Below are 42,620 nucleotides of genomic sequence, written 5' to 3'. Positions count from 1 at the left end.
GCACCGACCACCGTGGTCGGTGCCCTTCGCCGTGGCCGACGCCCGCCTCGCCCGCCTCGCCCGCCTCGCGCGGCGCGACCGGTGCCGACGGTGCCGCGCGGGTCTCCCGCGCGACCTCGCCCTCGGAGAAGTACGGGGGCTTGACGCCGACGAAGGTCGCGAGGGCTTCCGGATGATACAGGGTCGGATTGTCGTGGGTGCCGTTGCGCGGATAGGCGACGGACGACTTCGGGATATCTCTGCCATAGAGGTGAATGGCCTTCGCCGCCTCTTCAATGCGGTACGGACCGCGACCTCGGGGAGGGGTGGTCACGATGCGGCGGCCGGGGCGTGTTCCGCCTTTCCCGAGTCGGATGGTGCGCGTTCTTTCGTCGCGTTCCACTCCTCACCAACAGTCCCACAGGGAACACGTCGCACACGGATTCTGATTGGTTGACATGAAAGTGGCGCAAGGTAAGCTGACGTCCTGGCAACTGGCCTGGCCGCGAGCCTTGTTGCGGCCGTGACGATACAGAGCACCAGTTACCGCCGTCGACTCCGCCCCGACGGCGATCACGGCATGAAGAAAGTACCGCAGCTGCCTTCTGCCGACTCTCTCCACCGAAGGGTTTTCATACCGGTGTGGATTATTTGCGTCTCCGCTGCCCAGTGATCGGATAGGACGGGACAACTGGGATGGATGAACAAGGCTCGACCAATAGCACGGGATGGATCCACAAATTCGACCCCGCACCGGAGGCCGGGCTGCGCCTGGTCTGTTGCCCGCACGCCGGCGCCTCCGCGGGCACCTACCGCAGACTCTCCGCCGCCCTGCCCGGCGGAGTCGAGGCGCTGTCCGTCCAGTACCCCGGGCGCCAGGGCGGGTCCGGGGAGCGCGCGATCGACGACATCGGCGCCCTGGCCGACCGGATCGGCGCCGAACTGCTCGGCTTCGACGACCTGCCGTTGGCGGTGCTGGGCCACAGCATGGGCTCGGTCGTCGCCTTCGAGGTGACCCGTCGGCTGGAGGAGGCCGGGCGGGCGCCGGCGCGGCTGTTCGTCTCCGGCCGCCGCTCGCCGTCGGCCGGGCTCGGCCTGAACATCCCCCGGGACGACGACGACGTCCTGGCGGAGCTCCGCGAGCTGGGCGGGATCCCGGCGCGGCTGCTGGACCGCCCGAAGTACCGGGAGTCGATCCTGACCGTGATCCGCAACGACTACCGTGCCAACTCCCGCTACACCGTCCCGCCCGACACCACCGTGTCCTGTCCGGTCACCTTCCTGTTCGCGGACGCCGACCCGTACCTCGACCCGGCGGCGGCGCTCGGCTGGAAGGGCCACACCACGGGGGAGTTCCGGCTCACCTCCTTCCCCGGTGGCCACTTCTTCCTCGATCAGCAGTTGGCCGCGGTGGTCGGCACGATCACCGCGGACCTGGGAATCGAATCCACCGGACGAGAGGACGGAGACAGATCGTGAAGCGGGGACTGTGCTCGATCGACGAGGATCTGGCGCTCCGGGCCTACGAACGGCTCCTGGTGACCAAGGTGGTGACCCCCGCGGAGCTCGCCGCCGATCTGGGCATCACCGCCGAGCGGGCGGAACAGGCGCTCTCCGCCCTGCGCTGCCTGAAGCTCGTCAGGTACTGCCCGGAGCAGGGGCGCTACGCGGCGCGCAGCCCCGAGATCGCCCAACTGGAACTGCTCATGCCGCTGGAGCAGTCGATCCGCGAGAAGCGCCGTGAACTGACGGACGTCCAGGACGTGCTGAGCTCGTTCGCCGACACCTACAGCAACCTCCAGCGCACCCGGCTGCGCAGGGATCCGGTGCTCAGCGGGCTGGACCGGGAACAGACCGGGTTGCGGATGGCGGACGCCCTGCGCGACCGCCCGTCCGAGATCCTCGTCATGGAGCCGTTCGCCCCGGTCCCGGGGCAGGACTCCCACGCGCTGGGCCTGTCGTCGCTGCCGTCCGGGGTCCCGATCCAGGTCCTGTACCCGCACACCGCCCGCAGCAGCCTGGCCTCGCGCGGCAGCCTGCGGACGCTGGCCGAGGCGAGCGCGCGGGTCCGCACCTCGACCCAGGCCTTCGAGCGCCTGGTCATCGTGGGCGGTGAGGTGGCCTTCCTGGCCGACCCCGGGGGCGACGACGCGGGCGTCACCGTCGTCTACGAGCCGGCCATCGTCGCCCGGTTGGTGCGCTCCTACGAGCACGCCTGGGCGTCCGGCACGGACATCGACTCGAACGTGGTCCGGTACGGCGAGACCCTGGACGAGGTCCGCTGCGCCATCCTGGAGCTGCTCGCCTCCGGGCTCAAGGACGAAGTGGTGGCCCGGCGCATCGGCATGTCCTCACGGACGTTCCGCCGTCACCTCGCCACCATCATGGACGAGTTGAACGCCGAGAGCCGGTTCCAGGCGGGCGCGGCCGCCGTCCAGGCCGGTCTCCTGCCGGTCCGGGCCGCCGCCGGCTGACCGGCCCGGTGCCGTCGGTCCCGACGGGCGTCGCCGCCGCGATATGGCCGTATGTGGCCACACCACTTCAGGTCATTGCGGCGCCCGCCGGGGCTTCCTTACCTTCGAAGAGTGCCGGAAAACGGCACGGAATTCGGATCCACCGACCACCGCGAGGTGGCCGGGGAGACTCGGAGGTCAACGCCAGCATGGTCAGCAAACTGATCGACCAGGACGGCCGGTTCCTGGATATCCTCGACCGTCTGACCACGAAGTCGATCGACGACTACTACAACCCCTACAAACTCTTCGAATGGCCGGACAGCCTGCCCGAGGAGATGTGGTGGATGAGCCCCGAACTCACCACCACGCACGGGACGGAGGCCGCCCGGGGTCTCACCGAAAAGGAGCTCCACGCACTGTCGCGGTACGAGAGCATCAACTTCTACAGCCTGAATGTGCACGGTATCCGGGAACTCCTCATCGAGGTCACCAAGCGGATTCACACCACCGGCTTCGAGACGCCCTCGGACTTCTTCCACCACTTCATCGGTGAGGAGAACGAGCACATGTGGTTCTTCGCCGAGTTCTGCCTGCGCTACGGCAAGAAGATCTACCGGCAGCCGGCCGGTGCGAACGTCGAGATCCCCCGCTCGAACGTGGAGAGCCTGCTGGTCTTCGCCCGGATCCTGATCTTCGAGGAGCTGGTGGACCACTTCAACTCCCGGATGGCGCTGGACGACCGCCTGCACGAGACGATCCGCGGCATCAACCGGATCCACCACCAGGACGAGTCAAGGCACATCGCCTTCGGCCGTGAACTGGTCACCGCGCTGGCCACCGACGTCAGGCAGACCTCCACGGCGGAGGAGATGCGGGACATCGCCGCCTACATCCGGCGCTACATGACCTACAGCTTCGAGACGCTGTACAGCCCGCAGGTGTACCGGGACGCGGGCATCACGAACCCGCACGACCTGCGCCGGCAGCTCCTCGAATCCCCGCAGCGCGCCGAGTTCGAGAAGAGCGTCTACCGCAAGACCGCCAAGTTCCTTGAGAAGACGGGGCTCATCTGATGGCCGACACCGCCCCGGGACCCGCCGAGCCCTTCGGCGGACTGGTCATCCTCGACCCGGACCAGACCGACCTGCTCCTCGAACTCGACCGGACGTTCGCCGGCTGGGGCCGCGCCGCCGGGGCCCGCGAGATCCTCGCGCCGCCGCTGTACCCGGTGTCGGACCTGGAGAAGTTCGACGTCTACACCAACTTCCCGCACCTGGCCTTCGTCGCCGCCGGGCTGGACCTGGAGAGCGGCGAGAACAAGCCGGTCGACGGCCGGTTCGCGCCCGCCGCCCTGCTCGGCGCGCAGGTCGGCCTGCCCCACGCGACCTGCTACAGCGCCTTCCTCTACTACGAGAACTCCGTCGTGGCCGCGGACGAGCTGATCACCCTGGTGAACCGCTGCTTCCGCAACGAGGAGCGGTACGAGGGGCTGCGCCGGCTGCTCAGCTTCCAGATGCGCGAGGTGGTCGCACTCGGCTCGTACGAGCACACCCAGCAGGTCCTCCGGTCCTTCGCCGAGCGGATCGCCGCGTTCGCCGACGCCCTGTCCCTGCGGCTGGAGAAGGTGCCCGCCTTCGACCCGTTCTTCCAGGCCGACGGCGCCCGCGCCCTGCTCCAGAAGCTCAGCCCGGTCAAGTACGAGTTCCAGGTCGGCGATCTGGCCATCTCCTCCGTCAACACCCACCGCAACTTCTTCGGCGAGCGCTGCGCCATCCGAGGGCCGGAGAACGAGTTCGCCTTCACCAGCTGCGTGGCGTTCGGCCTGGAGCGCTGGCTCTCCGTCCTGGTGGACCTGCACCACGGCGACGCGGGCCGGGCCCTGGACGCGGTGCGGACCGCGGCCCGGCAGCTCTCCTGAGGCGCGGAGCCCCCGTCCAGATCCCGTAGCCCCCATCCAGATCCCGTAGGGCCCGTCCAGATCCCGTGAGGCCCGAGCAGACGCCGTACGACCCGAGCACATCCGGCACGGCCCGAGCATGCCCGTATCGCCCCAACACCCGAGGAGTGGCAATGGCTTCGGCAGGAATCGACCAGGTCCGCGAGTGGATCCTGGCCAGGAACCCGGGACGGGAGTCCATCGAGCCCGACGAGAACCTCATCGAGAGCCGCCTCGTCGACTCGCTCTCCTTCGTGGAGCTGGTCTACACGATCGAGAGCGTCAGCGGCGTCGAGATCGACTTCGACAGCATCGACATGCAGGACCTCCAGACCCTCTCGTCGATCGAGAAGGCCTTCTTCGCCCCCGCCCGACTCCCGTAGGAGGCCGTCCCCATGGAAGCTGTCTCGTACACGGCCCAGTGGACGGCCGCGGCCCGCGCCGTCGAGTCCGAACGCCCCGGCGACGCCATGTTCCAGGACAGGTTCGCGCGCGACCTCGCGGCCCCGCGCGGCTTCGAACTCCTCGACAAGTACGGCGGCGGCGGCCTGGTCCCGTTCATCGCCATCCGTACCAAGTACCTGGACGACAGCATCGAGGCGCTGCTGGAGGACAGCGGCATCCGGCAGGTCGTCCTGGTCGCCGCCGGGATGGACACCCGGGCGTTCCGGCTGGCCTGGCCCCTCGGCACCACGGTGTACGAGGTCGACCACGGCGGCCTCATCGAGGAGAAGCGCGCCCGGCTGGCCGCGCTCGGCGCCGAGCCCACGGTGGAGCGCCGCGAGGTGTCGGCCGACCTCGCCGCGGAGTGGCTGCCCGCGCTGCACGGCGCCGGCTTCGACCCGGACCTGCCCACGCTCTGGGTGGCGGAAGGGCTGATGTTCTTCCTCACCGAGGAGCAGGCCTCCCACCTGCTCGGGGTGCTCGGCTCGGTCTCGGCCCCCGGCAGCCGGCTGGCCGTCGACTTCGCCAGCCGGGCGCTGCTGCGCAGTCCCTTCTCCAGGGCCTTCCTGGCCGGCCTGCGCGAGGACGGCACGCCCTGGCTCTTCGGCACCGACGAGCCGGAGGAGTTCCTGGCCGGCACCGGCTGGAAGGTCCGCGAGCTGCGCGAGCCCGGCGAGCCCGGCGCGGGCCAGGGGCGCTGGCCGTACGAGGTGCAGCCCCGCGACCGCCGGGGCGTGGCGCGCAGTTGGCTGGTCCGCGCCGAGTTCGCCGGCCGGTGAGCCGGTGAGGAGGGGGCGGATGAGAGGAGTACCCGGATGAGTGGCGTGACCACACTGGAGCGGATCGAGTCGTTCCTCCCCGAACGGAGCGTGCGGATCGACGACCTCGCCGAGAGCCTGGGGCTGCGCCGCGCCGAGGTGGGCGTGTTCCGGAAGATCTACGGCCTCGACCGGCTGCGGTTCGACCCCGGCACCGGCCTCTTCGACCTGGTGCTGCCCGCGGCCCGCCGGGCCCTGGCGGCACTCCCCGAGGGACGGCGGGTCGACTACGTCATCTACGCCCACACCATGCAGACGCTCGCCCCGCCGCACATCGACGCCGCCCGGGTCATCCGGGCGAAGCTGGGGCTGCACGACGCCGAGGCGTTCGCCCTCACCCAGCAGGCGTGCGTCAGCAGCCTCGGCGCCATCGACCTGGCCGGCGAGCTGCTGCGGGCCGAGGCGCCCGAGGGCGCGTACGCGCTGATGGTGACCGGGGAGCGGGCGTACTCCCCGAAGGTCCAGCTGATCCCGAACAGCGCGGTCATGGCGGACGCGGCCTCCGCCTGCCTGCTGACCGTCGGCGGCCCCGGCGACGAGGTGCGCTCGTACCTGACCCGCACGCTGGGCGCGTACGCGGCGGGCCTGGAGATGACCCCGGAGGAGATCAGCGGCTTCGGCCAGGATTACGCCACCGTGCTCGGCGAGGTCATCGAGGAGTCCGTCCGGCGGGCCGGCCTGACCTTCGACGAGATCGACATGGTCATCCCGCACAACGTCAACGCCGTCTCCTGGCGCCACACGATCAAGCGGATGGGCGCCGACCCGGACCGCTTCTTCCTGGACAACATCCCGCTCTACAGCCACTGCTACGCCTCGGACGTGTTCCTCAACTACACCACCCTGCGCGAGCGGGGCCGGCTGGTCGACGGCGGCCACTACGTCCTGGTCTCGGTCGGTCTGGGCGCCACCTTCGGCGCCATGGTCATCACCCACCGCGAGGGAGGCCCCCGATGAACGGCACCGCCTACACGGCGGACCTCAAGGAGGCACTCACCGGCGACCGCGAGGCGCGGTTCGTCTGGCTCTGCAACTTCGAGGTGGAGAACCAGTGGGCGCACGGCCACACCGGGCTCCCGGCGGCGCGGATCACCACCACCGCCGCGACCGTGCAGCGGATGGAGGAGCTCGGCGCCCTGCTCGCCGAGCCGACCGACCACCTGCTGCTCGACCGCCCGCTGGACCCCGGCTACCGCGCCTACGCGGAGAAGACCGGGCTCGGCGCGCCCACCGAACTGATCACCCGGGCACCGGCCGGCGAGGGCGGCACCAGCCGGGCCGTCCTCGACTCCCCGGAGCTGCTGGACCGGCTGCGGGTGCTCGCGGGCGGCGGCGCCTACCTGATGCCGATGGGCAACTCCCCGCTGGAGCAGGAGATCTGCCGGCGGACCGGACTGCGCCCCGCGCTGCCCGACCCGGAGACCTCGGCGCGGGTCAACAGCAAGATCTACAGCCGCCGGCTGACCGAGGAGCTGGGCCTGCGCGCCATTCCCGGCTTCACCTGCGAGACGGTGGGCCAGCTCCACCGGGCGCTCGCCGCGTCGCTGAACGACGGCGCGCCGGTGATCGTCAAGGACGCCTACGGCGTCTCCGGCAAGGGCCTGATCGTGCTCGACAGCCGCAAGAAGGCCGACCGGCTGCTGCGCATGGTCGACCGCCGCGCGGAGAAGACCGGCGACGACGCGATCCACGTCGTCGTCGAACGGTTCCTGCCCAAGCGGTTCGACCTCAACTACCAGTTCACCATCGCGCGGGAGGGGCGGGTGAGGTTCGACTTCGCCAAGGAGGCCCTGACCTCCGGTGGCGTCCACCTCGGGCACGTCATGCCCGCCGCGCTCTCGCCCGTCCAGCACGAGAGCCTCGTCGCCGCCGCCGAGTGGTTGGGCGCCCGGCTGTACGAGGACGGCTTCTACGGCGTGGTCGGCGTGGACGCGCTGCTCGGGCAGGACGACCTGGTGTACCCCGTCCTGGAGATCAACGCCCGCCTGAACATGTCCAGTTACCAGGGGCAGGTGACCGAGCGCTTCCTCGCCCCGGGCGGGGCCGCACTGGCGAAGCACTACCCGCTGCGGATCGACGCCCCGCTCTCCTTCGACGAGGTGGCCCACGCCCTCGGGGACCTCGCCCGGCCGCCCGTCGACGGCACCGGGCTGGTCGTCACCTGCTTCGGCACGGTCAACGCGCAGGCCGGCACCTCGCTCCCGTTCGACGGCCGGCTCTACACCCTGCTCTTCGCCGCCGACCGGGACGGCCTCGGCGACCTCGACCGCCGGACCACCGCGGCGCTCCACCGTCTCGGCACCACCGAAAGGACGCCATGAACACCAGCGAACTGAGCGTGCAGGGGGTACCGGTCTCGCAGATCGCCGAGCAGTTCGGCACCCCGCTGTTCGTCTACGACGCCGAGGTGCTGCGCACCGTCTACCAGTCGCTGCGCGAGGGGCTCCACCCGGCGGTGGACGTCTTCCTCTCGCTGAAGGCCAACCCCAACGTCGCCGTCTGCGGCTACCTCGGCTCGCTCGGCGCCGGCGCCGAGATCTCCTCCCTGGTCGAGCTGATGACCGTTCAGCGGGCCGGCATCGCGCCGGAGAACGTGATCTTCCTGGGGCCGGGCAAGACCCGCGCCGAGCTGGAGGCGTGCGTCGCGGCGAACCTGCACGCCATCGTCTGCGAGTCGCTGGACGAGCTGCGCCTCCTGGAGGAGATCGCCGAACAGGCCGGGCGGGAGGAGGTGCCGGTCCTGCTCCGGGTCAACCCCGACTTCCACACCAAGGGCTCGGGCCTGGCCATGAGCGGCAAACCGCGCCAGTTCGGCATCGACGCGGAACTGCTGCGCCGCTCCCGCCCGGTGATCGACGCGCTGCGCCGGGTCCGGGTCCGCGGCTTCCACGCCTACATGGGCACCCGCTTCCTGAACGCCGACGACCTGGTGCACAACACCCGGCAGATCCTGGCGACCGCCGAGGAGCTGTCGCGGACGCTCGGCATCCCGCTGGAGACCGTCGACTTCGGCGGCGGCTTCGGCGTCGCCTACTTCGACAACGAGAAGGACCTCGACCTGGGGGCCGTCGTCGCCGGCATCAACGAGGTCGTCGAGCCCTTCGTCAAGGCGCACCCCGGCTGCCGGCTGATCAACGAGCTCGGCCGCTACCTGACCGCGCAGGCCGGAACGTACGTGGTGCGCGCGCTGTACGTGAAGGAGTCCCTCGGCGAACGCTTCGTGGTCGCCGACGGCGGCACCAATCACCACATGGCGGCGGTCGGCGTCGGCAGCTTCGTCAAGCGCAACTTCCCGATCCGCTCGCTGACCAGGTACCGGGACGAGCCGAGCGACACCTACACCGTCACCGGGCCGCTCTGCACGCCCAACGACGTCATCGGCAAGAAGGTCGCCCTGCCGCCGGTCGAGGCCGGGGACCTGCTGGGCGTCGAGCGCTCCGGCGCCTACGGGCCGACCGCCTCGCCCGGGCTCTTCCTCAGCCACGGATTCCCGGCCGAGGTCCTGGTCCACCACGGTGCCGCGCACCTGGTCCGGGAGCGGGACCGCCACGAGGAGATCCTCGCCAAGCAGCACCTCGTCGACTTCGACTGACCGGTCCGCGGCCGCGCCCGGCGGCCCGTCCCTGCCGGCCCACCCGGAGGTCCGCCCCCGCGGGCGCGACGTCCCCGACGGCGCGCCGGGCCCCGACCGGGTGGCAGCGCCCCCGACATCCCCCCCATATCCCCGACAGCCCCGACAGCCCCGCCCCAGAGGAGTGAACCGGCACATGGAACGTCAGAACGTGGTGTCCGCGGTGGAGTCCGCTCTCAGCGAGGTCCTGGAGCGCGCCGTCACCGGCCTCACCGAGGACGCCCGCCTCTTCGAGGACCTGCACCTGGACTCCACCTCCGTCCTGGAACTGCTGATGGTCCTGGAGGACACGGTCGAGATCTCGGTGGACCCGGAGGCCCTGGACATGGACGACTTCAAGTCGGTGGGCACCCTCACCGACTACGTCCTGGCCCAGGCCGACGGGGCATGAGGGAGACCACGATGTCCACGACCCTCCGGGCCGCCGGCGCAGTGCTCTCCCCGCCGAGCCGGCCGTACGACGAGGACCCGACGACACTCTCCTACTACCGCGACCTGGTCGAGCCCTTCGGTGTCGAGGTGGCGCCGGACCTGCTGCGCTCCGCGCCGAACGTCACCCACCGCGACCTGGTCGACCGGCTCGCGGCGATCGAGGGTATCCGGGACAGCGCGCCGGACCTGGTGATCGTGGCGCAGGCGCTGCCCGACGTCACGCCGTTCGTCGCCATCGCGCCCTACCTCGACCGGCTGCTCGGCGGCCGCTCCGCCAACAACCTCGGCATCGGGCAGCAGGGCCTGGCCGCGCCGTTCACCGCGCTGCGGGTCGTCTCCGCCTTCCAGCGGGCCGGCCGCAGCCGGACGGCGGTGCTCGCCGTCCTCGAACAGACCACCCTGCCGACCAGGTTCCCGCTGGTCCACGACAACGGCCTGGTCGACTCGGGGGTGGCGCTGGTCCTCGGCACCACCGGCGGGCCCCGCGTGACGGGGGTCGAGACCATCCCCGCCGACGAGTCGCCCCTCGGCCGCGTCGGGGAGCTCGCCGCCAAGGACCCGGCGGGCACACTGGTGGTCACCGGGCCCTGGTTCGACCAGCACGGGCTGGACGAGGACAGTCCCCGGCACCGGGTGGAGCCCGGCAGCTACTGCACCAGCGTCTGGCTGGCGCTGGCCCGGAACTGGCGCGCCTGGCAGCACCGGTACACCACGGTGCTGCTCTGCGACACCGACCCGCGCTCCGGCGACAGCCACCTGGCCGTGCTGTCCTCGGACTCCGCCCAGACCGGGGCCGCCGGCGGAGGAGCGCTCTGATGCCGCCGGTGGACACCCTGCCCGGGACGCCGCCTGCCGGTACTGACGGCACCGCCGGCACCGATGCCGCGACGGCCCCGCGGGACTTCGCCGCCGCGCTCGACGCCTGCCACGAGCTGGCGGGCCCGGGCGCGCTGGTCACCTCGCCCGGCGGCTGGGCCGTCGCCTCGGCCGCGCGCCTGCCCGAGGGCGTCCCCGTGCCGGGCGGCTCCGCCGTGCTCGCCGTGACCGGCTCCGGAGTGCCGTCGCCGGAGCGGGCCCGGGAGCTGTTCGCCGACGGGCTGCTCCGGCTCCACCGGGAGCTGCTCCGCGGGCTGCTCGACGCCGTCGTGGTCCGGCTCGGCGACCGCACCTCGGAGGGCGCCAACCTGCTCAACCGTCAGCTGGTGCAGAGCGCGGTGGCCGATGTCGCGCTGGCCCTCACCGAGGCGGCCGACCTGCTGGCGATCCCCGACCGCACCGCCGCGCGCCGCCACCGGATCCACCGCGGGCTGGTGGACGCGGGCCGCGTGGCGATCAAGCTGTACGGCGCGAGCGGCTTCGTGGCCGACGGCCCCGGCCGGCTGCTGTACCTCGCCGAACTGCTGGGCAACACCTACCTCCTGCCGGACGGCCGAGAACGCGACGAGGACGGCGATGAGTGAGCCGGAGCAGCACCGGACAGCCGCGCTGAGGTCCCACATCCGGGAGTCCGCGGGGGAGCTGCGCGGGATCGGTCTGGAGATCGACCGCGACCCGGAGGCGATCGACCGCTGGCTGCACCTCCCCGTGGTGGACATCATGCGCAAGGCCACCGTCCCGGTGGAGTACCTGGAGCGGCCGCTGCGCATCGACGGACACACCTTCGACATGAGCTCGTGTCTGGAACACTCCATCGCCATCGAGGAGTTGAGCTACGGAGACGCGGGCTTCATGCTCTCCTGCCCCGGCCCGCTGATGTCCGGCGTGGCGGTCGGCGCGCTGGGTGACGACAAGCAGCGGCAGGCCTACTACGAACGCGTGGCGGCCCCCGGGTCGACCTGGACCTTCTTCGGACTGACCGAGCCCGAGAAGGGGTCCGCCGCCGCCGAACTGCGGACGGCGCTCACCCCGGACGGGGACGGCTTCCGGCTGAACGGCGCCAAACGCTACGTGGGCAACGCCGCCTTCGCCCAGCTGGGCGTGGTGTTCTGCCGCCGGGCACCGGGACCGCTCGGCATCGAGGCGGTGCTGCTGGACACCACGGCGCCGGGCCTGCGGGCCGAGCTGATCCCGACCGTCGGCCTGCGCGGCGCGCGGATCTCCGCGATCCACTTCGAGGACGTGCGGGTCGAGCGCGAGCAGATCCTCGGCTACGAGACGCTCAAGCCCAGCCGGCGCGGGCTGGTCGGCGCCATCCGGACCTTGCAGCGGTTCCGTCCGGTGCTCGCCGGGACGGCGCTGGGCCTGGTCCGCGCGGTGCTGGACCACGTGCGGGAGGAACGCCCGGGGCTCACCGGTACGGCCCGGCTGCGGCTGGACGAGCTGGTGGACGCCCTGGCCGCGCTGCGGCACCGGAACTACGAGGTCGCCGCCGCGATCGACGCGGGCCGGGCGCGTGCGGACCGGATCGCCGGGGTCAAGACACGCGCCGCCGAACTCGCCGAGCGCAGCACCCTGGTGGCCGCCGAACTCTTGGGCCCGGGCGCCCTGCTGGCGGATCCGCTGCTCGACAAGCTGTACCGGGACGCGCGGGCCTTCGAGTTCATGGAGGGCACCGGGCACATCCAGCGGCTGGCCGTCTTCCAGGGCGTGCTCAAGGGCACGTTCCTCCGGTGAGTCCGGTCCGCGCGAGCGTCGCACCGGCCCCGCACGCCGTCCGGGCCGGGCCAGTTCGGGCCCGGTCCGTCCGGCCGCCTCGGTCGGGGGTGCGCTGACCGTGTGGATCGGAGTCGACGTCCTCCAGGAGGACGAGCTGGCGGCGCTGCTCGGCCGGCCCTGGTTCCGGGCGTACGCCTACGCGCCGGCGGAGCTGGGGCTCGCGGACTCCTACGGGGCCGAGCGGGCCCGGGAGTTCCTCACCGGCCGGTTCGCCGCCAAGGAGGCCGTGCTGAAGGTGATCGGCACAGGCTTCGGCGGGGGAGTGACCCCCCGGCAGGTGGCCGTCCTGCGCGCCGACGGCGGGGCGCCGGTGGTCCGGCTCGGCGGCCTGGCCGCGCTGCGGGCCCGGGAGCGCGGCATCGCGGGCATCGGGGTCTCGATCACGCACAAGCGGGGCCTGGTCATCGCCGCCGCCATCGGGACGCCGGGCGGGGCCGCGGCCGACCCGCCGCCGATGGCCGGGGCTCGGCGACGGCCCTGACCGACGAGACGGACCACGAGAGGAGGAGAGCCCGTGCCAGGACCGCCACGCCCGCCGGAGGCGCCGCCCGCCCCGGGCCGGCCCGCCGCCCGCCCGACCGGCGCGGGGGCCGCGCCGGCCCTGCCGGGCCGGGGGCGGCGGTCAGTCGAGCAGCCGCTCCGCCATCCGCCGGGCCAGCAGGGCCGGCCCGGCGCCGCGCTCGCGCATCGCCGTGACGATCGCCCCGTCCATCAGCAGCGCGAACTGCGGAGCGAGTTCGGCGTGCCGACTGTGCCCGGCGGCTTCGAGCAGGCCGTCGAGGAAGGCGGTCACCGCCCGCTTGTGCGCCTCCGCGAGCCGGTACACCTCGCTGGCGGGGTCGGATATCTCCGCCATGGCGTTGATGAACGCGCAGCCGTGGAAGTTGACGTCCGTCGCCCCCTGCGCGAGGGCGTCGAAGACCGCCAGGGGGCCGCCCCCGTGGGCGTCCACGGCGTCCTCCAGCCAGGCGCGCCAGCTCGCGTCCCGACGGGTCAGCACAGCCGCCACCAAGGCGTCCTTGCCGGTGAAGTGCCGGTAGAAGGAGGCCCGCCCGACCCCGGAGACGGCCAGCAGCCTGTCCACGCCGACGGCGTGGATCCCCTCGGCGTAGAAGAGCTCCTCCGCGGTCTGGAGGAGGCGGTCGCGTGCGTGGGTGGCCATGGGTCCACGGTAGCGGATCTTGACCGTAAACGGCACCGAGCGGTACCGTCCTGTTGAATGGAACCGATCGGTACCGAATAGAGGAGGGCTCATGGCCCGGCTGACCGCTCCCGGCACGGGAACAGCGTTAATGGCAGACGACGACCCCGAGGCGGCATCGGCGAGGACCGCCTGGCGGGCCGTCCTGATGCTCGGCTTCGGCACCTTCGCGCTCGGTACGGACGAGTTCGTGCTCGCCGGGGTGCTGCCGGAGTTCAGCAAGTCCCTGGACGTCTCGATCGCCACCGCCGGCCAGACCGTCACGGTGTTCGCGCTGACCTGCGCCGTGATGTCGCCGGTCCTCGGCACCCTGACCGCCGGCTGGCCCCGCCACCGGGTGCTCAAGCTCGCCGTCCTGCTCTACATGGCGGGCGTGATCGCGACCGGGCTCGCCCCGTCCTTCGCCATCGTCCTGGTCGCGCAGATGATCGCCGCGGCGGGCGCCGGCCTGTACATCCCCGCGGCCAGCGTCACGGCCGCCAGCCTGGTCGAGCCCGAACGCCGGGGCCGGGCCATCGCCGCGGTGACCACCGGGCTGACGGCGGCGACGGCGCTGGGCGCGCCGATCGGCACCGTGGTCGGCAGCGTCCTCGGCTGGCGGGCGACGATGTGGTTCATCACGGTGCTGACGGCCCTGGGCCTGATCGGGGTGCTGGCCCTGGTGCCCCGGGTGTCCGTGCCGGCCCCCGGAGGGCTGCGCCAACGGCTCGCCCCGCTCGGCGACCGCCGGGTGGTCACCGTGCTCGCGACCACGCTGGTGGCCTTCACCGCCGCGTACATCGTCTACACCTACATGGCCGAGGTGTTCTCCTCCGCGACCGGCGGCAGCGGCACCAAGCTGGCGATCCTGATGTTCGCGTTCGGGCTGACCGGGACGGTCGGCAACTTCTACGCCGGCGCGCTGGTCGACCGGATCGGTGCCCGGCCGGTGGTGGGCGGCGCCATCGTGCTGCTGGCCCTCAGCCTCCTCGTCCTCCCGCTGACCACCGGCGCCTATCCGGCCGCGCTGGTCGTCATCGTGGCCTACGGTGTCGCGGCCTGGGCCATCACGGCCCCCCAGCAGACCCGTCTGATCACCCTCGAACCCGAGTCGGCGCCCCTGCTGATCTCGCTCAACGCGGCCTTCCTCTACCTCGCCATCGCCTTCTCCGGTGTCATCGGGGCGGTCGGTATGAGCTCGATCGGTGCGGACCGGATCAGCTTCATCGGAGCGGGGCTGGCCGTGGTCGCCCTGGGCCTGTCCGAGCTGGCGCACCGGCTGTCCTCGCGTACCCCGGCGCCGGCGGCGGAGCCGGCGGAGGTCGATTCGTACCACTGACATGCGCTCGATCACTCGACGAAAGGTATGTCCAAGATGTGTGGAATAGTCGGCTGGGTGGACTTCGGTCGCGACCTGACCAGGGAGGGAGCGACCGCGCAGGCCATGACGGACACCATGGCCTGCCGGGGGCCCGACGCCGAAGGCGTCTGGACGGCCCCGCACGCGATGCTCGGCCACCGCAGGCTCGCGGTGATCGACATCGAGGGCGGCGCCCAGCCGATGATCACTCCGGAGACAGGTCCGGACGGCCGGCCGCTCGTGGTCCTGAGCTACAGCGGCGAGGTCTACAACTTCCAGGAGATCCGCGAGGAACTGGTCCTGCTCGGCCACCGCTTCCTCACCAGGAGCGACACCGAGGTGGTGCTGCGCTCGTACCTCCAGTGGGGGAGCGAGTTCGTCCACCGTTTCAACGGCATGTTCGGCCTGGCGCTCTGGGACAACCGGACGCAGGAGCTGCTCCTGGTCCGCGACCGCCTCGGCGTCAAGCCGCTCTTCTACTACCCCGTCGACGGCGGCGTGCTCTTCGGCTCCGAGCCCAAGGCCATCCTCGCCAACCCGCGGAGCACCGCGACGCTCGACCTGGACGGTCTGCGCGATGCCCTCGCCCTCGCCCGCGTGCCCGGCCGCACCCCGCTGAAGAACCTCTACGAGGTGCGGCCGGGCCACATCGTGCGGGTCGGCCGCGACGGGCTGCGCGAGGAGCGCTACTGGTCGCTGGAGACCCGCCCGCACACCGACGACCTCGACACCACCGTGGCCACCGTCCGCGAGCTCATCGAGGACGCGGTGAGCCGCCAGATGGTCTCCGACGTGCCGCTCTGCGCGCTGCTCTCCGGCGGCCTCGACTCCAGCGCCCTCACCGCCCTGGCCCAGCGCTCGCTCGACGCCAAGGACGGCAGCCGGGTCCGGACCTTCTCCGTCGACTTCGTCGGACTGGCCGGGGAGTTCAAGCCCGAGCAGTTCCGCGACGCGCCGGACGCCCCGTTCGCCGCCGAACTCGTCCGCCACGTCGGCACCGAGCACCGCGAGATCCTCCTCGACACCGCCCAGCTCGTCGACCCCGGCGTCCGCGACACCGTGCTGCGGGCCTGGGACCTGCCCTACGGCATCGGCGACCACGACCCCTCCCTCTACCTGCTGTTCAAGGCGGTCCGGGAGAGCTCGACCGTCGCCCTCTCCGGCGAGTCGGCCGACGAGGTCTTCGGCGGATACCTCTGGTTCCACGACCCGGTGGCCTCGCAGGCCGACACCTTCCCCTGGCACGCCATCAACCGGGTCCCGGTGAGCGAGCAGGCGACCAGCTTCCTCGACCCCGGCCTGGTCAAGTCGCTCAACCTGGCCGAGTACGTCGCCGACGAGTACCGCACGGCCGTCGGCCAGGTCACCCACCTGCCCGGGGACAGCGACCTCGAACGGCGGATGCGCCTCGCCAGCCACCTCAACATCACCCGGTTCCTCCAGATGATGCTCGACCGCAAGGACCGGATGAGCATGGCGACCGGCCTGGAGGTCCGGGTGCCGTTCTGCGACCACCGACTCGTCGAGTACGTCTACAACACGCCCTGGGCGTTCAAGACCTTCGACGGACGGGAGAAGAGCCTGCTGCGCCACGCCACCAAGGACCTGCTGCCGCAGTCGATCGTGCAGCGCCGAAAGGCCCCCTACCCCTCGACCCAGGACCTCGGCTACGACCGGGCCATCAACCGCGAGCTCGCCCGGATCGCCGCCGACCGGGACGCCCCGGCGCGGCCGCTGCTGAACCTCGACGCCGTCCGGGACCACCTCGCCGCACCGGTGGAGAACGCCTACTCGATGATGCAGCGCTCGATCTACACCGAGCCCCCGGTCCGGCTGGACGCCTGGCTCAGGCTCCACGACGTCCGGTTGGACGGCCTCCTGACCGCCTGACCCGGGTGGGCGAGCGGCCCGCCGGAGCGCCGCCGCGCGGTGAAGGCGCGGTGGCGCACCAGGCCGGTCGGGGCAAGGGACCGGAGGGTCGCCTTCTGCCGCCTTGTCCGTGAAGTCATCGGTGGGAGCGGGCACTTGGGAAACCGGGTGCCCGCTCCCACCGGTGGGTGGGCGGGTCTCGGTCCCCAGGGGGTCCTTCGCTCGCACCGCGCACGCGGTGGGGCGCGGTCCCCGCCGGCCGGGCGTGACGTGTCTTCGCCCGAGCCATTGAACAGCGGGGCGGATCGTCGCATCAGCCGTTCACCGGTCGGGGCTCCGCGAGCTGTTCGCACCCCACACCCGGTCCTCATCGAGCTCACCACCGCGGCCGTCGCTTCAAGTCGGCCGTCTGTGAGTCGAATCCAGGACCCCGCAAAGGCGCACTCGCCGCCGGGCGGTCCCGATGTGGGGGAGCTGCGCCCGCGGCCGAGCCTGTCACCGCGCCGGACGAGGATCACTCGTCGGCTTCCTCGGCTCGCCCTCGGGAGCGAAGGTCATGGATCCCCGGAACGAGCCGCCGCCGCGAGCCCGGAGGCCGTCACGGAACCGGTCAGGTGGCGGTGCACGGCCGAATACGCCCGAGGCGGTCACCCGGGTCGCCGGACCGGCGTGCGAAGCAGCCCCACCTTGGCGGTGGATTCGCCGTCGACCGCGGCGATGCCGTTCGATCAGTTGATCGAACGGCATGTGAATCCGATAAGGTGACCCGCTGTCTGGGAGGGCGCACACATGAACGACAGGACGCGGAATCTCATCCCGTGGGTAGTGCTGGTGGCCGCGGTCGGCGGTCTGGCCACCTACCGGAATCCGTGGCTGGACCCGAGCGGGTCCGAGCGCTCCGGGCCGGCCGCCGCGTCCAGGCCCGCCCGCTTCGCCTGGCCTCCGACGCCGGCCCTGCCCACGACGCCGCCGAGGCCGACGGCCGACGCGGCGTTGCCGGGCGGCGGTACGTTCATCGGAAGCCGGTGCGGTGCCAAGGGCTTCCACCACTTCACGCCGCCGGCCACACTCGCCCCCGACCCCACCGGCCGGAGCGGCGAAGGGCGAGGCCGCGGCACACCGGGCCCGCAGCTGACCCTCGGTTCCTACGGCTTCGGGCGGGACGGGGCCGACGACCAGGGGGAGTTCACCCTCCTCCTGCTGCTTGGCCCCGGCGCGGGGCGCGTGCTCGAACTGTCGGGCCCGCTCGGCCCGGAGGGGGTGGCCGTGGAGATCGAGGGACCGGAGGGGATCGTCGGTGGCGCGTACGGCCTGCCGGTGACGCTTGACGACGACGCTGCCCCGTCCCCGGAGGGAAAGGTCCGCGTCACGCCGGCCGAGGGCGGCTCGGCTGAGGTCACGCTCCCCGCGCGGGCGCTGTGCCCGGGGTACGACGGCTTCGCCCTCCAGTCGGTGCTCACGGCACCGATCGACGCGTCGAACACCATCACCGGTGACCCGCCCTACCGGCTCACCGTCTCCATCGCCGACCCCGCGGTCGGCGCGCTCCGACGCGCGGCAGGATCACCCCTGACCGGCGACGTCCTGACCGCCGACAACCGGATCGATCGGACGCACGGCTCCCCGGCCGAGGACCCCGCGGCGGCCGCGGTCTGAGTTCCCCCCGGCCCTCACCCGCGCCCTCACCCGCGCCCGTTCCGGCCGGCGAGCCGCCCGGCTGAGCCCACCGACCCTCGGCCGCGCCTTCCCCGTCCTCCCACCCCACCCCCCCGCTGCCGGGGGACAGGCCCGACCGGAACCGCGACCTCGCGCGGCCGGGCCGTTCGGCCTACCGAGGGCGCGCCCGGAACGGGACTGTCACATAACGTCGTCAGCAAGTGACTCCACGTACTCGCCCGACTGGGAAGGCAGAACATGCGACGGAACCCATCCCGCCCCGCGACGACTCGTCCGACGGGCTCGCGGACCCGAATAGCGCTGGCTGCTGTCAGCGGCCTCGCCGCCTGCTCCATGGTGCTGGCGTCCGGCTACTCGGCCGCTGCGCAGGACCCTGACCCGGCGCACTCGGCCCCGGCGCACTCGGCCCCGGCGCCCGCCACGCACACCCCCGCACCGACGCATGCGAGCTCGGCGCCCGCAACCCTGGCCCCCTCGACGTCCCTGGCCCCCTCGACGTCCTTGGCGCCCGTGACGCCCGTGCCGGCGCCCGCTCTGGCGCGACACGTGACCTACACCGTGAAGAGTGGTGACACGCTGTGGGGCATCGCCGAGAAGTACTACGGCATCGGCGACCTGTGGCGGGCGATCTACGGCGCCAACCGGCCGGCGATCGAGAAGGCCGCTCGTGATCACGGACTGGCTTCGAGCGACGACGGTCACTGGATCTACCCGGGGGAGGGCGTCGACACCATTTCGCTGGACCTCGTGGACCTCATCAAGGAGATCCTCCAGCTCCGGGGAGAAGGCCTCACGGTGACGGGGCCGGGTCTGTGCCTCGTCTCGGCCGACCCGCTCGCTTGCCTGCAGGAGAAGTTCCCCGACCTGTTCGCGGCGGCGCAGGGCTGAGTCGGGTCTTCCGCACGCCGACCGTGTCCGCCCCGCAGGTCCGTAAGCCCGGGTGCGCGCGGCGGGCCGCCGCGCGGTCGGCGGAGCGGACGCGGTGTGCACCGGTACGATCCTTGCATGAGTACGCAAGGAGAAGCGTGGGACGCGGAGGCGGCGGAGCGCGCGGTGGCGGTGCTGAAGGCGGTCGCCGACCCGTCGCGCTACCGCCTGCTGTGGGCGCTGAGCCGGCGGGAGCTGCCGGTGAGCGAGCTGGCGCAACTCCTGGGCGCCCACGTGGCCGCCACCTCGCAGCATCTGGCGAGGCTGCGGTCGGCGGGACTGGTGGTGTCGCGGCGGGAGGGGACGCGGATCTTCTACCGGGCCGCCGATGTGAGCGGGCTGCTGACGGAGGCGGCGCTGGTCGCCGAGAAGACACCGGAGCGCGGGGGCGGTGGCGGCGACGGTGGCGGCGGGGCGGTCGCGGCCGCCGAAGCGCCCGCGACGCAGGGCGCCCGGGTGGGGCGGCGGCGCCTGGCCACGGGGCAGGCGGGCTGATCGGTACGGTGCGCGACGGCGCGGGACGGGTGTCCCGCGCCGTCGCGCGTCAGCGGGGGAGGCCGGCCCCTTCGTCCGGCCGGTACTCCTGCGGGGCCGCGTCGTAGCCGAACAGTTCGGCGTAGCGGCCCCAGTCGGTGGCGGTCTCCAGCTGGCGGTCGACCTGTTCGCTGGTGTAGTGGTGGGCGAGCAGGTCGCGGAAGAAGCCGGCGCGCACGGTGGTGCCGTGCCCGCCGCGCAGGCTGTTGGCGATCAGCTTGACCAGCGGCAGCTCCAGCGCGGCCGGGGCGAAGATGGTCTTGGACAGCTGGACGTCGGCGCCGGCGAACGCCGCCCCGGTGTCGGTGAGCACCAGGTCGTCGCCGCTGATCTCGGCGAAGCCGAGCAGGTCGAGGGCGTCGACGAGGGGGAGCATGTCGTCGATGTCCAGGCCGAGTTCGTCGGTGAGGTCGGCGAGGTCGCAGCGACCGCCGCGGTGGGCGATCATCTCGGCGAGGCCGGAGAGGCCGTCGACGCTGGCGGTGGGCAGCGGGGTATTCGCGACGGTGCGCCGGTCGAGCTGGACGGCCTCGCCGCGGCCGGGCAGGCGGGTCTCCTTGGGACGGCCGGTCATGATCCGGTAGACGCGGTCGACGAGTTCGTCGAAGGCGGCCGAGTCGCGGTCGCGGGGTCGGTCGAGGGTGATCTCGACGGTCTCGCGGATGGTGCCGTAGGGGCGGGAGCCGAGGACGACGACGCGGTCGGCCATCAAGACCGCCTCCTCGATGTTGTGGGTGACCAGGACGACGGCGCGGGTGGGGAACTGGCCGGACTCCCACAACTCCATCAGCTCGCCGCGCAGGTTCTCGGCGGTCAGGACGTCGAGGGCGGAGAAGGGCTCGTCCATCATCAGCACGTCGGGCTCGACGACCAGGGCGCGGGCGAAGCCGACGCGCTGGCGCATGCCGCCGGAGAGCTCCTTGGGGTAGGCGGACTCGAAGCCGTCGAGGCCGATCAGGTCGATCGCCCGGACGGCGGCCTCCGCGCGCTCCCGGGGGCTCACCCCGCGTGCCTCCAGACCGAGTTCGACGTTCTGCTGGACGGTCAGCCAGGGCAGCAGGGCGAAGGTCTGGAACACCATGGCCGTACCGGGGTTGGCCCCGGCCAGCGGAGTGCCGCGGTAGGAGACGGCGCCGGAGCTGGGCGGGAGCAGGCCGGCCAGGCAGCGCAGCAGGGTGGACTTGCCGGAGCCGGACTTGCCGAGCAGGGCGACGATCTCGCCGGCCCGCACCTGGAGGTCGATGCCGGACAGGACGGGCAGTTCGCCGTCGGCGCCGGCGTAGGTCTTGGTGAGGCCGACGGTCTCCAGCAGCACCTCGCCGTCGGCGGGGCGGGCTCCGGGCGCGGTGGCCGGGGCGGTCCTGGTGTCGGTGGGGGTGGCGCCGGCGCGTCGGCCGAGCAGGGTCTTGACGCTCATGGAGGTTCTCCGTGCGAAGTGCGAAGTGGTGTGGGCGGGGCCTCGCGTTGAGTGGTCAGAGGGAGTAGCGGGTCTCGGCCAGGCGGTAGAGGCGGCGCCAGAACAGGCGGTTGAGGGCGACGACGTACAGGCTCATCACGGCGACGCCGGCGAGCAGGTGCGGGTAGTCGCCGCGTTCGGTGGCCCGGGCGATGTACGCGCCGAGGCCGGTGGCGGTCAGCGTGGTGGTGCCGAAGGTGACGACCTCGGCGACGATGGAGGCGTTCCAGGCGCCACCTGAGGCGGTGATGCCGCCGGTGACGTAGGCGGGGAAGATGCCGGGGATGATCAGGCGCCGCCAGCGCTGCCGGCCGCGCACGCCGAGGTCGTCCATCGCCTCGCGCAGGTCGGTCGGGATGGCCATGGCACCGGCGATGGTGTTGAACAGGATGTACCACTGGGCGCCGAGGGCCATCAGCAGGATGCCGCCCACGTCGATCGACAGCCCGGTCCTCAGGAGCAGCCAGACGACCAGCGGGAACAGGAAGTTGGCGGGAAAGCTGGCCAGTACCTGGACGAGGGGCTGGGCGATGCGGGTCAGCTTCGGGGAGAAGCCGATCTTCACGCCGATGGGTACCCAGACCACGGTCGCCACCGCCACCAGGACGATCACGCGGGCGAGGGTGGCCAGGCCCAGCAGCAGCGGCTCGCCGAACACGCCGAGGCCGGTGCGGTCGTACAGGTAGCGGCCGAGGTCGAACAGTCCCCACAGGATCAGGCCGCCGGCGACGACGGCGAAGGTGACGTCCCCGGCCCGCCGCCGGGTGGAGCCGGCGGCCGGCGGCCGGTCGTCGGTGCCCAGCAGCCGGCCGGCGCGGGACAGCGCCAGGCCCACCGGGCGCAGCAGGCGGCCGAGCAGCTCGGGCCAGTGCGAGCGGCGCAGGAAGTCCAGGACGACCGAGCGCTGGATCTCGGTGGCCTCGGACTGCTCGTTCTTGAACCTCTCCGCCCACGCGGTGAGGGGCCGCCAGAACAGGAAGTTCACCGCGATCACCAGCACGGCCATGGTGGCGATCGCCCAGCCGACCTTGCCGAGGTCGCCGTCGGCGATGGCGGCGCCCGCGTAGGAGCCGATGCCGGGCAGCGCGTACTTCTGGTTGTTGACGCTGATCGCCTCGGACGCGACCAGGAAGAACCAGCCGCCGCCGAAGCTCATCATGCCGTTCCAGACCAGGCCGATCATGCCGGAGGGCACTTCGACCTTCCAGAACCGCGTCCACCGGGTGAAGCGGAACGAGCGTGACAGCTCGTCGAGTTCACTCGGCAGCGAGGTGAGGGAGGAGTAGAAGCCGAAGGTCATGTTCCACGCCTGGGACGTGAAGATCGCGAAGATCGCCGCGCACTCCAGGCCGAGCATGGAACCGGGGAACAGGGCGAGGAAGCCGGTCACGGCGACGGTCAGGAACGCCAGGACCGGGACGGACTGGAGGATGTCCAGCGCGGGGATCAGGACGCGCTCCAGTCGCCGGCTCTTCGCGGCGGCGTAGGCGTAGCCGAAGGTGAAGACGACCGAGAGCACGAGGGCGGCGAACATCCGCAGCAGCGAGCTCGCCGCGTCGTACGGCAGTCGGGCGGGGTCGGTGTCGACGGTGGCGTCCTGGCCGGTGGAGAACCGGACGGTGGTGCCCTGTCCGACCCGCAGGGCCAGGTAGAGCAGGACCAGGACGGCCGCGGCGACGACCGCGTCCACCCAGGTCATCCGGGACAGGCGGCCGGCCGGCCGGGCGGCGGGCGCGGTCGGGGCGGCGGGCGGGGCCGACTTGAGGAACGACATGACGGTAACCTCCGGGCGCGCGGCACCGGCTCCGGCCGCCTCGGCCACAAGCCGGGGGCGGGGGAGCGGGGGTGGTGCGCGTACGTGAACAGGCGGGAGCCGGAGAACAGGGGAGGGCGGCGACGCGTCCGCGGTGGGACGCGCGCCGTGTCACGCCGCGCGCGGGATCAGGCGCGGGCGGCGGAGGGGAGGCCGCCGGGGCGGCGCCGGGTACTGGGAGGGTCTTCGCCCATGGCTGCCTCCTCCGGTTCTGGCTGGGTACGTCGATGCCGGGCAGGATCACGCGCTGCCGGGACGGCACACGGCGGTGCCTCGGGAAGTGTCCTACCTTTTGCGTCGATACGCAAATAAGCCTTCCCCCGGATGTGGGGCTGGAGAAATGACATCCATTTTCATGTAGAGTCGACTGCTCCTGCCGCGTTCTGCGCGAGCACCTGCTGTCCGGGCTGGCCGGCATCGCCGAGGCCGGACGGCACGGGCCGGCGATCGTCGAGCTCTGGGGCGGCAGCGACCCGCACCCGGCAGTCGAGGTGATCGCCAGCGGTGAGGTGGACGGCCGTCCGATGGGCGAGCTGATCGAGCTCGCCGGAGTGGTCACCGCGGTCGACCCCGACCGGCTGATCGGCGACCTCTCCGTCTCCGACGACCTTTCCGAGCAGGGCGAGCACACCTGTGCCGACGACGCCCGCACCCGCGCCGAGGCGCTCGCCCACCAGGTCGAGTACGCCACCACGATCGCCGGGCCGGGGCCGGCCCCGCGGCGACGGCGGGCAGACTCTGCCCGGCGCACCCGCGGTCGTTTCGCTACGGCTTGTCCCGCAACCTCACGCCCGCGAACCACGCCGAGACGGCGGTCGCCGGGTCAGGTGTGTCTCCGGGCCGACTGGTCGGCGAGCAGGCGCAGGGTGTCGGTGACGACGGGGTCGATGAGCGGGCTCTCCAGGGCGGCGAGGGCCTCCTTGTAGCGCTGGGTGATCATGCCGTCGACGGCGCGGTGAGCGCCGGTGGATTCGATGATCCGACGGGAGGCGTCGGCCTGGTCCTCGGTCAGAGTGCGGCACCCGAGGAAGGAGCGGAGCCGGTCGGCCTGGGCGTCGGTGGCGCGTTGGAGGGCGAGGGCGATCAGGACGGTGGCCTTGCCCTCGCGCAGGTCGTCCAGGGTCGGCTTCCCGGTCAGGTCCGGGTCGCCGAAGACACCCAGGAGGTCGTCACGGAGTTGGAAGGCCTCCCCCAAGGGAATCGCGTACGCGGACAGGGCGTCGAGCAGGGCCGGTTCCGCGCCGGCGAGAGCGGCGCCCAGGTGCAGGGGGCGCTCGACGGTGTACTTCGCCGTCTTGTAGCGGAGTACCGTGAATGCGGTTTCGACATCCGGGCCGGCACAGCCGGTGTGGGCGAGGTCGAGGTACTGACCCAGGGTGACCTCGGTGCGCATCTCGTCCAGCAGCGGCAGCACCCGTGCCAGTTGTCCGGGGGTCGGCCGACCCGCGTGAAGGAGTTCGTCGGACCAGACGAAGGCCAGGTCCCCGATCAGGATGGCGGCGGCCTCGCCGAAGCGGTCGGCGGCCGCTCCCGGGTCTTCGGCCGGGGACGCGGGCGGGCGCCGGCCGTACGTGCGGGCCAGGGCGCGGTGGACGGTGGGCCGGCCGCGGCGGGTGTCGGAGCGGTCCATCAGGTCGTCGTGGATGAGGGCGAACGCGTGGAACAGTTCCAGCGAAGCCGCCAGATGATGGGCCGTGTCGACGGAGCCGACGCCGCCGGCCGCGTGCCAGCCGATCATGGCGAAGACGGGGCGGACGCGTTTGCCCCCGGCGGCCAGGAACTCCTGCAGCGGCGACGCCAGGTTCGGCAGACGGCCACCCGCCGTCGTCGACTCCGCCTTCGTCGCCAGGAACGTGGTCAGGGTCCGTTCGACGGCTTCCTTCAGGCGGTGCGGCTCCAGTGTGGGAGGCGGGGCGGGGCGGGGAGGTAGCGGGGCCATGATGCGGTGTCCTTGTCGGAGGGTGATCGGAGGGTGATCGGAGGTGAGGGGAGGTGAGGGGAGGGCCGGCTTCGAGGGCCTCCGGTCAGGAGGCCCTCGACGACCCGGTTCTCGGTAACGGCGTGGGCGGTCTCGCCGGCGTCGTCAGCCCGGACGAGCGGCACGCTCGGTCACGGCCACCGACAGTGCCCGTACGACCTGTATCGGCTGGTACAGCTCTTTGCCGTGCCACAGCGGCGTGTTCACCGCGTCGTCCGCGTGGGCGTGGAGGGCGTCGGTGAGGAAGGCGGCGGCTCGTGAAACGGCCTGGCGTCGGTCGTGGTGCCGGTGATCGACGGCGGTGGCGATCAGGGCGCCGGCGGCGTGTGCGGTCTCGTCCAGGGTGGGGCCCCAGATACCCCAGCTGCCGTCCGGTCGTTGTTCGCGCAGCATGGCGTCGACGGACGCCTTGATCCGGGGTGTGGGTCTCTTGGGGGCGCACAGGGACAGCGCGGTCATCGCGCAGGCGGTCGCGTAGTACGGCGAGGCGTGCCAGCGGTCCGTCCAGAGCCCTCCGCTCTCCTGACTGTCCAGCAGGTATTCGGTGGCTTTGTGACGCTGGCGTCGGGTCTGTGCGCTGGGGGTGGGACCGGTCAGCGCCTCCAGGGCGTGCGCGTTGGTGGTGACGGACGGGCCGCTCTCGCCGAGGTAGAACGTGGCGAACGCGTCGACGTCCTCGAACCGGTCGAGGGGTGTCGTGTCGACGTCCGCGCCGAGCAGCCGAAGGGCCGCCAGGGTGGTGGCGGTGGTGTCGCCGTCGGCTGGTGCTCCCGGCCCGACGGCGACGCCGTCGGGTGTCACGGACCTCCGCAGGGCGCGGCGCATGCGGTCGGCCGCCGTTCCGGGAAGCACCGATCCCGTCCTGAGCACGTCGCGCGTGATCCAGGCCAGTTCGAAGGCCGGAATGGGACGGAATCCGGGTTGGGCGCCGCCCATGTCCCGCGCGTTGCTTACCAGGTACGCGGTGGCTGCGGGGACGGGTCCTCCGTGGGCACGTAGGAGGGTCGCGGTGGCGGCCGGGGAGCAGGCGACCGCGCCCTGTGCGAGCAGTGCTCCCCAGCGTGCCCCGGAGCGCGGGGTGTCGGCGGGGGAGACCAGGACTTCGAGAAAGTGATCGGCGTAGGGAGGAAGGGGATGTCCGGAGCGCATGGCACCGCGCAGGCGCTCCAGCCGGTGGCGGGCGGGCGCGTGCACCTGGGCCAGTCGGTGGACACCGTGGAGCAGGGCCGCGTCCTGGCCCACGGTGAGGGTGTCCAGGTCTTCGAGAAGCGCGGCCACGATGATTTCCAGGCCGCCGGTGTCGGGGAGGCGTTCGGGCGGGAACTCCTCGGCGTGGGCGGAGAGCCACGCGAGTCCCTCGCGCGCGGAGGTGACGTGCCGTGCGTCCTGGTCCTGCCTCAAGGCGGTCGCGGCGGTGGCGGCCAGGGTCGGAACGAGCCGGTACGGCGGCGGGGCCAGGCTGGGGCCCCAGCTGCCGTCCGGCCGCTGGTCCTCGACGAGGTGGTTCATCGCCGCGTCGGCGATGCCGACGTAGTCGGGGGTTCTGGGAAGCCGGGCGACGAAGGACGTCTCGTAGCACGACGGGCCGGTGGTGGCTCCTTGAGGGTCGCTCAGCGCGCGGTCCACGAGAAGGCCGAGGGTGGGAAGCCGATCCGCGGCCTTATGCGCGGGCATCTGAGTGCTCTGCGTCGACTTGCGGTGCGTGGTCACAGCGCGAAGCGTTCGGTGGCCGCGTTCTCGCAGGCGCTGATCCCGCCGATCAGCAGACGCATGGTGCGGGCGAACCGGTGAAGCTCGGGGTTGTCGCCGCTCTCGATACGGGCGAGCGCGTCGTGAGCGTCCCTGGCTTGCTGGTCACACAGACGCGACGCTTCGATGAACGCGTCCGCCGTACCGTATCCACGGTCGTGCATGAGAAGGGGGACGAGACTGCACAGCTCGGTTTCCCCCATGGCGATCTCCCACGGATAGGAGACGAGGTCGTTGCACATTCCCAGGAGGTTGAGCGCGGCGGTGATGACCCGGTGCACGTCCGGCAGGCGCCGCACCCTGTCCGTGAGGTGCCAGTTCCCTGCCGGTTCGGCGAAGGATTCCAGGACGGTGGCGTACACGGTACGGGGCCGCACGGCCAGGTATTCGTCCAGGGACACGGCATTCCGGTTGGCACCCAATTCCCAGTACTGCGCCAGGAGGTCGGTACGGAGGGCCTGGACGATGCGGTCGGCGTGGACGGGGTCGACCGTCCGCCGGATGCTCGCCAGCGAGGAGCCCAGTGCTGCCGCGAAGCCGGTCTCCTCCCTGGCGGGTGCCCCTTCGATCGCGCCGATGAGTTCGGGGATGGCACGGGCCACGTCGGCGGAGGCGGTGACATAGGCGAAGGTGTCGTCGAAGACGGTGATCCAGCTGAGGAGTTCACCAGCACAGGTGAGAACCTCCAAACTGGCCTCGGGGTAGCAGAACCCCAGGGAATCCCCGAGACGGGTCTTGTGGAAGCGCTCACGGACACGGGGCTCCGCCAGAAGCTGGTGGGACTCAAGCCAGGCGCGGGCATGGTCCTCGACCTCGTCGGCGTGCGGATTGACCGAGGACGGGAACAAGGTGTCTCCGAAGGTGGGCAACGCGTAGGGGAAATGCTTTACGGGCATGGCTTTCTGCCTTCCTCAGGGTGAACCGGCAGTCCGGTGCTCTCTCTTCGCGCAGCGGCCCGCCAGAGGACGAAGGCTGTGATCGCGGCGCAGGGGAGAGGGCGGTGACGAGCGCGGCACGCGGCCGCGTCGGCCGCTTGAGCGGGTATCGAGCAAAGGCGCTGTGGTTGCCCGTCGTTCGTCGGTGTTGTCTCCACGGATCAGCGGATTCCCACGAAGGGACCCAGGGTGGACGCCGGTGATCGGCGGGCAGGTCGCATCAATGGCGGCGAGTCACTGATCCGGAAACGTGGGATTCCCCATCGAGATTCCACCGACAGCGAGGACGGGCTACGGATGGACGCCCTCAGTCCAGCAGCCGGAAGTGCGAGCCGAAAGGAGGCGCGGCCCCCTGAGGTGTTGCACGCGTTGCACGCTCGCGCCCTTGTGAACACCCCGCGGGGTGGGTCGTCGGACGCCTCGGCGCGGCCGGCGTCCGAGGCGGAAACCAACCGGCCCGCCCTTGGACTGACACCGCCGCGCCGCCCCGATCCCGCCGGCCTCGCTGCTCGACGCGACCACTCGCCGACGACGGGAAATCACGGTCACGAGACTCCTGATTGACGTCCGGGGGCTCGGACCGGCATTGTTCCGATCTGTTCGAACGCATGATCAGCAATTCGATGTCACGGAGTGATCCCGATCCCGCGTACCAAGGTCGCAGTCGTCGCAGCCGGTCTATCGCTGTCCCTGGTCCTCGCCGCCGCTGTGCGGGTCGGTGGCGGCAGGTCGGTGGACGGAGTCGTCGACACGCTGCCCACCGTGACGGCAAGCCCCGGCGAGCGACTGGAATCCATGACCGGGGTGCTGCTCCTGGAGGCGGCGCGAGCCGAGTTCCGCAAGGTGGCGTCGGTCACGATGACGGGCTTCGCCCTGAAGGACGGGCACCGCGCCACCTTCGCCGTGTCGGCCGATCGCGCGGGCCACTGCACGGCCATCACGATCCAGGAGGGGCAGGGCCCCAGCCGGATCCTGCGCGTCCGGGGCGAGACCTTCGTCAAGATGGACCCGCAGGCGTTCGCCGCCGAGTGGGGCGCGGCGACCGCGTCCAGGTTCGGCGGCCGCTGGGTCCGGCTGCCCCCGGGGCAGCTACTGGAGGATGTCGGCGGGTTCTGCGACCTGGCGACGGTCCCCGTGGTCGGCGCCGCGGCCCAGGCCGAGCAGGCGCTGTCCGCCGGGGGGATGTCGGTAGGCGGAAGGAGGGCCGTGAGCTTCCTTGTCGCGGACCCGGACAACCCGCCGTTCCTGGGCTACCTCGCCGCGGAAGGTCCGCCGCGTCCCGTTCGCGTGGAGACGCAGGCCTACGACTTCCAGGTCGACTTCGACGGCTACGACCGGCCCGTTCTCGTGACCGCCCCACCCGCCGACCAGGTCGTCGACCTCGCGGCCCTGACGGCGCAGACCCCGTAGCCACGCCCGGACGAGGGCCCGCCGCAGCCGGTGCACGCGGTGCTGTTCGGCGCGGCCCGTGGCCGTGTCCGGCCGGCCACGGGCCTACCGGTCCTTGGGGCGCCCCCGGCCCGGGCCACCCGCCCCGGGCAGGGGCCGCGGCGGCACCCCGGTGCGGGCTACTCGCCGCGTAGTGCGGTGGTCGGGGGCAGGCGCGCGGCCCGCAGTGCGGGGTAGAGCCCGGCGGCCGCGCCGATCACCACGGCGAGGGCCGGTCCCGCGGTGGCCATTGTCCAGGGGATGACGGCGGGCCAGCCCTGGGCCGTCGCGTAGCCGAGCGCGCCGAGCGCCCCGAACGCCGCGCCCGCCAGGCCGCCGAGCAGGCCCAACAGGACCGCCTCGATGAGGAATTGGGCGGCGATCTGTCCCCGTCGCGCGCCGAGCGCACGGCGCAGACCGACCTCGCCCCGGCGTTCCATCACCCCGACCACCATGGTGTTGGCGATCCCGACCCCGCCGACCAGCAGGGAGACGCCCGCCAGGGCGAGGATCAGCCCGTTCATCCCGTTCTTGGCGGCGCTGCGGGCCTTGGCCAGGTCGGCCGGGCGGGAGACCGTGACCTGGCTGGGCGCGGCCGGGTTCGCGGTCGGGCCGATCACGCGCTCGACGGCGGCCAGTTGGTCCGGGTCGGCGCGGAGGTAGACGTTCGCGGCGGTGCCGTCCGAACCGAGTCGGCCGGTGGCCTGCTCCCAGCTCACCAGCGCCGAGTTGTCGATCTCGGGTGCCAGCTCGTCGGCCCGCAGGATGCCGATCACGCCGTACCAGTGGCCGCCGATCCAGACCCGCCCGCCGGGGCGGTCGATGCCGAGGACCTGGGCCGCGTCGTGCCCGAGTACGGTGAGCGGCAGTTCGCCGGCGCCGGCGTCGAACCAGCGTCCCGCAGCCAGCTCGCCGTGCAGGGTGTCGAGCAGGTTGGGCTGGGCGCCGAAGACCTTCAGACTGCCGTTCTGGCCGGCCGGTACCAGGTCGGTGCGGTACACGTTCGCCTTGGTCCCGGTGACGGCGGTGACCTGGGAGACCGGGCCGATCCGGCCCAGCATCGCGGCCGCCTCCTTGGGGAGCGCGACGACGTTCCCGGTGAGGTCCTTGCCCGGGGCGGCGGTGAGCATGTTGCTGCCCAGCTGGTCGAGCCGGGAGAGCAGGTGGGCCTGGCTGGAGGCGGAGACACCGGTGACGGCGATCAGCGCCGCGATGCCCAGCGCGATGCCGAGTGCGCAGAGCGCGGAGCGCAGCTTGCGGGTGCGCGGCCCGAGCAGGCCGAGGCCCAGGAGATCGGAGGGCGCCAGCCGACGCGGTGTGGGGACGCCCCCGGGCCCGGGGGCGGGGGCGCTCCCGGCTCCGGCTCCGCCCCTCGTTCCGGCCTCGGTCATGGGCGTGCTCACAGGCACCCCCCGGCCTCGGGGGCGGCACTGTCGAACGCGATCCGCCCGTCCCGGATGCCCACCTGGCGCGGCAGCGAACGAGCCAGCTCCTGATCGTGGGTGATCACCACCACCGTCGTCCCGTTCGCGTTCAACTCCCTCAGCAAATCCACGACTTCGCTGCCTGTGACGCTGTCGAGCGCGCCGGTCGGCTCGTCCGCGAGCAGCAGCGCGGGCCGGCCGACCACCGCGCGGGCGATCGCGACACGCTGCTGCTCGCCGCCGGAGAGCTGGTGCGGCTTGTGGTCCAGGCGGTGGCCGAGGCCGACCAGCCGCAGCGCCTGCGCCGCGCGCTCCAGCCGCTCGGCGCGGCCCACCCCGCTGTACAGCAGGCCGGTGGCCACGTTGGTCACCGCGCTGATGCCCGCCAGCAGGAAGAACTGCTGGAAGACGAAGCCGATCCGTTCGGCCCGCAGCGCGGAGAGCCGGGCCTCGGAGAGGGCGGCGACGTCCTGCCCCTCGAAGCGCAGCGAACCGGCGGTCGGGCGGTCCAGGGTGCCGATCAGCGAGAGCATCGTGCTCTTGCCCGAGCCGGACGGGCCGACCAGGGCCACCAGTTCACCGTGGTCGACGGTCAGGTCGATGCCGTGCAGGATCCGCAGCGGCGCGCCTTGAGCGCCGAACTCCTTCACCACACCGGTCAGTTCGAGGACGGGCGCGCTCACTGCGGGATCACCACCTGGTCGCCCTCACGGACGTCGCCGGAGGTGAGCTGGACCTTGCCGTCGGCGACCAGACCGATCTTCACCGGCACCAGCCTGGTCTTCCCGCCACCGTCGGCGACCTGCACGCCGTACCCGCCCTCGGCGAGCGCGAGCAGCGCCGTGACCGGGACGGTGAGCACGTCGTCGGCCTTGCGGTCCTCGACGGTCAGCGTGACGTCCCGGGGGCCGGCCTTCCGGGCGGCCGTCTGGTCCTGGAGGGTGACCACCAGCGTCGCCCCCTTCGGCTGCCCGGCGCCCCCGTCCCCGCCGGCACCACCGGACCCGCCCGCGTTGGCGGACCCGCCGCGCTGGATGCCCTGGACCTTGCCCTGCTCGGTCGAGCCGTCCGAGAACCGGACGGTGATGGCCGCACCGGGCGCCAGCCGCGACAGCTGGTCCTCCTTGAGCGAGGCGGTGGCCACCAGGTCGGTGCCCGTGGTCTTGAGCACCACCGTGCTGCCCGCCGCGAGCCGCGCGCCGAGGGTGGTACCGGCCGCGTCGATCCGGACCTGCCGCTGGGGCAGCACGATGACGCTGCCGAGCTCCAGGGTGCCGGTCTGCGGCACGCCGAGCTGCTTCTGCCACCGTTTGATCGCGGTGGCCGTGGCATCGGTGAACCGGTCGTTCACGCTCAGACCGAGGTCCTTGGCGTACCCGAGGTCGACCAGGTTCTGCTGCACCTCCTCGACGTCCGGCCCCCGTACGCCGGGCCCGACGGCCCGCCAGAGCGGCCGGGCGCCCGTGAACAGCGGCACCCGCACCCCGTTGACCTCGTACAGCCAGTCACCCCGGGACACCGTGTCCCCGGGCTTGCGGACATCGGTGAGCACCCCGGTGCCCGGCGCCAGGACATCGGTCGGGTCGCCGTACCCGAGACGCCCGACCAGGTTCAGGCCGGCGGCGAGCGAGCCCCGCTGGACCACGGCGGTCGCGTTCGGGTGATCGGAGGCGGTGGACACCTCCCCGTCCCGCCAGGGCTGCGTCACACCGACCGTCCCCACCGCCGCGACCACCACGGCCACGGCGGCCCACCGGCCCACCCGCCCGCGCTTCGCCCTCTCCTTCGTCCCGAACCCGCTCACTTGACCACCTCGGTGCGGTAGCCGCCGGTGATCTGGTTCATCAGATCCCCGCACTTGGGCATCGCGACCTCCCAGTTCGGGCCGGCGGGGGTCCTGATCACGACCGCGCCCCCGTCCAGCTCCGGGTCCGGCATGTCGGGCAGGCCGTTCTTGCGCATGCAGGCCGCGAACTTCCGGGCGGCGTCCAGGTCCTTCTTGCCCTGGTCCGCGCGCAGGCGCTGCGCCAACTGGTGGTACTCGGGCACCTGCTTGTCGCAGTGGCCGCTCGCCCTGGTCACCAGGTCCGCGCCCGCCGCGCCGCCGTCCCCCACGCCCGTCGCCGGTATGCCGACACCCTGGTCGGTCACCTCCACGCCCTGCACGCCCTGGTCCCGCAGGCAGCTCGCGTACTTCTGCATCACCTGCCGCTGGTCGCCCGTGGCGTTCGAGGCGCCACCGGCGCCGGCGCCGGCGACCTTCGAACCGCCACCGTCGCCGCCGCAGCTCACGAGCCCGAGCAGCGCCGCGCCCACCACGGCCGTCAGCGCCGCCCCGCGTGCCACGGCTGTCAACGCCGCCCTGCGCACCCCGCCGTACCCCGTCATCACCGGTTCCTCTCCGCGCCCGGGACGCTCCCGGGTGCTTCGGACACCAGAGCTACCAAGACCGCGGTTGCGCGCCGGTTGGCCCACGCCCAACCGAATGCCAACCACCCGGTCGGGAGAATGGCCACATGCACGTACTGGTGGTGGACGACGAACGGGAACTCGCCGACATGATCGCCGAGGGGCTGCGCGGTGAGGGCATGGACGCGGACACCGCGTACGACGGCGCCCGGGCGCTGGAGCTGGCCGCCACCCGGCCGGTGGACGTGATGGTGCTGGACCGCGACCTGCCGGTGCTCAGCGGCGACGCCGTGTGCCGCAGCCTGCGGGCCCAGGGCAGCCCGGTCCGGGTGCTGATGCTCACCGCCGCCGGCACGGTGGCCGACCTGGTGGACGGCTTCGCGCTCGGCGCCGACGACTACCTGGCCAAGCCGTTCTCCTACCTGGAGCTGGTCAGCCGGGTCCAGGCGCTCGGCCGGCGCGGCGGGTCCGGCGCGCCGACCGTGCTGGAGCGCCACGGCGTCCGGCTGGACACCACCCGCCGGATCGTCGAACGGGACGGGCGACCGCTGCGGCTCACCCTCAAGGAGTACGGCGTGCTGGAGGCCCTGCTGGCGGCGGACGGCGGGGTGGTCTCACCCCAGGCACTGATCGAACAGGTCTGGGACCCGCACCAGCCCCCCTCCGGCACGGCGGTCAAGGTCACCGTCCACCAGCTGCGCCGCAAACTCGGCGATCCGCCGCTGATCGAGACCGTGCCCAAGTTCGGCTACCGCCTGTGAAGCGCGGACTGCCGTTCGTCAAGCGCCGCCTGCCGTTCGTCAAGCGCCGGCGTCCGCTCGTCAAGCGCCGGCTGACCATCCGCACCAGGCTGGCGCTGCTGCACGGGCTGCTGTTCCTGACCGTCGGCAGCCTGCTGCTGGCGCTCGACTGGGTGACGGTCCGGCACGCGATCACCGAGCACCGCGACCTGGTGATGCCGGCCACCGAGCTGCTCCCGGCTCTGCCCGGGCCCGCCGCCGGTCCCTTCGACGCGCCCGTGCAGGCCGTCGCCACCACCCCGGCCCAGTTCACCGACTTCCGCAGCTCCGTGCTCACCGAGCTGCTCCTGCGGTCGGCCCTGATCCTGGCGGGCCTCACCGTGCTCTCCGCCGCCCTCGGCTGGTGGACGGCCGGCCGCTACCTGGCCCGCCTCGGCGAGGTCACCGCCGCGGCCCGCCGGATCGGCGACCGGAACCTCCACGACCGGCTGGCCCTCACCGGCCCGCGCGACGAGATCACCGAACTCGCCGACACCTTCGACCACATGCTCGACCGGCTGGAGCGCGCGTTCACCGCCCAACGCCAGTTCACCGCCCACGCCTCGCACGAGCTGCGCACGCCGCTGACCCTGCAACGTACCGCGCTCGAAGTCCCTCTCGCCCAGGGCAAGGTCCCGGACACCCTCGCCCCGGCCCTCCACCGCGCCCTCGCCGCGAACGCCCGCAGCGAGGCCCTGCTGGCCGCCCTGCTCGCCCTCGCCCAGGGCGAGAGCGGTTCCCTCGACCCGCGCCCGACCGACCTGGCCGACCTGGCGGCGCAGGCCGCTGCCGCCATCGGCACCGAGGCCGAGGCCGCCGGTCTCACCCTCATCACGCGCCTCGACCCCGCCCCCACCACCGGCGACCCGGCGCTGCTGGCCCAGCTGACCACCAACCTCCTCGCCAACGCGGCCCGCTACAACCACCCCGGCGGCCGGATCTCCCTCACCACCGGCCACGACTCCGGACCCGGCCACGGCACCGATGCCGCCCACGCCTGGCTGCGCGTCCGCAACACCGGCCCCGTCGTCCCGCCCGAACTCCTCCCCACCCTCTTCGAACCGTTCCGCCGCGCCGACCCGACCGGCCCCCGGGGCTCCGGTCTCGGCCTCGCCGTGGTCCGCTCCGTCACCGAGGCCCACCGCGGCCACATCGAGGTGACGGCCCCGCCCACCGGCGGCCTCGACCTCCTGATCGAACTCCCCACCCCACCGTGACCGGGCCGTTCACTCCGGGCGGGTCGGGGTGACTCGCGCGAGCGCCCGCGGTCCGCGAGGGGGGTCGTGAGGGGAGGTTCGTGAGCTGGGGGCCGTCGAGACCTCGCCGTGCGGGGCTTCACCCGGGCGGGTGGCCCGGGCGGCGGTCCGGATCCGGGACACCCGCGGGGGCACCCGCGGGGTGTGTGGCGCGGACCTCCTGACGGGGGTTCAGCGCCTCGTCTCGTACCTGGTCAGGATCACGCCGCCGGGAAGCGTCCGGGTCTCCACCAGCTTGAGGTTCACCCAGGTGTCCAGCGCGGTGAAGAACGGCGTGCCGCCGCCCACCAGGACGGGCGCGGTCGCCAGCAGGTACTCGTCGATCAGCCCGGCCCGCATGGCCGCCCCGGCGAGCGTCGCGCCGCCGATGTCCATCGCGCCGCCGTCCTCGGCCTTGAGCCGGGTGATCTCGGTGACCGCGTCGCCGGTGACGAGGCGGGTGTTCCAGTCGACGGTGTCGACCGTCGAGGAGAACACCACTTTCGCCATGTCCCGCCAGCGGCGCGCGAACTCGATCTCGGCCGGGGTGGCGTCGGGCCGCTGGTCGCCGGTCGGCCAGTAGGAGCTCATCGTGTGCCACAGCTTGCGCCCGTACAGCGACAGGTCGGTCGCCCGCAGCTGGTCGGACCAGAACTGGAACAGTTCGTCGCTCGGTACGCTCCAGCCGATGTCGTCGCCGGGCGCGGCGATGTAGCCGTCCAGGCTCACGTTCATGCCGTAGATCAGTTTCCTCATGGGGCCAGCCTTCCGTGAATCGGTGTCACACGTACGGACCGACGCGGGGCTGACGGCCGGGGAAATCCGCCGAACCCCCGGTACGGTGCGCTCTCCCTGCGGCACCGATGCGGAAGAAGGGGGACCGTGAGGTGAGGAACATCGTCTCGGGGCACGCCGGCGGCGTCGTGCGGGCGGGCGAGGTACGGGGCGTCGACCTTACCCACGTCGGCGTGGACGCGGACGACGCGACGACCCGGGCGGCCCGCCACTGCCCCGCGCTGCCGAGGGGCGGTCGCGGCTGGGGTGCGGCATCTGCGGCCTGTGCGGCGGTGCACCCATGCCGGACAGCCGGACGTCGGCACGTGCTGCGCGCGTCCCCGTCCTGTGACCGCGACCGTGGTCACAGGACGGGGACGCAGATCTCGCAGAGGTGCCGAGCCAGCAGCCGGGGCCGGTAGCGTTCGAGAACGGGCCGGGTGGTGTCGAAGGTGAGGTTCTGGGCCGCGAGGCCGGTGAAAAGGCCTGCCCAGGCGTGTGCGAGGCCCTCGGCGGTGTGTGCGGTGGTGAGGACGGCGTGGCGGCCGCCGGTGAGGTTGCCCTCCAGGACCTCGGGGTGACGGACCGCCGTGTCGTCGGGCAGGACCAGGCAGGTGTCGTAGCGGAGGTCGCGGGGCGGCGTGCGGCCGGGGTCGTCGCGGGCGATGCCCAGGATGGCGGAGTCGGCGCGCAGCAGGCTGTTCTCGGCGGCCCAGGATTTGATCCGTTCCATCTGGATTCCGTTCTCCGCCCCGTACGGACCGGTTCGCCTCAGATAGGCGATGCGGGATTCGGGTATTTCTTCCATGGTGAACACGTATTCCTCCTCTGCTCGGATGTGGCAGCGGCGGCAACGGTAGCAAGGTATAAATCCCCTTTCAGCATTTTGAAAGGGGGAAAGCGGGCGGGGTCGGGCTGTGCCGTGGCGACGTCACCGGCCTGCACGTCGACGCCCGGGGCGCCGGGCGGCGGATCCGACGCGGTCCTCGACGGCGGGTCGGCCGGATCGGTCGGCGGCGGGGGACCGGCGTTCTCGCCGGCCACCGGGCGGTGATGGCGCTCAGGAGGGTACTGCGCGGCGGCCGGACGACCCGCGGGGCCGGTCGATCCTCGGCGTTGACCGCCGCCGCCCCGGAGGCGAGGAGGCCCGGGGCGTCATGGCGCACGTCGACGGGTCCCCCCCAGGGCGCGGACCGGCTCCAGCGGCCGGTCCGCGCCGGCCCGTCCTGGTGGTCGGCGCGTGTCCGTTCGTCAGCGGTACCAGGTGCGGATGGCGGTGGCGGTCTCCCGGACATCGGCCTGTCCGTCGCGGATCCGGCCGGCGAGTTCGACGGCCTGTTTCGGTTCGGCGGTGACGATCACGCCGGAGCCGGCGAGGTAGGAGGCGGCGACGACCGCGGCGAACTGCTCGTTGGCGAACTCAAGGGCGGGTACGCGGATCAGCTGGTGCATGAGTGCCGCGGCCCGCTGGTGGACGGCGCCGTAGACGGGTACGTCCATGACCTCGTCGAGATGCCGGGCGACCGCCGCGGCGAGGGTGCCGTAGTCGGTGATGTCGGGGTCGGCGGGGAGGAACTGGTGGGCGATGTCCAGCAGCCAGGCCCGGTCGACGCGCAGGATCACGCGGCGTCCGCCGCGTCGTCGCGCCCGCTGTGCGGGTAGGGGCCGAACTCCGCCTCGAAGGCCGGCGCCCACGCCTGGGAGAAGTGCGCGGCCGCGGTCAGGAAGCGCTCCCGGCGCTCGTCGGCCTCCTCGGCGAGGACCTTTCGGGCGTAGTCCGGCAGGGACATGCCGGCGGCTTCCGCGCGCTGTTCCAGCGCCTCGTGCGCCTCGTCGTCCAACCTCACGTTCAGCTGTTTCATGACCGCAGCGTAGCGGTCCCTACAGTCCGCTACAACTGCCCCGGGGGCGGGGCCCTCGGGGCTCTCGCCCCCATCCGGGACGAGACGGTCGGTCCGGTCGGCCCACGAGCCGTCCCGCCCCGGGAGCGGTCCCGTCACCGCGTCGGTGGCCGGGCGCGGCCGGCCCGGCCGGGAATCGCGGACTCGGTCGCCGCCCGGCCCGCGGGGTTCAGTCCTCCGAGGCGAGCGCGACTCGCCGGATTCTCGCGCTCGCGGCGTGGCGGTGTGCTCGCCGGGGCCAACGTCACCCTGTTCGCCGCGACTCCGAGCCCGCGGGCCGCGGGTTGCGGCGGCGAAGGGCCGGGCGAGGTCGGCGGGGTGGGAGCGGGGCGTCCCGGCGTGGTGGGCCGCGTCGGAGGCGCCGGGCGGCAGTCGGATCTCATGCGGAGCCGGGCGTGGTCGACGATTTCGGGGGAGTCGGACCGGCCGATTTGTGGCGAGACGGTGCGGATACTTACGGCCCTTTGCTGCGGCTTTCCGGAGACGCCCGCGAAGGCTTCGTTGCGTGCAGATGATAACGACTTGATAACGCAGCGGGATGAAAGCTCTGGGAGCCCATCTCTAAGACGTGCCAGGCTCGGTCGGGGGCGATGGTTTCGAGAGCGGGGAGGGGTGCCACGATGTGGGAAGCATGCTCCGTGGGCAGGTCGCCGGTGTCGACTCTGCACGAATTCTTGGTGTCGGAATGGGGCACCCGCGAAACGGCGGCCACCCGGTCGCGGCGCGTCGGGTCGCGCTGGGCCTCGGCCGACCGGAGCAACGAGTTCTCCAGAGCTCTCGGTAGAGGGGAGGCGCGGCGTCACGGATTGGGGGCGCGGTGACTGACCTCGCTTCGCCGGGGCCGGTCGACTGCCGGGGACCCGTGCGCCACCGGCCGGGCGGCCACGACGGCACGGCAGACCGACGTGGCGTGAAGGACCACCGCGGTCCGACCGACCTGGGCGGGACAGCGGGACGGCCACCGCCGGGTCGGGGCTCGCCCGGTGACCGGGTGCGGCGCCGCGAGTCGATCACCTGCCGGGCGGTGGGGTCGTACGCGGTACCGGAGGCGCCTCCGCCCGGCCTCCCCGGAGCGGAGTTCGCCGGCGGCATCGAGGGGAAGGCGATGCTCGCCCGGTTGGGGTGTGGAGTCACGCCTCCGGCAGCCCGCCTGTTCCCGCGCCGGCTCACCGATCGTCGGGAGCCGGCCGCGCACCCTCGGCAAGGCGGCCGGCAGGGGATCGCGCAACCCCCGGCCGGATGCGAGTACCTGCCGGCGGTGAGGATCCGGATCGCGGCGCCCGAACGCGCGTGTCGACGCCGCGGAGCCGCGGCATCCCTCCCCTCGGCGGACGTCCGGGCCCCGGCGGGATGCCCGGAGGAACCGGTGCGGAGGGTCCCGTGCCGGTTCGGAAGAAGCACCGGGTGGGCCGGTCGGCCGAGGTCGTCCCCGCCTTCGGGGAGGCGTTCGGCGAGGACGCCGCCGATGCCGGAGCCTGCGGCGGTGTGCGCACCGGCACTCGGAACTCCACGATCCGGGATCCGGCCGGTGCGGCCGGTGCGGCCGACCGCACGGTGCTCGACCGCCCGTGCGTCCTGATGGACACCCCGCTCGTCGATTCCGACGAACTCGCCCCGCTGCCCAGGAGTTCGGGCCCGCCGCCCGCGCGCCGCCCGTCGTGACCCTGCGGACCGACCCGTAGGACGACGAGCGGGGAGGAAGGCTGTCCGCGGCCTGCTCGGCAGGCCTGATCCATCGCTCTGTTGTGCCGTCATGAATCGAGGCTGTCTGTGCAGTTCGGTATACTCGGCCCCCTGTCCGTCCGGGTGGACGGAGGGGATCGTGAGGTGCCCGCCCCCCGCCAGAGGGTCGTGCTCGCCCTGCTCCTGATCAATGCCAACCGCGTGGTGTCGGTGGACCGGATCGCCGCGGCGGTCTGGGACGGCGGCCGGCCGCCGAGCGCCGCGGCCACCGTCCGCACCTACGTGATGAGGCTCCGCCAGGCCCTCGGCCACCAGGCCGGCAGGCGGATCCTCACCAGGGCCCCCGGCTACCAGATCGAGCTGGGCGAGGACGAGACCGACCTCGGACGCTTCGCCGCCCACCGCGCGCGGGCCGCCGCCCACCTCCGGGCCGGTGAGCTGGAACCGGCCTCGGCGGAGTACTCCGCCGCACTGGAGTTGTGGCGCGGGGAACCACTGGTCGACATCCACTCCCGCGCCCTGCGCGAGGTGGAGGGCCGGTACCTGCACGAATTACGGCTGCAGACCGTGGAATCACGGCTGGACGTCGACCTCGCCCTCGGGCGGCACGCCGAGATCATGCCCGAGCTGTGGCGCGAGGTCCAGGAGAGCCCGCTGCGCGAGGCCCTCGTCAGCAGGCTGATGCTGGCGCTGTTCCGGGCCGGTCGGCAGTCCGAGGCGCTCGCCCTGTTCCAGCTGACCCGCACAACGCTGATCGACCAGCTCGGCGCCGAACCCGGCCCGGAGTTACGGGAGATGCAGCGCCGCATCCTGGCCGCCGACGACCCCGCCGCCAGCGCCGCCCCGAAGGCCGACCCCGTCGGGCCGGAGCCGCGGCACCCCGGCCCGCGCCCCGACCCGCACTCCGGCGGCCCGCGCCGGCCCCGCCCCGCCCAACTGCCCGCCGGCCCACCAGAACTGGTCGGCCGGAGCACCGAGGAACGCGAACTCGCCCGCCGGCTGCTGGCCGAGTTACCGACCGGCGCGACCGCCGCCGTCACCGTGATCACCGGCAGCGGCGGCATCGGCAAGAGCGTGCTCGCCCTCCGGGTCGCGCACGGTGTCCGGGACCGGTTCGGCCACGGGCAGCTCTACGCCGACCTCGGCGGCACCGAGAATCCCGCCGAGCCCGGCGAGGTGCTCGCCCGCTTCCTGACCGACCTCGGGGTGCCCGCCGAGACGATCCCCGCCGACCCGGACCAGGCCGCCCTGCTGTACCGCTCGCTCACCGCCGACCGCCGGGTCCTGGTGGTGCTCGACGACGCACGCGGTGCGGCGCAGGTCCGGCCGCTGCTCCCCGGTGGCCAGGCCGGCCGGGTGATCGTCACCAGCCGCGACCGGCTCGCCGACCTGGACGGCGCCCACACCGTCATCCTCCAACCCCTGGACGAACCCGCCGCCCTGGAACTGCTCGGCTCGATCGTCGGCCGCCGGTGCGTCGAGGCCGAGCCGCACGCCGCCCGCGCCGTGGTCCGGCGGTGCTCGGGCCTCCCACTCGCCGTCCGCATCGTCGGAGCCCGCTACCTGAGCCGCCCGCACTGGGACCTCGGCCGGCTCGCCGCCCGGCTGGCCCGCTCCGCCCGCCTGCTCGACGAACTGCGGGTCGGCGACCTCGGGGTCCGGATCGGCCTGGAACGCGACTACCGGCGCCTGCAGTGCGACGCCGTGCGGACGCCGTCCCTGCCCGACCCGGCCGCCGCCTTCCGGATGCTGGGCGCCGTCGGGGCCGAGCACACCGACGCCGGTATCGCCGCCGTCCTGCTGGACTGCCAGGTCGACACGGCGGAAGCCGTCCTGGAGATCCTCGCCGACGCCCACCTGCTGCACGCCAGCGGCTGCGGCCGCTACCGTCTCGACAACCTGCTGCGCGCCTACGCGAGGGAGCGGGCCGAGGCGGAGGACCCGCCCGAGTGCCGTGCCGAGACACTGCGCCGGCTGCTCACCTGCTACCTGCGGATGGCCGAGGACAAGCTCGCCCGGTCCGCCGGCCACGGCGCCGCGGGCCCGGTCCGGGGCCCGGTCTTCGGCCCCTGGGCGCCCGCCCCCTCCTGCCATCCGAACGCCGAGGACTGGTGGCGCACCGAGCAGGCCAACCTGAGGTCCGCGCTGGACCTGGCCGCCACCGCCGGACTCGGCCCGGTCGGCCACCGGCTCCGCTCGGTGCTCGGGCGGACGTCGGCGTCTCTTCAGTGGGCGTAGCCCCTGCGGGTCCCTCTCGCTCCGCACCCGCGGAACCCGCGGAACCCACCGCGTCCGCGGACCTGACCGAAGCCACCCAAGCCACCGCACGCACCGCACCCACCGCACCCACCGCACCGCGTCCGGACCAGGACGCGCACCCGACAAGGAGTCCCATGGCCCAGCAGGTGACAACCACGCAGCGACTGCTCGACTACATCAGGGGGACCTCACTGCGGGACGACGAGTTGCTCGCCGAGCTGCGCGCCGAGACCGCCGCCCTGCCGGCCGGCGAGGCGATGCAGGTGATGGCAGAGGAGGGGCAACTGCTGGCACTGCTGGTGGGGTTGACCGGCGCGCGGTCGGTCCTGGAGATCGGCACGTTCACGGGGTACAGCACGCTCTGCATGGCCCGCGCCCTGCCGCCCGGCGGGGAGCTGGTGACCTGTGACCTCACCGACCGCTGGCCCGCGATCGGCGCGGGGTACTGGGCGCGGGCCGGGGTGGCGGACCGGATCGCGGTGCGGATCGGCGACGCGGTGAAGACCCTGGCGGAGCTGACGGCGGAGCGCGGACCGGAGTCCTTCGACTTCGTCTTCGTCGATGCCGACAAGGCCAACTACCCGCGCTACTACGAGGAATCGCTCGCCCTGCTGCGGCCGGGCGGCCTGCTGGTGGTGGACAACACGCTGTTCTTCGGCCGGGCGGCGGACCCGGACATGCAGGACCCGGACACCGCGGGCGTCCGCGAACTGAATGCCGCGCTGCACACCGATGACCGGGTGGACATCTCCCTGCTGACCGTGGCCGACGGCATCACGCTGGTCCGCAAGCGGCCCTGACACCGGAACCGGGCGGGGGGCGCGCGGGCCCGGCGGGGGGGGCCGGCGCCCCCCCCCCCCCCCCCCCCGCCCCCCCCCCCCCCCCCCCCCCCCCCCGCG

At 72.7% G+C, this 42,620-nt stretch carries 40 protein-coding genes and 1 pseudogene; 25 read left to right on the top strand and 16 right to left on the bottom strand.

Annotation, left to right across the window (positions count from 1 at the left end; translation table 11 throughout):
* Positions 1-382 (bottom strand): annotated as a pseudogene (locus ACFXHB_RS33580) (hypothetical protein); the annotation flags it as partial.
* A 293-nt stretch (positions 383-675) separates the two neighbouring features.
* Here ACFXHB_RS33580 and ACFXHB_RS33575 point away from each other — a divergent pair.
* From ACFXHB_RS33575 to ACFXHB_RS33510, 14 genes are all read left to right on the top strand, one after another.
* The gene (locus ACFXHB_RS33575) at positions 676-1,458 is read left to right on the top strand and encodes a thioesterase II family protein (RefSeq protein ID WP_380578787.1); all 783 of its coding nucleotides are present in this window, start codon (positions 676-678) and stop codon (positions 1,456-1,458) included.
* Positions 1,455-2,453 (top strand): LuxR C-terminal-related transcriptional regulator, encoded by a 999-nt coding sequence (locus ACFXHB_RS33570; RefSeq protein WP_380578785.1) that lies wholly within the window; start codon positions 1,455-1,457, stop codon positions 2,451-2,453. The genes ACFXHB_RS33575 and ACFXHB_RS33570 overlap by 4 nt, the downstream gene beginning before the upstream one ends.
* Positions 2,454-2,641: 188 nt before the next feature.
* The gene (locus ACFXHB_RS33565) at positions 2,642-3,508 is read left to right on the top strand and encodes a diiron oxygenase (protein ID WP_380578783.1); all 867 of its coding nucleotides are present in this window, start codon (positions 2,642-2,644) and stop codon (positions 3,506-3,508) included.
* The gene (locus tag ACFXHB_RS33560) at positions 3,508-4,353 is read left to right on the top strand and encodes a hypothetical protein (protein WP_380578781.1); all 846 of its coding nucleotides are present in this window, start codon (positions 3,508-3,510) and stop codon (positions 4,351-4,353) included. The genes ACFXHB_RS33565 and ACFXHB_RS33560 overlap by 1 nt, the downstream gene beginning before the upstream one ends.
* 152 nt (positions 4,354-4,505) lie before the next feature.
* Entirely contained in the window at positions 4,506-4,754 is a 249-nt protein-coding gene (locus ACFXHB_RS33555) for a phosphopantetheine-binding protein (RefSeq protein WP_380578779.1), read from the top strand.
* Positions 4,755-4,766: 12 nt separating this feature from the next.
* Positions 4,767-5,594, top strand: coding sequence for a class I SAM-dependent methyltransferase (locus tag ACFXHB_RS33550; protein WP_380578778.1), 828 nt, complete (start codon positions 4,767-4,769; stop codon positions 5,592-5,594).
* 36 nt (positions 5,595-5,630) lie between these two features.
* Positions 5,631-6,590 carry a 3-oxoacyl-[acyl-carrier-protein] synthase III C-terminal domain-containing protein gene (locus ACFXHB_RS33545; RefSeq protein WP_380578776.1) on the top strand — a complete coding sequence of 320 codons (960 nt, stop codon included), beginning with the start codon at positions 5,631-5,633 and terminating at the stop codon, positions 6,588-6,590.
* Positions 6,587-7,954: a hypothetical protein gene (locus ACFXHB_RS33540; protein WP_380578774.1), complete on the top strand. Its 1,368-nt coding sequence runs from the start codon at positions 6,587-6,589 to the stop codon at positions 7,952-7,954. Before ACFXHB_RS33545 ends, ACFXHB_RS33540 begins: the two co-directional genes overlap by 4 nt.
* On the top strand, positions 7,951-9,225 hold the full coding sequence (locus ACFXHB_RS33535; protein WP_380578772.1) for a type III PLP-dependent enzyme: 1,275 nt from the start codon (positions 7,951-7,953) through the stop codon (positions 9,223-9,225). The genes ACFXHB_RS33540 and ACFXHB_RS33535 overlap by 4 nt, the downstream gene beginning before the upstream one ends.
* A 175-nt stretch (positions 9,226-9,400) precedes the next feature.
* On the top strand, positions 9,401-9,655 hold the full coding sequence (locus ACFXHB_RS33530) for a phosphopantetheine-binding protein (RefSeq protein WP_380578770.1): 255 nt from the start codon (positions 9,401-9,403) through the stop codon (positions 9,653-9,655).
* Positions 9,656-9,666: 11 nt separating this feature from the next.
* Complete coding sequence (locus ACFXHB_RS33525) at positions 9,667-10,512, top strand: hypothetical protein (protein ID WP_380578768.1); 846 nt, start codon at positions 9,667-9,669, stop codon at positions 10,510-10,512.
* On the top strand, positions 10,512-11,156 hold the full coding sequence (locus tag ACFXHB_RS33520; RefSeq protein ID WP_380578766.1) for a hypothetical protein: 645 nt from the start codon (positions 10,512-10,514) through the stop codon (positions 11,154-11,156). The genes ACFXHB_RS33525 and ACFXHB_RS33520 overlap by 1 nt, the downstream gene beginning before the upstream one ends.
* Positions 11,149-12,309 (top strand): acyl-CoA dehydrogenase family protein, encoded by a 1,161-nt coding sequence (locus ACFXHB_RS33515; RefSeq protein WP_380578764.1) that lies wholly within the window; start codon positions 11,149-11,151, stop codon positions 12,307-12,309. The genes ACFXHB_RS33520 and ACFXHB_RS33515 overlap by 8 nt, the downstream gene beginning before the upstream one ends.
* A gap of 100 nt (positions 12,310-12,409) precedes the next feature.
* The gene (locus ACFXHB_RS33510; RefSeq protein ID WP_380578762.1) at positions 12,410-12,832 is read left to right on the top strand and encodes a holo-ACP synthase; all 423 of its coding nucleotides are present in this window, start codon (positions 12,410-12,412) and stop codon (positions 12,830-12,832) included.
* A 141-nt stretch (positions 12,833-12,973) separates the two neighbouring features.
* On the opposite strand, the gene ACFXHB_RS33505 is transcribed toward ACFXHB_RS33510, so the two are convergent.
* The gene (locus ACFXHB_RS33505) at positions 12,974-13,513 is read right to left on the bottom strand and encodes a TetR/AcrR family transcriptional regulator (protein ID WP_380578760.1); all 540 of its coding nucleotides are present in this window, start codon (positions 13,511-13,513) and stop codon (positions 12,974-12,976) included.
* A gap of 130 nt (positions 13,514-13,643) precedes the next feature.
* On the opposite strand from ACFXHB_RS33505, the gene ACFXHB_RS33500 reads away from it, so the two are divergent.
* The 5 genes from ACFXHB_RS33500 to ACFXHB_RS33480 all read left to right on the top strand — a co-directional run bounded on the left by ACFXHB_RS33500 (position 13,644) and on the right by ACFXHB_RS33480 (position 19,859).
* Positions 13,644-14,870: an MFS transporter gene (locus ACFXHB_RS33500; RefSeq protein WP_380578758.1), complete on the top strand. Its 1,227-nt coding sequence runs from the start codon at positions 13,644-13,646 to the stop codon at positions 14,868-14,870.
* A 36-nt stretch (positions 14,871-14,906) separates the two neighbouring features.
* Positions 14,907-16,781: an asparagine synthase (glutamine-hydrolyzing) gene (gene asnB, locus ACFXHB_RS33495; RefSeq protein WP_380578756.1), complete on the top strand. Its 1,875-nt coding sequence runs from the start codon at positions 14,907-14,909 to the stop codon at positions 16,779-16,781.
* Between the two features lie 768 nt (positions 16,782-17,549).
* Positions 17,550-18,416, top strand: a complete 867-nt coding sequence (locus ACFXHB_RS33490; protein WP_380578754.1) for a hypothetical protein — start codon at positions 17,550-17,552, stop codon at positions 18,414-18,416.
* A gap of 567 nt (positions 18,417-18,983) precedes the next feature.
* A complete protein-coding gene (locus ACFXHB_RS33485) occupies positions 18,984-19,325 on the top strand; it encodes a LysM peptidoglycan-binding domain-containing protein (RefSeq protein WP_380578752.1) in 342 nt (113 codons plus the stop codon).
* Positions 19,326-19,442: 117 nt separating this feature from the next.
* Positions 19,443-19,859 carry an ArsR/SmtB family transcription factor gene (locus ACFXHB_RS33480; RefSeq protein ID WP_380578750.1) on the top strand — a complete coding sequence of 139 codons (417 nt, stop codon included), beginning with the start codon at positions 19,443-19,445 and terminating at the stop codon, positions 19,857-19,859.
* A 49-nt stretch (positions 19,860-19,908) separates the two neighbouring features.
* On the opposite strand, the gene ACFXHB_RS33475 is transcribed toward ACFXHB_RS33480, so the two are convergent.
* The 6 genes from ACFXHB_RS33475 to ACFXHB_RS33450 all read right to left on the bottom strand — a co-directional run bounded on the left by ACFXHB_RS33475 (position 19,909) and on the right by ACFXHB_RS33450 (position 27,790).
* Positions 19,909-21,315: a nitrate/sulfonate/bicarbonate ABC transporter ATP-binding protein gene (locus ACFXHB_RS33475; RefSeq protein WP_380578748.1), complete on the bottom strand. Its 1,407-nt coding sequence runs from the start codon at positions 21,313-21,315 to the stop codon at positions 19,909-19,911.
* Positions 21,316-21,370: 55 nt separating this feature from the next.
* On the bottom strand, positions 21,371-23,128 hold the full coding sequence (locus ACFXHB_RS33470) for an ABC transporter permease (protein ID WP_380578746.1): 1,758 nt from the start codon (positions 23,126-23,128) through the stop codon (positions 21,371-21,373).
* Between the two features lie 392 nt (positions 23,129-23,520).
* Positions 23,521-23,841, bottom strand: a complete 321-nt coding sequence (locus ACFXHB_RS33465) for a hypothetical protein (protein ID WP_380578744.1) — start codon at positions 23,839-23,841, stop codon at positions 23,521-23,523.
* A 149-nt stretch (positions 23,842-23,990) separates the two neighbouring features.
* Entirely contained in the window at positions 23,991-25,106 is a 1,116-nt protein-coding gene (locus ACFXHB_RS33460; protein WP_380578742.1) for a polyprenyl synthetase family protein, read from the bottom strand.
* A gap of 144 nt (positions 25,107-25,250) precedes the next feature.
* Positions 25,251-26,771: a prenyltransferase/squalene oxidase repeat-containing protein gene (locus ACFXHB_RS33455; RefSeq protein WP_380578740.1), complete on the bottom strand. Its 1,521-nt coding sequence runs from the start codon at positions 26,769-26,771 to the stop codon at positions 25,251-25,253.
* Between the two features lie 80 nt (positions 26,772-26,851).
* A complete protein-coding gene (locus tag ACFXHB_RS33450) occupies positions 26,852-27,790 on the bottom strand; it encodes a hypothetical protein (protein WP_380578738.1) in 939 nt (312 codons plus the stop codon).
* Between the two features lie 672 nt (positions 27,791-28,462).
* Here ACFXHB_RS33450 and ACFXHB_RS33445 point away from each other — a divergent pair.
* The gene (locus ACFXHB_RS33445) at positions 28,463-29,239 is read left to right on the top strand and encodes a hypothetical protein (RefSeq protein WP_380578736.1); all 777 of its coding nucleotides are present in this window, start codon (positions 28,463-28,465) and stop codon (positions 29,237-29,239) included.
* A gap of 158 nt (positions 29,240-29,397) precedes the next feature.
* On the opposite strand, the gene ACFXHB_RS33440 is transcribed toward ACFXHB_RS33445, so the two are convergent.
* Genes ACFXHB_RS33440 through ACFXHB_RS33425 form a run of 4 tightly spaced genes read right to left on the bottom strand, consistent with a single transcriptional unit; the run spans position 29,398 to position 33,069 of the window.
* Positions 29,398-30,660 carry an ABC transporter permease gene (locus tag ACFXHB_RS33440; RefSeq protein WP_380578734.1) on the bottom strand — a complete coding sequence of 421 codons (1,263 nt, stop codon included), beginning with the start codon at positions 30,658-30,660 and terminating at the stop codon, positions 29,398-29,400.
* Positions 30,657-31,364 carry an ABC transporter ATP-binding protein gene (locus tag ACFXHB_RS33435; protein ID WP_380578732.1) on the bottom strand — a complete coding sequence of 236 codons (708 nt, stop codon included), beginning with the start codon at positions 31,362-31,364 and terminating at the stop codon, positions 30,657-30,659. The genes ACFXHB_RS33440 and ACFXHB_RS33435 overlap by 4 nt, the downstream gene beginning before the upstream one ends.
* Positions 31,361-32,485: a peptidoglycan-binding protein gene (locus tag ACFXHB_RS33430; RefSeq protein WP_380578730.1), complete on the bottom strand. Its 1,125-nt coding sequence runs from the start codon at positions 32,483-32,485 to the stop codon at positions 31,361-31,363. Before ACFXHB_RS33430 ends, ACFXHB_RS33435 begins: the two co-directional genes overlap by 4 nt.
* Positions 32,482-33,069 carry a hypothetical protein gene (locus tag ACFXHB_RS33425; RefSeq protein WP_380578728.1) on the bottom strand — a complete coding sequence of 196 codons (588 nt, stop codon included), beginning with the start codon at positions 33,067-33,069 and terminating at the stop codon, positions 32,482-32,484. The genes ACFXHB_RS33430 and ACFXHB_RS33425 overlap by 4 nt, the downstream gene beginning before the upstream one ends.
* Positions 33,070-33,197: 128 nt before the next feature.
* Between ACFXHB_RS33425 and ACFXHB_RS33420 the strand changes: the two genes are divergently transcribed.
* Both ACFXHB_RS33420 and ACFXHB_RS33415 read left to right on the top strand, forming a co-directional pair.
* Positions 33,198-33,851, top strand: a complete 654-nt coding sequence (locus ACFXHB_RS33420) for a response regulator transcription factor (protein ID WP_380578726.1) — start codon at positions 33,198-33,200, stop codon at positions 33,849-33,851.
* Positions 33,848-35,086 (top strand): sensor histidine kinase, encoded by a 1,239-nt coding sequence (locus tag ACFXHB_RS33415; protein WP_380578724.1) that lies wholly within the window; start codon positions 33,848-33,850, stop codon positions 35,084-35,086. The genes ACFXHB_RS33420 and ACFXHB_RS33415 overlap by 4 nt, the downstream gene beginning before the upstream one ends.
* A 210-nt stretch (positions 35,087-35,296) precedes the next feature.
* Here the strand turns inward: ACFXHB_RS33415 and ACFXHB_RS33410 are convergent, their stop codons facing one another.
* The 4 genes from ACFXHB_RS33410 to ACFXHB_RS33395 form a co-directional block, all read right to left on the bottom strand.
* Positions 35,297-35,860 carry a dihydrofolate reductase family protein gene (locus ACFXHB_RS33410; protein ID WP_380578722.1) on the bottom strand — a complete coding sequence of 188 codons (564 nt, stop codon included), beginning with the start codon at positions 35,858-35,860 and terminating at the stop codon, positions 35,297-35,299.
* Between the two features lie 382 nt (positions 35,861-36,242).
* Entirely contained in the window at positions 36,243-36,686 is a 444-nt protein-coding gene (locus ACFXHB_RS33405; protein WP_380578720.1) for a GyrI-like domain-containing protein, read from the bottom strand.
* Positions 36,687-37,129: 443 nt separating this feature from the next.
* Positions 37,130-37,501, bottom strand: a complete 372-nt coding sequence (locus ACFXHB_RS33400; protein WP_380578718.1) for a fic family toxin-antitoxin system, toxin component — start codon at positions 37,499-37,501, stop codon at positions 37,130-37,132.
* Positions 37,498-37,740 (bottom strand): plasmid mobilization protein, encoded by a 243-nt coding sequence (locus ACFXHB_RS33395; protein WP_380578716.1) that lies wholly within the window; start codon positions 37,738-37,740, stop codon positions 37,498-37,500. Before ACFXHB_RS33395 ends, ACFXHB_RS33400 begins: the two co-directional genes overlap by 4 nt.
* A 1,419-nt stretch (positions 37,741-39,159) precedes the next feature.
* On the opposite strand from ACFXHB_RS33395, the gene ACFXHB_RS33390 reads away from it, so the two are divergent.
* The 3 genes from ACFXHB_RS33390 to ACFXHB_RS33380 all read left to right on the top strand — a co-directional run bounded on the left by ACFXHB_RS33390 (position 39,160) and on the right by ACFXHB_RS33380 (position 42,521).
* Entirely contained in the window at positions 39,160-39,441 is a 282-nt protein-coding gene (locus ACFXHB_RS33390) for a hypothetical protein (RefSeq protein ID WP_380578714.1), read from the top strand.
* Between the two features lie 165 nt (positions 39,442-39,606).
* Positions 39,607-41,700, top strand: coding sequence for a BTAD domain-containing putative transcriptional regulator (locus ACFXHB_RS33385; RefSeq protein ID WP_380578712.1), 2,094 nt, complete (start codon positions 39,607-39,609; stop codon positions 41,698-41,700).
* 155 nt (positions 41,701-41,855) lie between these two features.
* The gene (locus ACFXHB_RS33380; RefSeq protein ID WP_380578710.1) at positions 41,856-42,521 is read left to right on the top strand and encodes an O-methyltransferase; all 666 of its coding nucleotides are present in this window, start codon (positions 41,856-41,858) and stop codon (positions 42,519-42,521) included.
* Positions 42,522-42,620: the final 99 nt, after the last annotated feature.

Source organism: Kitasatospora sp. NPDC059327 (assembly GCF_042752535.1).
Classification (GTDB): domain Bacteria; phylum Actinomycetota; class Actinomycetes; order Streptomycetales; family Streptomycetaceae; genus Kitasatospora.
The sequence above is the reverse complement of the archived record's forward strand: the minus strand, read 5'-3'. Positions and strand labels throughout refer to the sequence as shown.

What these genes read in the sequence shown, in the direction of transcription:
- ACFXHB_RS33565 (WP_380578783.1), top strand. Translation starts at nt 2,642, where the DNA reads ATGGTCAGCAAACTGATCGACCAGGACGGCCGGTTCCTGGATATCCTC.
- ACFXHB_RS33475 (WP_380578748.1), bottom strand. Translation starts at nt 21,315, where the DNA reads ATGAGCGTCAAGACCCTGCTCGGCCGACGCGCCGGCGCCACCCCCACC.
- ACFXHB_RS33555 (WP_380578779.1), top strand. Translation starts at nt 4,506, where the DNA reads ATGGCTTCGGCAGGAATCGACCAGGTCCGCGAGTGGATCCTGGCCAGG.
- ACFXHB_RS33460 (WP_380578742.1), bottom strand. Translation starts at nt 25,106, where the DNA reads ATGGCCCCGCTACCTCCCCGCCCCGCCCCGCCTCCCACACTGGAGCCG.
- ACFXHB_RS33500 (WP_380578758.1), top strand. Translation starts at nt 13,644, where the DNA reads ATGGCAGACGACGACCCCGAGGCGGCATCGGCGAGGACCGCCTGGCGG.
- ACFXHB_RS33410 (WP_380578722.1), bottom strand. Translation starts at nt 35,860, where the DNA reads ATGAGGAAACTGATCTACGGCATGAACGTGAGCCTGGACGGCTACATC.
- ACFXHB_RS33395 (WP_380578716.1), bottom strand. Translation starts at nt 37,740, where the DNA reads ATGAAACAGCTGAACGTGAGGTTGGACGACGAGGCGCACGAGGCGCTG.
- ACFXHB_RS33550 (WP_380578778.1), top strand. Translation starts at nt 4,767, where the DNA reads ATGGAAGCTGTCTCGTACACGGCCCAGTGGACGGCCGCGGCCCGCGCC.
- ACFXHB_RS33450 (WP_380578738.1), bottom strand. Translation starts at nt 27,790, where the DNA reads ATGCCCGTAAAGCATTTCCCCTACGCGTTGCCCACCTTCGGAGACACC.
- ACFXHB_RS33525 (WP_380578768.1), top strand. Translation starts at nt 9,667, where the DNA reads ATGTCCACGACCCTCCGGGCCGCCGGCGCAGTGCTCTCCCCGCCGAGC.
- ACFXHB_RS33380 (WP_380578710.1), top strand. Translation starts at nt 41,856, where the DNA reads ATGGCCCAGCAGGTGACAACCACGCAGCGACTGCTCGACTACATCAGG.
- ACFXHB_RS33505 (WP_380578760.1), bottom strand. Translation starts at nt 13,513, where the DNA reads ATGGCCACCCACGCACGCGACCGCCTCCTCCAGACCGCGGAGGAGCTC.
- ACFXHB_RS33520 (WP_380578766.1), top strand. Translation starts at nt 10,512, where the DNA reads ATGCCGCCGGTGGACACCCTGCCCGGGACGCCGCCTGCCGGTACTGAC.
- ACFXHB_RS33420 (WP_380578726.1), top strand. Translation starts at nt 33,198, where the DNA reads ATGCACGTACTGGTGGTGGACGACGAACGGGAACTCGCCGACATGATC.
- ACFXHB_RS33540 (WP_380578774.1), top strand. Translation starts at nt 6,587, where the DNA reads ATGAACGGCACCGCCTACACGGCGGACCTCAAGGAGGCACTCACCGGC.
- ACFXHB_RS33575 (WP_380578787.1), top strand. Translation starts at nt 676, where the DNA reads ATGGATGAACAAGGCTCGACCAATAGCACGGGATGGATCCACAAATTC.
- ACFXHB_RS33470 (WP_380578746.1), bottom strand. Translation starts at nt 23,128, where the DNA reads ATGTCGTTCCTCAAGTCGGCCCCGCCCGCCGCCCCGACCGCGCCCGCC.
- ACFXHB_RS33425 (WP_380578728.1), bottom strand. Translation starts at nt 33,069, where the DNA reads ATGACGGGGTACGGCGGGGTGCGCAGGGCGGCGTTGACAGCCGTGGCA.
- ACFXHB_RS33530 (WP_380578770.1), top strand. Translation starts at nt 9,401, where the DNA reads ATGGAACGTCAGAACGTGGTGTCCGCGGTGGAGTCCGCTCTCAGCGAG.
- ACFXHB_RS33515 (WP_380578764.1), top strand. Translation starts at nt 11,149, where the DNA reads ATGAGTGAGCCGGAGCAGCACCGGACAGCCGCGCTGAGGTCCCACATC.
- ACFXHB_RS33560 (WP_380578781.1), top strand. Translation starts at nt 3,508, where the DNA reads ATGGCCGACACCGCCCCGGGACCCGCCGAGCCCTTCGGCGGACTGGTC.
- ACFXHB_RS33490 (WP_380578754.1), top strand. Translation starts at nt 17,550, where the DNA reads ATGAACGACAGGACGCGGAATCTCATCCCGTGGGTAGTGCTGGTGGCC.
- ACFXHB_RS33480 (WP_380578750.1), top strand. Translation starts at nt 19,443, where the DNA reads ATGAGTACGCAAGGAGAAGCGTGGGACGCGGAGGCGGCGGAGCGCGCG.
- ACFXHB_RS33545 (WP_380578776.1), top strand. Translation starts at nt 5,631, where the DNA reads ATGAGTGGCGTGACCACACTGGAGCGGATCGAGTCGTTCCTCCCCGAA.
- asnB (WP_380578756.1), top strand. Translation starts at nt 14,907, where the DNA reads ATGTGTGGAATAGTCGGCTGGGTGGACTTCGGTCGCGACCTGACCAGG.
- ACFXHB_RS33535 (WP_380578772.1), top strand. Translation starts at nt 7,951, where the DNA reads ATGAACACCAGCGAACTGAGCGTGCAGGGGGTACCGGTCTCGCAGATC.
- ACFXHB_RS33405 (WP_380578720.1), bottom strand. Translation starts at nt 36,686, where the DNA reads ATGGAAGAAATACCCGAATCCCGCATCGCCTATCTGAGGCGAACCGGT.